At 42.3% G+C, this 57671-nt stretch carries 60 protein-coding genes and 1 other annotated feature (2 of these 61 running past the window's edge); of the genes, 8 read left to right on the top strand and 52 right to left on the bottom strand.

Going from position 1 to position 57671, the window contains the following annotated elements; translation table 11 throughout:
* The 13 genes from LPB220_RS03385 to LPB220_RS03330 form a co-directional block, all read right to left on the bottom strand.
* A protein-coding gene (locus tag LPB220_RS03385; RefSeq protein WP_003012031.1) for a phosphoglycerate mutase crosses the window boundary here: on the bottom strand, nucleotides 1-633 show its 5' portion. The gene continues 60 nt to the left of window position 1, outside the view; 633 of the gene's 693 nt are visible here — the first part of the coding sequence; the start codon lies at nucleotides 631-633; its stop codon lies beyond the left edge, outside the window.
* A 146-nt stretch (nucleotides 634-779) separates the two neighbouring features.
* The gene (locus tag LPB220_RS03380) at nucleotides 780-1226 is read right to left on the bottom strand and encodes a Fur family transcriptional regulator (protein ID WP_083312679.1); all 447 of its coding nucleotides are present in this window, start codon (nucleotides 1224-1226) and stop codon (nucleotides 780-782) included.
* A gap of 296 nt (nucleotides 1227-1522) precedes the next feature.
* Nucleotides 1523-1678, bottom strand: coding sequence for a hypothetical protein (locus tag LPB220_RS10750; protein WP_191904619.1), 156 nt, complete (start codon nucleotides 1676-1678; stop codon nucleotides 1523-1525).
* Nucleotides 1679-1779: 101 nt separating this feature from the next.
* Nucleotides 1780-2055, bottom strand: a complete 276-nt coding sequence (locus LPB220_RS03375; RefSeq protein ID WP_003006038.1) for an HU family DNA-binding protein — start codon at nucleotides 2053-2055, stop codon at nucleotides 1780-1782.
* A gap of 110 nt (nucleotides 2056-2165) precedes the next feature.
* Nucleotides 2166-2999, bottom strand: a complete 834-nt coding sequence (locus LPB220_RS03370) for a DegV family protein (RefSeq protein ID WP_150905520.1) — start codon at nucleotides 2997-2999, stop codon at nucleotides 2166-2168.
* Nucleotides 3000-3088: 89 nt separating this feature from the next.
* Nucleotides 3089-3817, bottom strand: a complete 729-nt coding sequence (locus LPB220_RS03365) for a metallophosphoesterase (protein ID WP_150905518.1) — start codon at nucleotides 3815-3817, stop codon at nucleotides 3089-3091.
* A gap of 20 nt (nucleotides 3818-3837) precedes the next feature.
* Nucleotides 3838-5496 carry a DNA repair protein RecN gene (gene recN / locus LPB220_RS03360; RefSeq protein ID WP_150905516.1) on the bottom strand — a complete coding sequence of 553 codons (1659 nt, stop codon included), beginning with the start codon at nucleotides 5494-5496 and terminating at the stop codon, nucleotides 3838-3840.
* 6 nt (nucleotides 5497-5502) lie between these two features.
* Nucleotides 5503-5937, bottom strand: coding sequence for an arginine repressor (locus LPB220_RS03355; protein WP_003006022.1), 435 nt, complete (start codon nucleotides 5935-5937; stop codon nucleotides 5503-5505).
* On the bottom strand, nucleotides 5927-6745 hold the full coding sequence (locus LPB220_RS03350) for a TlyA family RNA methyltransferase (protein ID WP_061455306.1): 819 nt from the start codon (nucleotides 6743-6745) through the stop codon (nucleotides 5927-5929). The genes LPB220_RS03355 and LPB220_RS03350 overlap by 11 nt, the downstream gene beginning before the upstream one ends.
* On the bottom strand, nucleotides 6738-7613 hold the full coding sequence (locus tag LPB220_RS03345; protein WP_150905514.1) for a polyprenyl synthetase family protein: 876 nt from the start codon (nucleotides 7611-7613) through the stop codon (nucleotides 6738-6740). The genes LPB220_RS03350 and LPB220_RS03345 overlap by 8 nt, the downstream gene beginning before the upstream one ends.
* Complete coding sequence (locus LPB220_RS03340; protein WP_003006013.1) at nucleotides 7610-7822, bottom strand: exodeoxyribonuclease VII small subunit; 213 nt, start codon at nucleotides 7820-7822, stop codon at nucleotides 7610-7612. The genes LPB220_RS03345 and LPB220_RS03340 overlap by 4 nt, the downstream gene beginning before the upstream one ends.
* Nucleotides 7800-9140, bottom strand: coding sequence for an exodeoxyribonuclease VII large subunit (gene xseA / locus LPB220_RS03335; RefSeq protein ID WP_150905512.1), 1341 nt, complete (start codon nucleotides 9138-9140; stop codon nucleotides 7800-7802). The genes LPB220_RS03340 and xseA overlap by 23 nt, the downstream gene beginning before the upstream one ends.
* Nucleotides 9141-9292: 152 nt before the next feature.
* Nucleotides 9293-10177 (bottom strand): LysR family transcriptional regulator, encoded by an 885-nt coding sequence (locus tag LPB220_RS03330; RefSeq protein WP_049522599.1) that lies wholly within the window; start codon nucleotides 10175-10177, stop codon nucleotides 9293-9295.
* Nucleotides 10178-10349: 172 nt separating this feature from the next.
* Between LPB220_RS03330 and LPB220_RS03325 the strand changes: the two genes are divergently transcribed.
* Both LPB220_RS03325 and LPB220_RS03320 read left to right on the top strand, forming a co-directional pair.
* The gene (locus tag LPB220_RS03325; protein ID WP_150905510.1) at nucleotides 10350-11972 is read left to right on the top strand and encodes a malolactic enzyme; all 1623 of its coding nucleotides are present in this window, start codon (nucleotides 10350-10352) and stop codon (nucleotides 11970-11972) included.
* Nucleotides 11973-11993: 21 nt separating this feature from the next.
* Nucleotides 11994-13268 (top strand): 2-hydroxycarboxylate transporter family protein, encoded by a 1275-nt coding sequence (locus tag LPB220_RS03320; protein ID WP_049474226.1) that lies wholly within the window; start codon nucleotides 11994-11996, stop codon nucleotides 13266-13268.
* A 50-nt stretch (nucleotides 13269-13318) separates the two neighbouring features.
* On the opposite strand, the gene LPB220_RS03315 is transcribed toward LPB220_RS03320, so the two are convergent.
* The 10 genes from LPB220_RS03315 to LPB220_RS03270 all read right to left on the bottom strand — a co-directional run bounded on the left by LPB220_RS03315 (nucleotide 13319) and on the right by LPB220_RS03270 (nucleotide 23498).
* A protein-coding gene (locus tag LPB220_RS03315; protein ID WP_118398572.1) for an IS3 family transposase occupies nucleotides 13319-14667 on the bottom strand; the annotation gives its coding sequence in 2 pieces (ribosomal slippage) (nucleotides 13319-14226 and nucleotides 14226-14667; 1350 coding nt in all).
* Between the two features lie 97 nt (nucleotides 14668-14764).
* Nucleotides 14765-16219, bottom strand: a complete 1455-nt coding sequence (locus LPB220_RS03310; protein WP_150905508.1) for a glycoside hydrolase family 32 protein — start codon at nucleotides 16217-16219, stop codon at nucleotides 14765-14767.
* A gap of 9 nt (nucleotides 16220-16228) precedes the next feature.
* Nucleotides 16229-17074, bottom strand: a complete 846-nt coding sequence (locus LPB220_RS03305; protein ID WP_161800641.1) for a carbohydrate ABC transporter permease — start codon at nucleotides 17072-17074, stop codon at nucleotides 16229-16231.
* A 1-nt stretch (nucleotide 17075) separates the two neighbouring features.
* Entirely contained in the window at nucleotides 17076-17978 is a 903-nt protein-coding gene (locus tag LPB220_RS03300; protein WP_014712989.1) for a carbohydrate ABC transporter permease, read from the bottom strand.
* A gap of 85 nt (nucleotides 17979-18063) precedes the next feature.
* Complete coding sequence (locus LPB220_RS03295; protein WP_041826251.1) at nucleotides 18064-19377, bottom strand: ABC transporter substrate-binding protein; 1314 nt, start codon at nucleotides 19375-19377, stop codon at nucleotides 18064-18066.
* Between the two features lie 130 nt (nucleotides 19378-19507).
* Entirely contained in the window at nucleotides 19508-20503 is a 996-nt protein-coding gene (locus LPB220_RS03290) for a LacI family DNA-binding transcriptional regulator (RefSeq protein WP_049474223.1), read from the bottom strand.
* A gap of 26 nt (nucleotides 20504-20529) precedes the next feature.
* Nucleotides 20530-21408, bottom strand: coding sequence for an NAD(P)H-hydrate dehydratase (locus LPB220_RS03285; RefSeq protein ID WP_049474222.1), 879 nt, complete (start codon nucleotides 21406-21408; stop codon nucleotides 20530-20532).
* A 52-nt stretch (nucleotides 21409-21460) separates the two neighbouring features.
* Nucleotides 21461-22234, bottom strand: coding sequence for an HAD-IIB family hydrolase (locus tag LPB220_RS03280; protein WP_049487481.1), 774 nt, complete (start codon nucleotides 22232-22234; stop codon nucleotides 21461-21463).
* A gap of 13 nt (nucleotides 22235-22247) precedes the next feature.
* A complete protein-coding gene (locus LPB220_RS03275; RefSeq protein ID WP_041826248.1) occupies nucleotides 22248-23102 on the bottom strand; it encodes a bifunctional methylenetetrahydrofolate dehydrogenase/methenyltetrahydrofolate cyclohydrolase in 855 nt (284 codons plus the stop codon).
* A 165-nt stretch (nucleotides 23103-23267) separates the two neighbouring features.
* The gene (locus LPB220_RS03270) at nucleotides 23268-23498 is read right to left on the bottom strand and encodes a DUF1797 family protein (RefSeq protein WP_003005989.1); all 231 of its coding nucleotides are present in this window, start codon (nucleotides 23496-23498) and stop codon (nucleotides 23268-23270) included.
* A 247-nt stretch (nucleotides 23499-23745) separates the two neighbouring features.
* Between LPB220_RS03270 and LPB220_RS03265 the strand changes: the two genes are divergently transcribed.
* The 3 genes from LPB220_RS03265 to LPB220_RS03250 all read left to right on the top strand — a co-directional run bounded on the left by LPB220_RS03265 (nucleotide 23746) and on the right by LPB220_RS03250 (nucleotide 27088).
* The gene (locus LPB220_RS03265) at nucleotides 23746-26004 is read left to right on the top strand and encodes an ATP-dependent Clp protease ATP-binding subunit (RefSeq protein ID WP_049498371.1); all 2259 of its coding nucleotides are present in this window, start codon (nucleotides 23746-23748) and stop codon (nucleotides 26002-26004) included.
* A 264-nt stretch (nucleotides 26005-26268) separates the two neighbouring features.
* A complete protein-coding gene (locus LPB220_RS03255; protein ID WP_049474218.1) occupies nucleotides 26269-26718 on the top strand; it encodes an NUDIX hydrolase in 450 nt (149 codons plus the stop codon).
* A gap of 67 nt (nucleotides 26719-26785) precedes the next feature.
* Nucleotides 26786-27088, top strand: coding sequence for a DUF1827 family protein (locus LPB220_RS03250; protein ID WP_003012157.1), 303 nt, complete (start codon nucleotides 26786-26788; stop codon nucleotides 27086-27088).
* Nucleotides 27089-27190: 102 nt separating this feature from the next.
* On the opposite strand, the gene ileS is transcribed toward LPB220_RS03250, so the two are convergent.
* From ileS to typA, 13 genes are all read right to left on the bottom strand, one after another.
* Complete coding sequence (gene ileS, locus LPB220_RS03245) at nucleotides 27191-29983, bottom strand: isoleucine--tRNA ligase (RefSeq protein WP_150905506.1); 2793 nt, start codon at nucleotides 29981-29983, stop codon at nucleotides 27191-27193.
* Between the two features lie 253 nt (nucleotides 29984-30236).
* Nucleotides 30237-31064, bottom strand: coding sequence for a DivIVA domain-containing protein (locus LPB220_RS03240; protein WP_021152770.1), 828 nt, complete (start codon nucleotides 31062-31064; stop codon nucleotides 30237-30239).
* Nucleotides 31065-31073: 9 nt separating this feature from the next.
* A complete protein-coding gene (locus LPB220_RS03235) occupies nucleotides 31074-31865 on the bottom strand; it encodes an RNA-binding protein (protein ID WP_150905504.1) in 792 nt (263 codons plus the stop codon).
* Nucleotides 31866-31871: 6 nt separating this feature from the next.
* Nucleotides 31872-32135, bottom strand: coding sequence for a YggT family protein (locus LPB220_RS03230; RefSeq protein ID WP_070505285.1), 264 nt, complete (start codon nucleotides 32133-32135; stop codon nucleotides 31872-31874).
* A gap of 1 nt (nucleotide 32136) precedes the next feature.
* Nucleotides 32137-32766, bottom strand: a complete 630-nt coding sequence (locus LPB220_RS03225; protein WP_003005962.1) for a cell division protein SepF — start codon at nucleotides 32764-32766, stop codon at nucleotides 32137-32139.
* 9 nt (nucleotides 32767-32775) lie between these two features.
* Nucleotides 32776-33444, bottom strand: coding sequence for a YggS family pyridoxal phosphate-dependent enzyme (locus LPB220_RS03220; protein ID WP_150905502.1), 669 nt, complete (start codon nucleotides 33442-33444; stop codon nucleotides 32776-32778).
* A 2-nt stretch (nucleotides 33445-33446) separates the two neighbouring features.
* Entirely contained in the window at nucleotides 33447-34712 is a 1266-nt protein-coding gene (gene ftsZ / locus LPB220_RS03215) for a cell division protein FtsZ (protein ID WP_003005955.1), read from the bottom strand.
* A gap of 15 nt (nucleotides 34713-34727) precedes the next feature.
* Nucleotides 34728-36116 (bottom strand): cell division protein FtsA, encoded by a 1389-nt coding sequence (gene ftsA / locus LPB220_RS03210; protein ID WP_150905500.1) that lies wholly within the window; start codon nucleotides 36114-36116, stop codon nucleotides 34728-34730.
* 142 nt (nucleotides 36117-36258) lie between these two features.
* On the bottom strand, nucleotides 36259-37482 hold the full coding sequence (locus tag LPB220_RS03205; protein WP_150905498.1) for a cell division protein FtsQ/DivIB: 1224 nt from the start codon (nucleotides 37480-37482) through the stop codon (nucleotides 36259-36261).
* The gene (locus LPB220_RS03200; RefSeq protein WP_150905496.1) at nucleotides 37466-38548 is read right to left on the bottom strand and encodes a UDP-N-acetylglucosamine--N-acetylmuramyl-(pentapeptide) pyrophosphoryl-undecaprenol N-acetylglucosamine transferase; all 1083 of its coding nucleotides are present in this window, start codon (nucleotides 38546-38548) and stop codon (nucleotides 37466-37468) included. The genes LPB220_RS03205 and LPB220_RS03200 overlap by 17 nt, the downstream gene beginning before the upstream one ends.
* 1 nt (nucleotide 38549) lies before the next feature.
* Nucleotides 38550-39899, bottom strand: coding sequence for a UDP-N-acetylmuramoyl-L-alanine--D-glutamate ligase (gene murD / locus LPB220_RS03195; protein WP_150905494.1), 1350 nt, complete (start codon nucleotides 39897-39899; stop codon nucleotides 38550-38552).
* Nucleotides 39900-39989: 90 nt separating this feature from the next.
* Complete coding sequence (locus LPB220_RS03190; protein ID WP_004219693.1) at nucleotides 39990-40238, bottom strand: DUF3165 family protein; 249 nt, start codon at nucleotides 40236-40238, stop codon at nucleotides 39990-39992.
* A gap of 23 nt (nucleotides 40239-40261) precedes the next feature.
* Nucleotides 40262-42109 (bottom strand): translational GTPase TypA, encoded by a 1848-nt coding sequence (gene typA / locus LPB220_RS03185; protein ID WP_003017941.1) that lies wholly within the window; start codon nucleotides 42107-42109, stop codon nucleotides 40262-40264.
* Between the two features lie 178 nt (nucleotides 42110-42287).
* On the opposite strand from typA, the gene LPB220_RS03180 reads away from it, so the two are divergent.
* Nucleotides 42288-43013: a 16S rRNA pseudouridine(516) synthase gene (locus LPB220_RS03180; RefSeq protein ID WP_150905492.1), complete on the top strand. Its 726-nt coding sequence runs from the start codon at nucleotides 42288-42290 to the stop codon at nucleotides 43011-43013.
* A gap of 43 nt (nucleotides 43014-43056) precedes the next feature.
* On the opposite strand, the gene LPB220_RS03175 is transcribed toward LPB220_RS03180, so the two are convergent.
* Nucleotides 43057-43440, bottom strand: a complete 384-nt coding sequence (locus tag LPB220_RS03175) for a rhodanese-like domain-containing protein (RefSeq protein WP_049491311.1) — start codon at nucleotides 43438-43440, stop codon at nucleotides 43057-43059.
* The gene (locus LPB220_RS03170) at nucleotides 43440-43658 is read right to left on the bottom strand and encodes a YqgQ family protein (RefSeq protein ID WP_003017930.1); all 219 of its coding nucleotides are present in this window, start codon (nucleotides 43656-43658) and stop codon (nucleotides 43440-43442) included. The genes LPB220_RS03175 and LPB220_RS03170 overlap by 1 nt, the downstream gene beginning before the upstream one ends.
* A gap of 87 nt (nucleotides 43659-43745) precedes the next feature.
* Here LPB220_RS03170 and LPB220_RS03165 point away from each other — a divergent pair, with 87 nt between their 5' ends.
* Nucleotides 43746-44405 carry a prepilin peptidase gene (locus LPB220_RS03165; protein WP_150905490.1) on the top strand — a complete coding sequence of 220 codons (660 nt, stop codon included), beginning with the start codon at nucleotides 43746-43748 and terminating at the stop codon, nucleotides 44403-44405.
* 7 nt (nucleotides 44406-44412) lie between these two features.
* Here the strand turns inward: LPB220_RS03165 and trpB are convergent, their stop codons facing one another.
* From trpB to asnA, 14 genes are all read right to left on the bottom strand, one after another.
* On the bottom strand, nucleotides 44413-45600 hold the full coding sequence (gene trpB / locus LPB220_RS03160; RefSeq protein ID WP_003017923.1) for a tryptophan synthase subunit beta: 1188 nt from the start codon (nucleotides 45598-45600) through the stop codon (nucleotides 44413-44415).
* 122 nt (nucleotides 45601-45722) lie between these two features.
* Nucleotides 45723-45966 (bottom strand) — a binding site (T-box leader).
* Between the two features lie 59 nt (nucleotides 45967-46025).
* Entirely contained in the window at nucleotides 46026-46553 is a 528-nt protein-coding gene (locus LPB220_RS03155; protein WP_150905488.1) for a VanZ family protein, read from the bottom strand.
* Nucleotides 46540-47628, bottom strand: a complete 1089-nt coding sequence (rlmN, locus tag LPB220_RS03150; RefSeq protein ID WP_150905486.1) for a 23S rRNA (adenine(2503)-C(2))-methyltransferase RlmN — start codon at nucleotides 47626-47628, stop codon at nucleotides 46540-46542. Before rlmN ends, LPB220_RS03155 begins: the two co-directional genes overlap by 14 nt.
* A 6-nt stretch (nucleotides 47629-47634) precedes the next feature.
* The gene (locus LPB220_RS03145; protein WP_045759156.1) at nucleotides 47635-48210 is read right to left on the bottom strand and encodes a YutD family protein; all 576 of its coding nucleotides are present in this window, start codon (nucleotides 48208-48210) and stop codon (nucleotides 47635-47637) included.
* Nucleotides 48211-48357: 147 nt separating this feature from the next.
* Nucleotides 48358-50070, bottom strand: a complete 1713-nt coding sequence (locus tag LPB220_RS03140; RefSeq protein WP_021152755.1) for a sensor histidine kinase — start codon at nucleotides 50068-50070, stop codon at nucleotides 48358-48360.
* On the bottom strand, nucleotides 50067-50801 hold the full coding sequence (locus LPB220_RS03135) for a response regulator transcription factor (RefSeq protein WP_024054871.1): 735 nt from the start codon (nucleotides 50799-50801) through the stop codon (nucleotides 50067-50069). The genes LPB220_RS03140 and LPB220_RS03135 overlap by 4 nt, the downstream gene beginning before the upstream one ends.
* Before the next feature lie 58 nt (nucleotides 50802-50859).
* Nucleotides 50860-51981, bottom strand: a complete 1122-nt coding sequence (msrB, locus tag LPB220_RS03130; RefSeq protein WP_150905484.1) for a peptide-methionine (R)-S-oxide reductase MsrB — start codon at nucleotides 51979-51981, stop codon at nucleotides 50860-50862.
* Between the two features lie 11 nt (nucleotides 51982-51992).
* Complete coding sequence (locus tag LPB220_RS03125) at nucleotides 51993-52553, bottom strand: TlpA disulfide reductase family protein (RefSeq protein WP_070594431.1); 561 nt, start codon at nucleotides 52551-52553, stop codon at nucleotides 51993-51995.
* 56 nt (nucleotides 52554-52609) lie between these two features.
* On the bottom strand, nucleotides 52610-52933 hold the full coding sequence (locus tag LPB220_RS03120; RefSeq protein ID WP_070594375.1) for a hypothetical protein: 324 nt from the start codon (nucleotides 52931-52933) through the stop codon (nucleotides 52610-52612).
* A 26-nt stretch (nucleotides 52934-52959) separates the two neighbouring features.
* Nucleotides 52960-53670 carry a thiol-disulfide oxidoreductase-associated membrane protein CcdA2 gene (ccdA2, locus tag LPB220_RS03115; protein WP_150905482.1) on the bottom strand — a complete coding sequence of 237 codons (711 nt, stop codon included), beginning with the start codon at nucleotides 53668-53670 and terminating at the stop codon, nucleotides 52960-52962.
* A gap of 158 nt (nucleotides 53671-53828) precedes the next feature.
* Nucleotides 53829-54911 carry a SepM family pheromone-processing serine protease gene (locus LPB220_RS03110; protein ID WP_049517992.1) on the bottom strand — a complete coding sequence of 361 codons (1083 nt, stop codon included), beginning with the start codon at nucleotides 54909-54911 and terminating at the stop codon, nucleotides 53829-53831.
* A complete protein-coding gene (coaD, locus tag LPB220_RS03105; RefSeq protein ID WP_003011880.1) occupies nucleotides 54895-55383 on the bottom strand; it encodes a pantetheine-phosphate adenylyltransferase in 489 nt (162 codons plus the stop codon). Before coaD ends, LPB220_RS03110 begins: the two co-directional genes overlap by 17 nt.
* Nucleotides 55373-55912, bottom strand: coding sequence for a 16S rRNA (guanine(966)-N(2))-methyltransferase RsmD (gene rsmD, locus LPB220_RS03100; protein WP_021152746.1), 540 nt, complete (start codon nucleotides 55910-55912; stop codon nucleotides 55373-55375). The genes coaD and rsmD overlap by 11 nt, the downstream gene beginning before the upstream one ends.
* 248 nt (nucleotides 55913-56160) lie before the next feature.
* Nucleotides 56161-57153 (bottom strand): aspartate--ammonia ligase, encoded by a 993-nt coding sequence (gene asnA, locus LPB220_RS03095; RefSeq protein ID WP_003005888.1) that lies wholly within the window; start codon nucleotides 57151-57153, stop codon nucleotides 56161-56163.
* A gap of 159 nt (nucleotides 57154-57312) precedes the next feature.
* Here asnA and LPB220_RS03090 point away from each other — a divergent pair, with 159 nt between their 5' ends.
* Nucleotides 57313-57671, top strand: the 5' portion of a protein-coding gene (locus LPB220_RS03090) for a helix-turn-helix domain-containing protein (protein ID WP_041826243.1). Its footprint extends 319 nt past the window's final position; only the first 359 of its 678 coding nucleotides appear in the window; its start codon is at nucleotides 57313-57315; the stop codon falls past the right edge of the window.

Raw genomic sequence — 57671 nt, 5'->3', positions numbered from 1 at the left:
TGGTGGGAAGTTAGGGATTTCCACATCCATGATTTCGTCGTCTGACAATTGTTTGATGTGTTTAACAAGAGCACGGATTGAGTTACCGTGTGCTCCTACGAATACGTTTTTACCATCTTTAAGAGCTGGAGCGATTTTATCTTCCCAGAATGGAAGGGCACGTTCCAAAGTAACTTTCAAGTTTTCAGCATCTGGAATTACTGAGTCATCAAGTGAAGCGTAACGACGGTCAGTGTGTGCTGAGTGTTCATCATCACGGTCCATTGCAGGAGGCAATACATCGTATGAACGACGCCAGATGTGAACTTGTTCATCACCAAATTGTTCAGCAGCTTCTGCTTTGTTTTTACCAGTCAAACCACCGTAGTGACGTTCGTTCAAGCGCCATGATTTTTCAACTGGAACCCACAATTGGTCAGAAGCTTCAAGCGCAAGGTTTGTTGTTTTGATCGCACGTTTCAATACTGAAGTGTATGCTTGGTCAAATTCGATACCAGCTTCTTTGATCAATTTACCAGCGTCGATCGCTTGTTGTGTACCTTTTTCAGACAAATCAACATCAGCCCAACCAGTGAAAAGGTTAGCTTTGTTCCATTCAGACTCACCGTGGCGAGCAAAAACCAATTTTACCATTAGATGGATCTCCTTTTTATTCTCCGAGGTTCCCCCCGTTTATCTATTCTATTCTACTAGATTTTCAGTGAAAAATCTAGTGGCGACCATAGAAAAGTGCAATTTCTCACAAAAAAGAGCCTAACGGCTCTCTTGGAATATCTTTATCATTGTTTTTGACAGTCTGGGCAAATTCCATAGACGGTCATTTGGGTCTTGGTGATCTGGTAGCCACTTTGACTCGCTGCTTCTTCGCGAAGATCTGGGACTTCAATGTCCACATCTGCGATACGGCCACATTTTTCACACACCACATTCAAATGGTCATGCCCCATGAAATCAAAATAGGTCGTGGTATCATTGCGAACCTTGATCTCAGAAACAACCCCCTCATCAATTAAAACCTTGATATTGTTGTAGACAGTTGCTAGACTCATGCTTGGAAACTGAGGCAATAAATCGCGATAGATCTTCTCAGCGCTTGGATGTTCATGACTCGCCACTAAATAGGAAAGAACTGCTCTGCGGGTATCGGTAATTCGAATGCCCTTAGCACGCAAACTTTGCAAAACTTCTTCCACGCGCTCTTCTTCATGACGATGCAATACGTTCACTATGATCCCCCCTTTCCAATATGATTTAATCGATTCGTTACCCTTATTATAGCATGTTTCAAAATAAATCACTATTTAGAATGCTTTTAATTAAAAAAAATGTCCAGTGGACATTTTTTTCACGAGCTTGAAAACGGAAAAGCGAGGTTATGTCCAGTGGACATTTTTTTCACGAGCCTGAAAACCGAAAAGCGAGGTTATGTCCAGGGGACATTGATTCACGAGCCTGAAAACCGAAAAGCGAGGTTATGTCCAATGGGTATTGATTCACGAGCCTGAAATAGATTCATCTACTCTCAACCGATCCAACTGGTCATCCAGCGCACGGTTCCTAAGAGCATTTTGACCACGAGGATCATAAAGCAAAATTCCAGTACGAACCACAACCCTTTCAGTAGATACAAAATAGGTCGGATAAACAACAAGGCAAAGAGGCCTAAAATGAATCGCATGGTCTTTTCTCTCTTTCTTTTTTCCTATTATACCCTTATCCTATAGAGCTGTCCAACAAAAAAACCATCCTAGAAATCTAGGATGGCTTTTCAAAATGCAATTATTTAACTGCTTCTTTAAGAGCTTTACCAGCTTTGAATGCTGGAACTTTAGAAGCTGCGATTTTGATTTCTTTACCAGTTTGTGGGTTGCGACCTTTACGAGCTGCACGTTCACGAACTTCGAAGTTACCGAAACCGATCAATTGAACTTTTTCACCTTTTGAAAGGTATTCTGAAACTGCTGCGAATACAGCGTCAACAGCTGCTGCTGAATCTTTTTTAGTCAATTCTGTAGCTTCTGCCACTTTTGCGATCAAATCTTGTTTGTTAGCCATTTAACAAATCCTCCAAATTTTTTTAGGCTTTACGCCTTAACAGTACTATAATATCTAAAAAAAGCCTTTAGGTCAAGTACTAAACCTGTTTTTTCAAACATTTATTCAGCTTATTCGTAGCGCACCAAAACTGCAAATGCATTCTCACCTGTATGAGTTTGAATAATCGATCCAGTTTCGAGAACAGGGATTGCTTTTTCAACGAGAGATTGCAACTGAGCCTTCATTTCATTGGCCCATTCTGGTGTCCCTGCGTAAGAAATCCCGATCTCAGCCACCTTACTATGGGAAAGTTTCTCTACCAATTCATCCAACCACTTCTTAAAGGTCTTGTTTCCACGGCCCTTGACAATTGGTTCCAACTGATGGTCCTTCATTTGCATCACGACACGGATGTTAAGAAGGGAGCTCAAAAGTCCGGTAACACGGCCAATGCGCCCACCTTTAACCAGATTTTCCAAGGTAGAAACACCGATATACAACTCTGTCTTTTCTTTGACTTCTTCGATGCGAGCCAAGACAGTGTCTAAATCAGCTCCGTCTTTGGCCAACTTGGCTGCCTCAACCACCTGGAACTTCATGGCTTGGTCTGTAAAGCCACTATCAATCACAGTAACATCTGCTCCTGACAAGGTTGCCCCTTGACGAGCCGCCTCTACGGTTCCTGACAAGGCATGAGACATATGAATTGAAACGATATGAGCTCCGTCTGCTGCTAACTTTTCATACACCTCCGCAAAGACTCCAACGGGTGGTTGGCTGGTCTTTGGAAGATTTTTGCTAGACTGCATTAAGCGCAAGAAGTCCCCTTCGCCCAACTCACTGTCGGAATAAAGGACTCCATCCACCATAACAGAAAGTGGCACAATGGTAATGCCATATTCTTCAACCACTTCAGGCTCAATTGTAATAGATGAGTCTGTAACTATTTTAATATTTGCCATATATTTCTATACTCTTCCTAAGAATGTTCTGCTTTCATTATATCAAAAAACACGGGGTTTTGCAGTGAAAGATATCCATTCCTGCTTCCTCAGTCGTCTGCGGCAGAAAAACCTGTATTATGAAGGACATGGTCATGGACAATGCCTTGATCATCCAAGAGCAATCCATGGAGGACTCCACCAAAGACAGCGCCCCCATCGACACCCATCTTCTGATCTGAAATCCAAAGATTTTCGGTGCCGACTGGCTCATGGAGCAGTCCATAGACTGGTGTATGGCCAAAGACGATCCATTTGCCTGTATGATTCTCCGCTTCATGGAATGGTTTTCGGATCCAGACCTTTTGGTAATCACTGGTTTCTCGCCAATTTTCAAGGGTTAGATCCACACCAGCGTGGACAAAATAATAGGTCTCTGTCTCGTAGTCAAAGGGCAGACTGCGGATAAAGGCTACCAAGTCAGGGACGGTACTCTCTACTGCTTGCGCATCCGCAATGCCATCTACAGGAGCATCGAGTGGCCGGCCTAACAGAGAGTTGATGGTCGTATCGCCACCATTTCTTCGGTAGTGGTCATAACGCTCTTCTGGATTGTCCAACCAGGCTAAAAACATGTACTCGTGATTCCCGGAAAGGCAAACAGCTCCGTGGTGGTCTACGTAGTCCTTTACGATTTCAATTGATCGTTTGCTGTTTTCGCCTCGATCTATCAAATCCCCTAAAAAGACCAATTGAGCTTTTCCATCCCACTCTGTCATGAGCTCTTCTAGCATTTGTGCTTTCCCGTGAATATCTCCGACTACAAAGTATGTTGACATTGTTTCAAACCTTCTTTCTCTTAACGCTTGAGAAGTTGCTCTGCTTGTTGACGGGCAGCTTCCGTTAGATCCTCTCCTGCCAGCATCTTGGCAATTTCTTCGATTCGTTCTTCTCTATTAAGCAAACGTACTGTAGATACGGTTGAGTGTTCATCACTGATTTTCTCAATATAGAATTGATAATCTGCTGCAGCGATGACTTGAGGCAGGTGAGAAATAGCAAGCACCTGGCCATTTTGACCAATCTTATGAATTTTCGCTGCGATGGCTTGGGCCACGCGCCCAGAGACTCCTGTATCCACCTCGTCAAAGACGATACTGGTTTTTCCTTCTTTTCGAGAAAAAGCCGACTTAATGGCCAACATCAAACGTGACAATTCTCCGCCAGATGCTACCTTGACAAGAGGTTTAAAGTCCTCACCTGGGTTGGTCGAAATGTAAAATTCGACAGCTTCATTTCCCTCCCGATTAAACTTAGCCTTGCTAAAACGCACTTGGAAACGCGCCTTGTCCATATAGAGATCTGCCAATTCTTGCTGGATTTCATTTTCCAAAGCTTGGGCCAGAGTATGCCGCTGATCACTCAAATCTTGAGCCAAGGTGACCAAGCTCTTTTCTAGACGTTTGAGTTCTTTTTCCATGTCCTCAGACGAGAGGTCGCTACCGGTGAGGAGGCTATATTCTTTGGTGATTTGCGCCAGGTATTCCAAGACGTCCTTGACTTGGCCACCATACTTGCGCGTGATGGAGTGGATCAAATCCAGGCGTGATTCCACCTGCATGAGGCGATTGCCATCAAACTCCAGACCATCGACCACATCTTCTAAGCGCTTGGTAATATCCTCAAGGGCATAGAAGGTTTCCGATAACTGGCTTGAGAGCTCTTTGTAGGTCGGATCATATTCTTCAATGCTTTCCAGATCATTCATGGCTGAGCGCACATTGGCTAGACTCGAAAACTCTTCTGCATCCAGCATGGTATAGGCATTGGTTAAGGTATCTGCAATCATCTTGTGATTGAGCAGGAGTTGGCGTTCTTGCTCCAGACGCAGGTCCTCATCCACTTCCAAGGCAGCTGCCTCAATCTCTGCAATTTGAAACTCCAACATCTCAATACGGGCCTTGTTTTCCTGCTGGTTGCGCTGAAGTTCCACTACTTGTTTGCGCAGGCGTTTGTAATCTTCAAATGTCTGACGATAAGCGTCTTTGGTTTGGAAAAAGGCTGCATCCCCAAATTCATCCAGCATAGCGATATGCAATTGGGGCCGCATGAGTTCTTCCTGATCATGCTGGCCATGGATATCCACCAAATGTTGACCGACTGCCTTTAAGACAGATAAATTCACCATTTGACCATTGATCCGGCTGACACTTCGTCCATTTTGCAAGATCTCTCGGCGAATGATCAATTCATCGGTCCACTCTAGTCCTTGCTCTTCAAAAAGAGCTGTCAGGTGTCGATTGCTCTCAACGGTAAAGAGACCTTCGATTTCCGCTTTTGGGGCTCCGTGTCGGATGACATCCGTCGTTGCGCGGCTTCCTAGCATCATGTTCATGGCATCGATAATGATGGATTTCCCTGCACCTGTTTCCCCTGTCAGTACCGTCATTCCCTTTTCAAAATTTAAGGAAATCTCTTCGATAATGGCAAAGTTCTTAATCGAAATTTCTAATAGCATAGGCTCTTACCACCCAAAGATTGATTTGAGGATATTCTCTGCTTCTGGTGCGGAATAGGCGATCAGTAAGATCGTATCATCATCTGCAACAATACTAAAGATATGCTCCTTATAAATCTCCCGTAAGCGACGTTTAACTAAAGGCGCTGTCCCCGGAACCATGGTGAAATTGACATATTCTCCCATGCGACGATGAGACAAGATATTGCTTTCAATCATCCCAATCCCTTGGTGATGCTTACGTGGCAATTCATAGACATAGGTCATGTCTTTCAGAGGGCGTTTTACGATGCCCAATTCTTTGATATCCCGTGATACTGTCGCTTGGGTTGCTGAGATGCCTTCTTCTTTCAAATGTTCGACGATCTCTTCTTGGGTCCCCACCTCATGATCACGTATAAAGCGACGAATTTTTTCTAATCTGATATTCTTACTCTTCATGTTTAAATTCCTTGTGTGCCAGCTCCACAACAGCCTCCAGCTGCTCTGTAGTCGGCTTTGTTTTCTCTTCTTTTTTTTCTAGATACATCAAAAATTCGATGTTGCCATGGCCTCCTTGGATAGGGGAATAATCCACTCCCATTACCGCAAAGCCATGTGTCCCTGCAAAAGCAGCGACCTTTTCAAGGACCGCTAAATGAATCTTAGGATCCTTAATGATCCCATTTTTCCCGATCTGTTCGCGTCCTGCCTCAAACTGAGGTTTGACCAAGGCCACGACTTGTCCATTATCTGCCAAAATCCGGTGAAGGGCTGGCAGAATCAAGTCCAAGGAAATAAAGCTGACATCGATACTCGCAAAGCTCGGTGTCGCTTCAAAATCATCTGGCTCGGCATAGCGGAAATTGAACTGCTCCATCGAGACCACCCGAGGATCATTGCGCAATTTCCAGGCCAACTGATTGGTCCCGACATCCACCGAAAAGACCTGGCTGGCTCCGTTTTGCAGCATGACATCTGTAAAGCCACCTGTAGAAGCTCCAATATCAATCGTAATTTTACCCTCTACAGACAAACCAAATTTGTTCAGTGCTTTTTCTAATTTAAGACCGCCCCGGCTGACATATTTGAGCTTTTCACCCTTTAATTTCAACTCGGTTGCTTCATCAATTTTTTCACCCGGTTTATCGAAGCGCTCACCATTGATGACGGCAACGACAAGACCTGCCATCACCCCTCTTTTGGCTTGTTCGCGGGTATCAAATAGGCCTTGTTTATAGGCTAATACATCCACTCTTTCCTTAGCCATCTATTCGTAATCCTTCTATTAATTTCTTGATCGCTCGCGGATCAAAGTCACAAGCACTTGTAATCTGATCCAACAAGTCCTCGCAAGCGTCTAATTCACTTGTCAGCAAAGCTTTTGATTCTTCCAATCCCAACAGGGCTGGATAGGTCGATTTTTCAGCTACTAAGTCCTTTTGAGGAGTCTTCCCCAAAGCTTCAAAATCAGCTACCAAATCCAAAATATCATCCCGCACTTGAAAAGCCAGGCCTAATTTTTTCCCGATTTTTTCTAAGAGCTGACCAATGTCTGCTTGCAACTCTAAAATCAAAGCTGCTGCAATGAAAGGATAGGCAAGGAGGCGCCCTGTCTTATTGGCATGGATAGTCTGCAATTCTGCTAGCGTGAGCTGTTTGTGCTCCCCTTCCATATCAAGGACTTGGCCAGCTACCATTCCACGACTACCGGAAGCATCTGACAATTCAAGAATCAAGGAGACCTTGACCGCATCAGGAAGGGCACTCGCAGCTATCATCCCAAAGGGATCGAGAAAAAGCGCATCCCCTGCTAAAATCGCCAGGTCTTCTCCGAATTTCTTATGATTGGTCAATTGTCCCCGACGGTAATCGTCATTGTCCATGGCTGGCAGATCATCGTGAATAAGGCTTCCTGTATGGATCATCTCTAAAGCTCCTGCCACTTGAAAGTGAGCCTCCGTCAATTCCTGTCCAAAGGCCTCTAATAATTCTAGAAGGAGCAATGGGCGCAGGCGTTTTCCACCTGCCTGGATCGAATACAGGACCGACTCCACTAAATGGGGGGCAACGGCTTTCTCCTCATAAAAAGAGCGAACCGCTTGCTCTACTCTATTTCGTTTTTCTTCTTGTCTCATGCTAGATCCGCTTCAGTACCATCTGCTTGCATGACCTTGACCAAGGTTTTCTCTGCTTGATCCAAGGTATCTTGCAATTCTTTTGACAACTTCATTCCTTTTTGGAATTCTGTAATAGCTTCTTCTAAAGCCACATCACCACTTTCCAATTTTTGGACAATGGCTTCCAAATCTGCTAAGTTTTCTTCAAATTTCTTTTCTTTCGACATGTTTTACCTCTACTTCTAACTGGCCATCTCTCATGATGAGTGACAGCGGGTCCCCTTCTTTTACTTTCGCAACCGAGTCTAGAACCTGATCGTCTTGCTTAACCATGGCATAGCCACGCGCAATAATCCTACTAGTATCGAGCATCAAGAGGGCTTCTGATAAGCCTTGTACCTTGTTCTTTTGCTCTTTTAGGACTTGTTCCATTCGGTTGGTTAAGATTCTCTTATCTTGGAGCAGGCGGTCTTGGTAGCGCTCGATGCGATGCAAAGGAGACATGGCTTCTAGGCGATGACGCAGACCTTGCAGTTGATTGGCCCCTTGTCCAAAAGCATCACGCATCCCTTGTTTCAAGCGCAATTGCAACTGGTCAATCTTTTGCAGATAGCCATCATAGAGTCTTTCAGGCTGTCTAAAAATAACCGATTGACTTAATTTGGCCAAGCGTTCACGATTATAGGCCAAGCGATTGGACATAGCTGTTGCCATGCGGTTCTCCTGCTTTTGTAAATGAGACAAGAGATCCAATTTGGTTACTGGAGTGGCCAATTCAGCAGCGGCTGTCGGAGTAGCAGCTCGTCGGTCTGCTACAAAATCGGCTAGAGTCGTATCTGTCTCATGTCCAACACTGGAGATAATCGGAATCCGCGATTCAAAAATGGCTCGCACCACTGCTTCTTCATTAAAGGCCCAGAGGTCTTCAATCGAACCACCCCCACGACCGATAATCAAGACATCCAAATCATCCCGTTGGTTGGCCCTTTGAATATTAGCAACCACCTCACTAGATGCGCCTTCACCCTGAACCTTGGTCGGGTAGAGCACAATCTCTACACCAGGGAAGCGTCGGCTCACCGTTGTGATAATATCGCGAATCACGGCCCCACTTTGACTGGTGATGACCCCGATCTTTCTTGAAAATTGTGGCAGAGCTTGCTTCCACCGATCCTGAAAGAGACCTTCTTCGGTCAACTTTTTCTTGAGTTGCTCAAATTGGATGGCCAAGGCCCCTACCCCATCTGGTTCAGCCTTTTCAATGACAATGGAATAACTCCCACTTGGCTCATAGAGCTGAATACGACCGATGACGTTGATCTTCATGCCTTCTTCTAGCTCAAAACCAAAGCTTCGATAAACCCCAGCCCAGACCGTCGCCTGAATAACCGCTTTTTCATCCTTTAATGAAAAATACTGGTGGTTGGGACGTTTTCGGAAATTGGAGACCTGCCCTGTCAGATAAACCCTTTCCAAATAGGGATCCTTATCAAATTTTAATTTCAAATATTTGGTCAAACTTGATACGGATAAATAGTTGGACATAGGAACTCCTTTCTGCAGAATATGATCAAGTTTAATTATACCAAAAAACACCAAAAAAGGCTGGCAGACAAAGCGAAATCATGAATTTCCTTTCTCTACAAGCCTCATTTTATTCAAGACACTTTCTATTTGTCTGTTTGACACCCGCTTCCTTATTTTTCACACTTCTCCAACCGTTCAATAAAGGAGCTAAGAAGCGCTTGGGGTTCCCCTTCATTTGGATAGGCATAACTAATATAGAAGACTGTTTTTTCCTCTTCAACCAGCGGAATTTTGACAAGATTTGGATATTCTGGAAAGAGAGTCAGATCGGTCATGAGGCCAATTCCCAAATTTTCTTCGATGAAACTCAAGACCAAGTTGGAATCGGTCAAGACAACAGTAGACTGGGCCAAATCATCAAAGCGAGCATTTAAGCGTTTAAAAGCCGTCATGTGGACATGATGCTCATCTAACAGAATGAAGGTCTCCTCTAACACCTCTTTAAAAGAAATTTCCTTGCGATTTGCTAGTGGATGATCCTTTGAAACAATCACAAAAAATTCTTTTTTATACAGAAGCTGACTGGTCAAATGCGCGTGCGAGATAGGCTCTAAGCTTCCCAATAGACTAAAATCTAAATCACCACGCACCAACAATCGCATCAAATCCCTGGAACCTAATTGCACCAATTGCGATTGACGAAAAATCTCAAGCTCTTCATCATGTGTCCCAAATTTTTTCATGATATCGCTAGTGATCAATGGCGGTAGTCCAATGCGCAACAGATTCTTTTTACTGCGTTCAACAGCTTTTTCTGTCTTTTCGATTTCGATTAAAACTTCTCGCGCGTGATTGGCTAAAACCTTCCCCGGCTGAGTTAGGTGCAAGACACGATTTGAAGACGATTTTTCTACCAACTGGCAAGCATAGTGATCCTCTAAACGCTTGATGGCATAAGTCACAGTCGGTTGACTCACTTGAAAATAATGCGCCACATCTGTATAAGACTTTAATTTCGACAGTTGATAAAAATATTCCAAGTCTCGGATATTCATCTCTATCCCTCTATTTCTACAATTTCCATTTCCTTCATTCTAACACAAAACTCTTACTTATAAAATTTTTTTATAAGGACAAGGGAAGTTGACTATAAGAATTACCGAAGACTATAATGGCTTGCGTGAGAAAAAATCTTACAGATAAATTATTTATGAGGAGTATTTCGCAATGAAATCACATGAAATTTTAAACAATCCTTTCTTAAATAAAGGAACTGCTTTCACAATGGAAGAACGTAAAGAACTTGGCCTGATCGGTCTTCTTCCTCCCTATGTTCAAAGCATCGAAGAACAAGCTGAACAAGCTTATCAACATTTCTTGCGCAAACCATCAGACCTTGAAAAACGTCTTTTCTTGATGGAAATTTTCAATACAAACCGTACTCTTTTCTACTACCTCTTTAACCATCACATCGTTGAGTTCAACCCAATCGTCTATGATCCAGTGATCGCAGACACCATTGAACAATATTCTGAACTATTTGTAGACCCACAATATGCCGCTTACCTTGATATTAACCACCCAGAAAATATCGAAGAAACGTTGAAAAATGCGGCTGGCGATCGCGATATCCGCTTGATCGTTGCAACTGACGCAGAAGGAATCCTCGGTATTGGTGACTGGGGTGTCCAAGGGGTTGACATCTCTGTCGGAAAACTCATGGTCTACACGGCTGCAGCCGGAATTGATCCAGCTTGCGTTATGCCTCTTGTCATCGATGCTGGTACCAACCGTGAAGAATTGTTAAACAATCCAATGTATCTGGGGAACCGTCATGAACGTGTTCGTGGTGAAAAATACGATGCCTTTATCGATCAATTCGTTCAAACAGCTGGAAAACTTTTCCCTAAATTGTACCTTCACTGGGAAGACTTTGGTCGTTCAAATGCGGCTGATATCTTGAACCGTTACAAGAAAGAAATTCCAACTTTCAACGATGATATTCAAGGAACTGGGATCGTTGTCTTGGGTGGTATCTTTGGAGCGATGGATATCACTGGTGAAAAATTGACAGACCAAGTTTACCTTTGCTATGGTGGTGGTTCTGCTGGTGCTGGTATCGCAGACCGTGTTCACGCTGAAATGGTTGCTGAAGGACTTTCTCCAGAAGAAGCTTACAAACGTTTCTTCATGATCGATAAACAAGGTCTTTTGTTTGACGATATGGAAGATTTGACGCCAGCTCAAAAACCATTTGCTAAAAAACGTGCTGACTTCGAAGGTAAAGGCGATATGACCAATCTTCTTGAAGTGATCAAAACAGTGAAACCAACAATCTTGGTCGGAACTGCTACAAACCCAGGTGCCTTCACTAAAGAAGTGGTTGAAGCCATGTGTGAAAACACTGAACGCCCAGTGATCTTCCCAATTTCTAACCCAACCAAGAAATTGGAAGCAACAGCCCAACAAGTCATTGAATGGTCAGACGGTAAAGCCTTTGTCGCTACCGGTGTCCCTTCAGGAACCATCAGCTACAAAGGTGTGGACTATGAAATCGGTCAAGCCAATAACGCTTTGATCTACCCAGGTCTTGGTCTTGGTATGTTGGCCTCTGAAGCCAAATTGTTGACAGATGAAATGATTGGGGCAGCTGCTCACTCATTGTCCGGTATTGTCAATTCAGGGCAACCAGGTGCGCCAGTCCTTCCACCATTCCAATATGTAGCTGACGTATCTATCAAGGTAGCTGAAGCTGTTGCCAAGAAAGCTCAAGAACAAGGGCTTGCACAAGCTAAAGAAACAGATATGGCCAAAGCTGTACGTGACCTTAAATGGTATCCTAAATACTAATAAGGAGCTGACTGAACATCCATGAAAAAATTGAATGAAATCAACATTTCCGGTGTCAGTCTTCCTCTATACGCATTCATCGTCATCGTTCTCGCGGTGACGATTGCTATGGGGAAACTCCCACTCAATATGCTTGGATTAACCCTCCTTTTGGTCGTCATGGGGCACTTTCTCTACTTTATCGGTGAAAAACTTCCAATCATGAATTCTTACCTAGGTGGGGGATCCGTCTTCACCCTACTTGGAGCTACTCTTCTAGCGACCTTCCATGTTATTCCAGCAAACATTATCACAGCCACCAAGGGCTTTTTGGGAGATTCCTTTGGCTTTCTTGATTTTTATATCGCAGCCTTGATTTGTGGGGCTATTCTAGGGATGAATCGAAATCTCTTGGTAAAAGCTTCCGCTCGCTTTATTCCTGTTTCCTTGGTCACCATGGTCATTGGGGCTCTCTCGGTTGGGATCGTTGGAAGCCTTTTGGGACAAGGATTTGGACATTCGATTCTCTATGTTTCCTTCCCACAAATGGTCGGAGGAATGGGAGCTGGAATCCTGCCTCTTTCAAAGATCTACGCTGCCAATCTCCACGGAAGCCAAGCAGCCATCTTCTCTCAATTGGCACCCGCTACTACACTTGGTAATATCCTTGCCATTATTGGTGCTGTTTTGATCGTCAAAGTATTTGCAGATAGTCCCTACAATGGTCACGGTGTCTTAATTCCCGTCAATAAAGATGAATTGAAAAAAGAAAAACTCACCCTTGATCCGACCCAAATCGGAGTTGGAATGATGTTTGCCTTTAGTATTTTTCTTCTCGGGGTCATCTGCAATGCCTTTGTTCCAAAAATCCACAGTTATGCCTTCATGATTATCATCGTCTTTATCCTGAAAGCTTTCAATGCTGTCCCAAAACCTTTGGAAAACTGTGTGGTCATGTTCAACCAAGTCATTATGACCAACCTTACCCATGCAGTCCTAGCTGGGATCGGTCTTTCCTTGATTGACCTTTCAACTCTCGCTAAGGCGATGACCTGGCAATTCATTCTCCTAAGCTTGACATCTGTTCTAGCTATGGGGCTTGCATCTGCTGTGATCGGAAAACTGGTTGGATTGTATCCAGTGGAGACTGCTATCGGATCTGGTATGATCAATAACTCGATGGGAGGAACCGGAAATATCGCTGTTCTCTCCGCATCTGATCGTATGGAAATGATCGCCTTCGCCCAAATGGCCAACCGACTGAGCGGGGCTATCATCCTCATTCTGGGAGGACTCCTCGCTTCTGTCCTCTCGTAAAGAAAAAAAGACAAGTCATTGTACTGACCCCAAAAAGTTAGACAAATAATTTAAGTTAAGGATTTAGTCCTGTATTGCACAGGACTAAGTCCTTTTAGTTTTACCTTAATTCGTTTGTTGTTGTAATAGTCAATATAGTTTACAATAGCTTGTTCCAATTGGTTAAGTGACTTAAATGTATTCTCGTAACCATAAAACATTTCCGATTTCAAAATGCCAAAGAAGGATTCCATCATGCCGTTGTCTGGGCTGTTTCCTTTACGTGACATGGACGGTTGAATTCCTTTATCCTCTAAAAAACGATGATAATACTGGTGTTGATACTGCCATCCTTGATCACTATGAAGAATTGTATTTGTGTAATGATTCTCAGTAAAGGCCTGGTCTAACATAGCTTTCACTTGTTCTAAATTCGGTGAAGTCGAAAGATTATAGGCGATAATTTCGCTATTAAAACCATCTAAAACTGGCGATAAATAAAGTTTTTGATTGCTTGCTGGAATGGCAAACTCGGTCACATCTGTGTAGCACTTTTCCATTGGCTTGGTTGCTTCAAATTGGCGTTGAATAAGATTATCTGCTTTCTTACCAATCTCTCCTTGGTATGAAGAATACTTCCGTTTACGACGAATACGAGCACTTAAACCAAGGACCTTCATCAGACGTTGGACCTTCTTATGATTCACTACAAAACCACGATTCCTCAATTCAAGAGTCATTCGACGATAGCCGTAATTCCCTTTATGCTCAGTAAAAATAGATTGAATTTCAACTTTAACATCATAATCCTTATCGCTTTGATCGAGCTGTTTTAAATGATAATAATAAGTTGAACGGGCAAGCTTAATAATCTTTAGAAGAATCTCTAAAGCAAACTCTGTTACCAATCCTCGGACAATTTCCGTTTTTCTTCTTGCTCTTTTTCGTCCCTCAATCGGAGTTCTCTCAACTTTTTTAGAACCGCATTCTCCGCTCTCAAGTACTCATTTTCTGCTTGAAGACGTTCTAGTTCTGTCATCTCTTCGGGTTTCTTCTTTGGCTTACGTCCCATTTTAGGTATCCTTCCTCTTGTTTTCTCAACAATAGTATACCCGTTTTTCTTATATTGTGCTATCCAATTATGCAACATTCCAACACTTGGAAGAGCATAATCTAGAGATACCTTTATTTGTGAACGACTTTCAAGCAGAACTTTATCAATGATTTCTTGTTTTAGTTCGGGAGAATAGTAACAATTCTTTCCTTTTTTGACGATTTCTATTCCATAACGATCAATCAATTTAATCATGTACTTAAGATTAGAAATGTTTATCCCAAATTGATTTGAAAGCTCTTTGAAGCTTCGCCCTTGTTTTTTATGTTCATAGATCTGAACTTTATCTTCATAAGTTAATTTCATAATAAAAACACCCCAAAAGTTAGATTTTTTTCTGTCTAACTTTTGGGGTGCAGTTCACATAGAACTTGTCTTTTTTTCTTTAGGAGGCTTTTGTATCCTATTTTTGATAGGTTTTCACGACCCAATCAACCCCTTCATCTGCCGTGAGGGTATAGACGGGATTTTGACTCGTTTCATAAAAAGTCATCGAGAGAGTTTTACCATCCACGAATACTTCGATGGAGTTGGTATCGCGAATGATTGAAAAATGATGATCCTTTTCAGCATCCAACTGAATCCATCTCGATTGAAATGCTGGATCTTCTTTTCCAGAAATGGGGTGCCCAAATTGGTCTCGACTCAAGCTAAAGCGTTTTTGAGAGGCGTCGTAAATCAATTGCAAGACACAATCAGGATCAGTTTCATCACCATATCCAAGGATAAAGGAGCGACCCGGTTTGGCATCTAGTTCAAACAAGGTTTGTTTCTCTCTAGCTGGGATCGTGATCTGATTTCCCTTAACAATGGTTTCTGGAAAATGCTTTACAAGAAAGTGTTCTTTCACTGACTCAGGTAACTCCTGAACCAATCGTCCGTCTTTCAAGGACAATTTTCTTGGAAGAGTCATACTACCTGCCCACCTATGAGCTAAATCATGACTAGGGATGGAACGGTGCCACATTTGCATCCAGGCAACCATGTATCGTTCGCCATTTGGTCCTTGACAAGTTTGAGGAGCATAGAAATCCAACCCACCATCTATTTCATCATAGGAATCGACATGAAAGCGCCCCGTTTCCCAATTCATGTCACCGATAAAGGCAACCGTCGAATTTAAATTCCAGTATTTTTCTTGTTGCCTTTCCATTTCAATGGGAGACAGGATCAAGACCCATTTGCCATCTAAAGGGAAGAAATCAGGACACTCCCACATAATCCCTTGCACTTTTTCACCTTCTAGAAGGACTGATGTAAAGGTCCAATCTACTAGATTACTTGAGGCAAATAGGAGAATTTGACCTCTGTCATCCGGTGTCTTAGAAGCAACGACAGCGTAATAGTTTCCTTGGTATTCAAATACTTTAGGATCACGAAAATCTGCAATATCTGCGATCCCCTCAATATGTTGAGCATGGATCACTGGATTAGTGGGGATTTTTTCAAAGGTAATGCCATCTGTCGACACCGCAAGACACTGCGTCTCTTCTCGCTTTTCCTCATCGTCTACATGACCCGTATACAGCAAATAGAGCTTGTCATCTTTCACAATAGCACTACCCGAGAAGCAGCCATCCTTATCATAGCTTTCACTTGGCGCTAAAGCTACTGGCAGTTCTTCCCAATGGAGAAGATCTTTTGATTTGGCATGCCCCCAATGCATGGGACCCCAAACACTATCATAGGGATAGAATTGGTAAAACAAATGGTATTCCCCAAGGAAATAAACAAAGCCATTTGGATCGTTCATCCAGCCGATTGGAGGTAGCAAATGAAATGCTCCTCTATATTGCTGGTTAACCTTTACCCTGTTTTCATCGATATACTGATTTGCTTTTCGAATGCTTTCCTTCATACTGATCACCTACTTAATACCTGTACCAGATCCACCTAGACCTTGAATAATATATTTTTGTGCTACGATATATACTAGAATAAGTGGAATCGTAGAAATTGTCAAAACAGCCATTACTTGATTGATATAAACTGGTTGAGTTGTATTAATGGTTGTAATCGCCACCTGCATTGAAAATTTTGACGAATCGGTTAAAACCATCAACGGCCAGATATAATCATTCCAACTAGAAATAAAGGAAAGAACACCAACTGTTGCAACCGCCGGTTTCGACATAGGCAACATAATCTTGAAAAAGATCCGTAAGATACTTGCACCATCTATTTTTGCAGATTCGATAATTTCTTCTGGAATGGCAATAAAGAAGTTTCGGAAAAGATAAATATTAAAGACACTAGCTAATCCAGGGATAATAACCGCTAAACGATTATTGACTAAGCCAAGTGAATTAATAATTGTAAATTGAGGAATCAACACTGTTTCCATCGGAATGATTAACAATGCCAATAAAAAGCCAAACAGAATTTTTTTACCTGTAAAATTAATTTTTGCAAATGCAAATCCCGCTAAGGCGTTTACTATAATAGACCCAAGTGCAAATGTTCCTGCATAAAAAATACTGTTCCCTAGATATGTTAGAATACTAAAACGGGCAAGAACTTCTTGGTAAGGTTTAAACCAATCAGCTGGATTAAAACTAGGTAAGAATGCTTTCCAACTTGTTAAATTCTTATACACATCTGCTTCTGGCTTCATTGCTGAAACCACCATCCAGATCATAGGAAATAGAAAGAGGCCTGCTAATAGAATTAATAAAACATATTCTAAAATAGTAGTCGGTTTTAAACGTTTCATCCTAATCATCCTCCTTCAAAACTCGCCGTTGTACAAGACTAATCATACCAATCAATGTTGTAAATACTAAGGCAATCGAACTTGAGTAACCAACAAGACGGTCAGTGAAACCTTGTTGATAAATGTAATATACCATAGTGATTGTTGAGTTCAATGGACCACCTTGAGTCATAACCATTGGTTGTACAATCAATTTAAATGCTGAAATCAATGTTGTCAAGAGTACAAACAAGGCAGTTGGTTTCAATAAAGGCATCGTGATATATCTAAATTGAGCCCATTTTGAAAATCCATCCAACTCTGCCGCCTCATAAATATCTTGTGGAATATTTTGCATTCCTCCAAGGAATAACAACATTTGATAACCTGCACCCTGCCATGCAGAAACAAATACAATAGCATACATGGCTTGTTTTGGACTTGTCAAGAATGGTTGTGAAGAAATACCAATTTTATTCAGTAGAGCATTGAGCAAACCATTATTTGGATTTAATAAGTATAACCAGAGGATAGAAATAACGACAAGAGACATCACAACAGGAGCAAAAAATGCTACCTTAAAGAACATATTTCCTTTACGTTTCTTATTAACAATTAAGGCCATCCCGAGAGCCGCACCAAGTTGCACTGGAATAATCCAAACTACAAATTTCAAGGTATTCAAGAAGCTTTTTATAAAGATTGGATCTTGTGCTAAGCGCATAAAATTTTGTAGTCCTACAAATTTTCTATCCTCAGGCGTTAATAGGTAATAATCTGTAAAGGCATAATAGATCACCATACCAACAGGTATCACTAAAAAGATGAAAAGTAATATTAAAGCTGGAGCTAAAAAGCTATAGCCCATAATATTTTCTTTAAGGCGTTCTTTCTTTTTTGTTTCGACTTTATTTTTTTCGCTCATTGTTCGTCTCCTAAGATGAAACTATTAAATAAAATAAGGTGGAAGGTACATTCCATAACTTACCTTCCACCTTTTTGAATGTCAACTATTTATTTAAAGATTGGTCGATTGCTGTTTGCATTTCTTTCGCACGAGCATCTAATACTTTTTGTACATCTGGATTATCTTTATAATAGCTGATATCTTGCATTGCTTGTTGGAAAGCGCGTGAAACTTGTGGATAAGCTACTACAACTGGACGAGCATGAGCCGTTTTAGCATTTTGTTCCATCAAGAAACGCATTGGCTCAGATACTTTGTCCTTAATATTTTTAATTGTTGATTTTCTGATTGGAAGAACACTGTTACCTAAGCTTAGAATTTCACTAGATTCAGTATTTGTAGCAAACTTAACAAATTCAGCGGCTGCTTCTTTTTTATCAGATTTTGTTGTAACGGCTAATTGCCAACTACCTGAAGGTGATACCAATTTCTTCGTTTTATCTGAAACTGGATAAGGAAGAATACCAAAATCAATATCTTTGTAATTTGTTTGTAGGTCTGCAATCGTCCAAGAACCGCTCAGAACCATAGGATATTCACCGGTTTCAAAACCTTTTTCAACAGGACTAACTGTCGTATATCCATCCTTCACAAGATCTTGAATAAATTGAACAGCTTCAACACTTTCCTTGCTATTGAAGTAGCCTTCCGCTTTTGTTCCTTTAGAATTCACAACAGATCCACCATTTGACCAAATAAGAGGCATGTAAGCATATGGCAACATCTCATCGTTTGAATTCAAACGGAAATCAATCGCTGGTTTGTTAAAATGATCTTTTAATTTCTTAGCAATGGCATTAAACTCAGACCATGTCCATGGTTTTTCTAGGGTTGGTAAACTAGCTTCGTCAATCCCTGCTTCTTTAAACATTTTCTTATTATAGTAAACACCTACATTGGATTCTGAATAACCAAATGCATAAAATTTACCATCATAAGTTCCCTGTTGTTTAATACTGTCCAGTACATCATCCATATTATCGTCTTTTAGATAATCATCCAAAGGAGCAATCACTTTTGATTTTGCATAGGCTGCAGTATTAGGACCATCTAGTGTAATGACATCTGGTAAACTATTTGTCGTAACAGCGGCATTAACCTTATCTTCATATCCACCACCACTACCGCTACGTGGAATAAATTCTGTCACAACCTTATATTTCGTTTTCTTTGATTTATTGAAATTATCAACAACTTGTTGCCAAGCTTTTCCCTCAGCTGTTTCATCTGAGAACTGAACCCAGACTTTAATCTCATTTGAAGAACTTGCAGTTTTGGATTTTGATCCCCCACCACATCCTGCAAGCAATCCTAATGATAGTGCTGCAACTACAGATAACTTAATACCTTTACGCATAGCGTCCTCCTTTTTGAAACGTTTCATTTTTGGTTATATTTTTAACTCAAGCTAAAATAGTTGAGTTTTTTGAAACGTTTCATTTTATAGCTAAATTATAACAGCGCTTTCATAATTTGTCAAGCACTTTTTATAATTTTTTTGTAGTGTCCCCTTCAAAGAAATGTACGGGTAAACTAATCACATTCTTTTCTATTTTTTCTTGTCGAATCAATTTGAGTAATAATTCTACTGCCGCTTGGGCCATCTGAGCTATTTCTTGAACAATGGTCGAAAGTAAGTACGGTTGATCAAAAGCCGGTCTTAATCCATCAAAACCAATAATTTGATAGTCTTCTAGGGGAGTTTTTCCCATCTCAGTCAAAACCTTTATAACACGTAGAGCCATAAAATCATTTACTGTAAAAATCCCATCAATCTGAGGATGAGCTTCGAAAAAGGACTTAATTTGTCTTTCTGCTTGATCTAATGGTTCTGGCATTTCAAGACTACAGAGTTTTGTATTTTGCTGTTTAGCTTCATCTTTAAACCCCCTTCCACGTTCCGTTGTTTCATTCAAATGTTTGTTCACACCACTAATGTATGCTAAATTTTGGCAACCTCGTTTGACTAACTCTCGGCAAGCCAGTTGACCACCATGATAATTTTCAGAGGTTACGTAATAGACATTTTCAGAAAAATGACGGTCAATACTAACAAAAGGTAAATTAGAGGAGATATACTTATCGATATCTGAATAGGTGATCCCAATGATCCCATCTACCTTATTTTTTTCAAGTAATTTTATGTACTCTATCTCGTTTTGAGCATCTTTATCGGCATTACAAATCAATAATTTACATTGATTTTTCAACAATTCCTTTTCTACATGATATGCAAACTCAGAAAAGAATGGATGCCAAATGGTTGGAATAAGTAAAGCGATAATATTACTACGATTCGTTTTTAATCCTCTCGCATATTCATCTGGCACATAAGAAAGTTTTTCAATCGCTTGTTGAACTTTTTTTAATGTCACCTCTTTAATGCCTTTTTCGTTATTGATGACACGAGAAACGGTCCCAACACTAACCCCAGCTTCTGCTGCAACATCTTTCATCGTAATCGATTTTTTTTGCTCATTCATTTTCTCACCTCCTTTCATCCATACTATCATGAAAACGTTTCATTTTCAACATTTTCGTTTGAATTGTCACTCCACTTCTTCATCCATTTGGGGATTTCTTGGCTGATGGTCGTCGGTAGAACCACATAGGCCTCCTTGCTCAAGTCTTCTGCAATGGCTGAATGTAGATAGGTCGCAACCACCACGCGCTCATAGAGACTGACCTGTGGAAATTGACCCGCAAACCCTGCGATCATCCCTGCCAAGGTATCCCCCATCCCCCCTGTTGCCTGATAGGGACCACCAACATCTAGCTGATAGCCCTCTTCTTGCCCACTTGTCCAAATGCGGGTGTGAGGCCCTTTTTCTACAATGACAGTCCCTTGAGGAAAGTTCTGTACTGCTCTTCGACTCTTGTCTTTAGTCTGGCTTGCAAGATCAATCCCTGACAGTTTTTCCCATTCTTTTTGATGAGGGGTAAAGACCAACTGAGCTTCTGGCAGGTCAAACTGAGAGGCTGTAAAAAGACTGATAGCTCCTCCATCTAATATCAAGACCTGCTGGCTAGAGACTTGTTCAAAAATCATGTGCAAGATTGCTTGGTTTTCTCTTGCTTCCTTTAAGCCCGGTCCTACGAGAATCACGCTAGCTTTTTGGAGCTGCTCACAAAGGAGTTCGTGATCTGCCAAATCAAAGCCCATAGCTTCAGGAAGATGGCTATGAAGGGCTGTCAGATTATCAGGATCTGTTGCTACAGTAACCAGCCCCGCACCACTATGAACCGCAGCAAGCGCCGCCATAATGATGGCTCCCCCATAGGGGTAAGTCCCCCCAATCAAGAGCAGGCGACCAAAATCTCCCTTATAAGAATTCACCTCTCGCTTTGCAATGACACGTTGGATCTCTTCTTTCTGAACTGTTTTCATACCTTCCTCATTTCTAGCGAAAAAGGAGAAGCCACGACTCCCCCTCCATCTTTTATTTTCCTCTGAATTCTGCGAAGACTTGCAAGATCTTAGCAGCCACAGCTTGTGGTTGATTTTGTTTGGCTACCAATTGATCATCCGCATAAGGCTGAAGGGCTGGAAAATCACCAATCTGAACTGCATAAAGAGCTTTTTCAAAGAGCTCGATATCATTTTGATCATTGCCAAAAGCCACGAAATTCTCTCCACAGAGTTCTTCTACGGTTGTCGCTTTATGCGTGTCTGCTGGATTGAGATAGATGCATTTTTCATGCGCATGATAGCGGATATGGGCCTTGTCTGTCTTTTCAATCCGCTCGATGATCTCATCCACGAGCTCCTCATGGCCACCCATATAGATCACGACCTTAATCGGATCTGTCAGCTCCTCTAAAGACCGATACTGGGCTTTCTTGAGGGGATCTACATTCGCAACAAAAGGAATCTTTTCCAAAATCTGTCCGCTATAATCAAAGGTATCATCCACAAAAAATGGTAGATTGTAATGGCGACAAAAGCCAAGGACTTCCCGATACACATCCTTGTCCAATTGTTCCTCATATACCAATTGCCCCTGGCGATAGGCCAATCCACCATTTAAGCCTATCACGAGTTGCTGACTCAATGGATCTCCTAAAAGGCCCAAGCAGTCCCGGTAAGAACGTGCAGAAGCAAAGGCAACTTCATGACCAAATTCTTCTGCTCTCAATAAGACCTGTTTGATTTCATCATCGATTGTGACACCATCGAATGACAGGGTTCCATCTAAATCAAATACAAACTTCATCTTGTTCACACTTTCATTTTTTTAAGGCACGAACAGCTGCTTCGTAGGTCTGCTCCATCAGCATTGTGACGGTCATAGGCCCAACCCCTCCTGGTACCGGAGTAATATGACTGGCCAAAGGGGCAACGGAGTCAAAATCGACATCCCCACACAATTTGCCATTCTCATCGCGATTCATTCCGACGTCAATAACGACGGCACCTTCTTTCACGAAGTCTGCTGTTACAAATTTCGCACGACCGATCGCAACAACCAAGATATCTGCTCTTCTAGCAATTTTAGGCAGATGATGGGTCCGGGAATGGGTCAAGGTTACCGTCGCATTTTTGGCGAGGAGCAACTGCGCCATTGGTTTTCCAACGATATTGGAACGACCAATCACGACTGCTCGCTTCCCTTCTAGATCAATCCCGTACTCTTTGAACATCTCCATGATGCCAGCGGGGGTCGATGGCACCATAATAGGATTTCCAGCCCACAAGCGCCCCATATTCAATGGATGAAAGCCATCCACATCTTTTGCCGGGTCAATCGCTAAAAGGACTGCATCCGCATCGATATGCTTAGGCAGTGGCAACTGCACCAAAATCCCATGCCAAAGGGGATCCTGATTGTAGTGTTCGATCACTTCTAATAATTCAGCTTGGCTGATGCTTTCAGGAAGTCGTCTCACTTCACTCCGAAAGCCTGCCGCAATAGCAGAACGCTCTTTATTTCTTACATAGATTTTGCTAGCTGGATTATCTCCTACCACGATGACAACGAGGCCAGGCACAACTCCTGTCTCTTCTTTTAATCGTGCTGTTTTCTCTGCAATCTCACCCTGTAATTTTGTAGCGAGCGCCTTCCCATCAATGAGTGTCGTCATATCAATTCTCTTTCTAGTCAAGTAATGAAAATAGTCCTCTCTATTATAGCAGATTTCAACTCTCAAACCTAACTGTTCCTAATTAGAATTTCTTATAGACGAAAACTATAGCCAGATGGACAAAAAATGAGCTTGAGACCACCCCAAACTCATCCACACAGCTGCTTAGTAAAGCAATTCATAAATTTCCATTGCAATTAAATCAATGCTATCAAATGTATAGGTTTCACGCGCTTCAACATCACGAAGTGTAAAGGTTGAACCTTCTTCTTCATTGTGGTTGTAGGCTACTTCAGCGACAACAACACCGTCACGTTCAAAATTACGTTTCAAGTTTCCACCGTCTTTTGTCATTGTCTCCAAACGGTTGATAATCCGTACTAAATGTGATTCCATTTTATTTCTCCTCTTTACTTTCTACTCTCCTATTTTATCATAAAAGAGAAAGCTCTTCCAATAAAAATTCACATTTTTCCATTGATTTGCTCTTTCTTCAATCCTTAGCGACATTCCGTAGCAAATTCTTGCAAACTTCTAGAATACTGATATAATGAAACTATAAATCTTTGACTATTTTTGACCTTTTGAAAATAGGCTCGTCTCTTGATGGAAAACCATCAAAAACCTACTGTGAGGTATGTATATGCTTTGTCAAAATTGTAAAATAAATGAATCAACCATCCATTTATATACAAATGTAAATGGACGTCAGCAGCAAGTAGACCTCTGTCAAAATTGCTATAAAATTATGAAAACAGACCCAAATAACAGCTTCTTGAAAGGCATGACCCAACGGAGCCAACTCACTGGAGATCCTTTTGAAGATTTCTTCAATAACCTTGGAAACTTCCAAAGTCCGCAAGAACCTCAAACCCCTCCAACTCAATCCGGAGGCAGTTATGGAGGTGGCGGCTACGGCCAAAACAATAACCGTGGTGGCGGTCAAGACCCTCGTCAAGCACGCCCTCAGAAGCCAAAAGGACTGTTAGAAGAGTTCGGTATCAATGTCACAGAAATTGCCCGCAAAGGGGATATTGACCCTGTCATTGGCCGTGACGAGGAGATTATCCGTGTCATCGAAATTCTCAACCGTCGAACCAAGAACAATCCGGTTCTGATTGGAGAGCCTGGGGTCGGAAAAACTGCTGTTGTGGAAGGCCTGGCTCAAAAAATCGTCGATGGCGACGTTCCTCATAAATTGCAAGGAAAAGAAGTCATCCGCCTAGATGTCGTGAGCCTCGTTCAGGGCACAGGCATTCGTGGTCAATTCGAAGAACGCATGCAAAAATTAATGGATGAAATTCGTCAACGCGAAGATGTTATTCTGTTCATCGACGAAATCCATGAAATTGTTGGCGCAGGATCAGCTGGTGAGGGCAATATGGATGCTGGAAATATCCTTAAACCAGCCTTAGCGCGCGGAGAACTCCAATTAGTTGGGGCTACTACCCTCAATGAATACCGTATCATTGAAAAAGATGCGGCCTTGGAACGTCGGATGCAGCCCGTTAAGGTCGATGAACCAACGGTTGAAGAAACCATCACCATCCTCAAGGGCATCCAGAAAAAATACGAAGACTACCACCACGTCCACTATACAGACGGGGCCATCGAAGCGGCAGCTATTCTTTCAAACCGCTACATCCAAGATCGCTTCCTGCCAGACAAGGCCATTGATTTGTTGGATGAAGCGGGGTCTAAGATGAACCTGACCCTAAACTTTGTGGATCCAAAAGTGATCGACCAGCGCTTGATTGAAGCAGAAAACCTCAAAGCCCAAGCGACGCGCGAAGAAGATTTTGAAAAAGCAGCCTACTTCCGCGACCAAATCGCGAAATACAAGGAAATGCAGGGTCAACATGTCACCGATCAGGAAACTCCTGTCATCAGTGAAAAAACGATTGAACACATCGTTGAACAAAAGACCAATATTCCTGTTGGTGATTTGAAAGAAAAAGAACAGTCTCAATTGATCAATCTGGCTTCTGATTTGAAAGCTCATGTGATCGGTCAAGATGATGCAGTAGATAAAATCGCGAAAGCCATTCGACGCAATCGTGTCGGCTTAGGATCGCCTAACCGTCCAATCGGAAGCTTCCTCTTTGTCGGACCAACTGGTGTCGGAAAGACCGAGTTGTCTAAACAATTAGCGATCGAGCTCTTTGGCTCTGCAGACAATATGATCCGCTTTGATATGAGCGAATACATGGAAAAACATAGCGTAGCGAAACTAGTCGGAGCTCCTCCGGGCTATGTTGGCTACGATGAAGCCGGACAACTAACTGAAAAGGTCCGTCGCAATCCATACTCCCTCGTGTTGTTGGATGAAGTGGAAAAGGCCCATCCAGATGTCATGCACATGTTCTTGCAAGTCTTGGATGATGGCCGTTTGACAGATGGTCAAGGTCGTACCGTCAGCTTTAAAGATACCATTATCATCATGACCTCTAATGCTGGAACCGGCAAAGCTGAGGCCAATGTTGGTTTTGGAGCTGCTCGCGAAGGTCGAACCAACTCTGTACTGGGAGAACTCGGTAACTTCTTTAGCCCTGAATTCATGAACCGCTTTGATGGCATCATTGAATTCCAACCTCTATCAAAAGAAAACCTTCTCCAAATCGTTACCCTCATGCTGGATGAAGTCAATCAACGTCTCGCACAAAATGAGATTCATCTGGATGTGACAGAGAAGGTCAAAGAAAAATTGGTCGATCTGGGATACGATCCAAAAATGGGGGCCCGCCCACTCCGTCGTACCATCCAAGACCATATCGAAGATGCCATTACCGATTATTACCTGGAACATCCAAGTGAGAAACAACTCAAAGCAGTCATGACCAGCAATGGGAATATTAGTATCAAAGCTGTTCACAAGACGGCTGAAAAGAAGTCAGAAGCATAATCAGTAAATGTACATTCAGAGAGTGGGACAGAAATCGGTAATTCGTTAGAATTCGATTTCGTCGTCCCACCTCCGCACAGTTGAGTAGGGCTGTAAAAGCTGATGAAATCAGCGTAGTAGAGCCCACTCAACCACTGCGTCTTGCTCGACAATCCAAAAATAATTGAGAGGCTAGGACTTTTGTCCCATCCTCTTTCTTTTTTCCCTCCAGATTTTTGCTAAAAAATATGATATAATGATGAAAAAATAAGAAAAGAGAAAACCATGACCATTCCAAGTTTTGGTGAAAAAAAACAAGATGTGACCTACGTCAATCGCTATGGTGTCTACGCCGTTATTCCCAATAAGGACAAGGATCAGATCATCCTCGTTCAAGCTCCTAATGGAGCCTGGTTCTTGCCCGGCGGAGAAATCGAGGCGGGTGAAGATCACTTGCAAGCTCTGAAACGGGAACTAATCGAAGAATTAGGCTTTACCGCTATTTTAGGGCAATACTATGGCCAAGCAGACGAGTATTTTTATTCTAGCCACCGGGATACCTACTACTACAATCCTGCCTATATTTATGAAGTGGTAGACTACACAGAAACTCAAAAACCACTGGAAGATTTTAACAATCTCTCTTGGTTCCCAGTAGAGGAAGCGATTGAAAAACTGAAACGAGGCAGCCATAAATGGGGCATTGAACAGTGGAAAATTGCCCATAAAAACTAAAGGACTTCTTTCACAAAATAAAAAAAAGTGCTATAATAAATGAAGATAGAGGTCAGGAGGAACTCATATGAAGCTCATTAATACCACCAATAGTCATGCTGCACTGGTCAAGAGCCAACTTGCCAGCACTGACGCCTTGCTTGTCGAGGTTTATTCCGCGGGCAATACTGATGTTGTTTTTACACAAGCCCCAACCCACTATGAATTATTGATCAGTAACAAACACCGTGCTATTCGTGAAACTGAAGTAGAAAAAATTCGTGAGTTCTTTTTAAAACGTAAGATTGATCTTCAAATCATTGACCAATCCGCTATTAAAACCCTCTACTCCGATAAACTAATTGAAATTTCCTTTCCAATTACAAAGTAAGGCCAATTTGCCTTGCTTTTTTTATTTCCTTAATGGATGAACCTCTATACCATTTTAGCCATTAAAAAAGAAGTTCCTTTATGGAACTTCTTTTAATGGCTTTTATTTAGCTTCAAATCCTTCTGCGACTGCGTCCGCAAAGTTCTCTTCGACGATGCTTGCACAGTGATCACAGATGGTTGCATGGTAGTGACGTTCAGCCGTTGTTGGATCGATGCGACGGCAACGGTCACAAACTTCACCAGCTGCACGTTCAACTGTGAAGGCTACATCTTCAAAGGTCACTGCACCTTCTGGAGCTGAGCCTTCTGCGATGGTCAATTCAGAAACAATCAAGAGTTGAGCAACATTGCTATCAACAGCTCCAAGAAGTGTTTTCACAACTTCATTTGGATAAACAGTCAAGTGAGCTTCAAGTGATTTACCAATCACTTTTTCATTCCGCGCTTCTTCCAAGGCTTTTTGCGCTTGACCACGGAAGTCCATGAAGGCTGACCAAGTATCCAAGATTTCTTCCTGGTTGGCAAACGTTTCTGCTTCTGGCAATTCTGACAATTGAACGAAGTCTTCTGCTTCAAACTCAAGATAGGACCAGATTTCTTCAGCAGTGTGAGGAAGAATTGGCGTCAAGAGTTTCGTGATTTTCACAAGGATATCATAGAAGACTGTTTGCATTTGACGGCGTTCGAGGGATTTAGCTCCTTCGATGTAAACAACATCCTTGGCAAAATCCAGGTAGAAGGCTGACAAGTCAACGTTGATAAAGTTAACAAGCGCCTTGTAGATCGTTAAGAACTCAAAGTTTTCATAAGCATCACGGATGGTCTTAACAAGCTGGTTAAAGCGAATCGTCATGTACTTGTCAACTGAACGAAGCTCGTCGTAAGCAACTGTATCCTCAGCAGGGTTAAAGTCAGAAGTGTTCGCGATCAAGAAACGAAGAGTATTCCGGATCTTACGGTAAGTCTCAGACACTTGGCTCAAGATATCCATAGAGATACGCACGTCGTTGCTTGAATCTACACTGGTTACCCAGAGACGCAAGATTTCAGCACCAAATTGCTTTTCAACATCACTTGGAGCAATGGTATTTCCAAGAGATTTAGACATTTTCTCACCTTTCCCATCCAAAGCGAAACCTTGAGACAAGATTTGTTTGTATGGTGCGACACCATGGTTCGCCACAGATGTGATGAGTGATGAGTTGAACCAACCACGGTATTGGTCTGAACCTTCAAGGTAAAGATCAGCTGGGTATTTGAGTTCTGGACGATTAACCACAACCCCATTCCATGATGAACCTGAGTCAAACCAGACGTCCATGATATCTGTTTCTTTTGTAAATTCGCCATTCGGTGAACCAGGATGCGTAAATCCTTCTGGCAAGAGGTCTTTCGCTTCACGTTGCCACCAGATGATGGAACCGTGCTCTTCAAAGAGTTGCGCTACATATTCGATGGTTTCAGCCGTCATGATTGGTGTTCCATCTTCTGCATAGAAGATTGGAAGAGGCACACCCCAGGCACGTTGACGAGAGATGACCCAGTCACCACGGTCACGAATCATGTTATAAAGACGCACTTTCCCCCATTCTGAGTGGAACTTCACTTTTTCAATTTCATCCAAGATATCTTGACGGAATTTTGATACAGAAGCGAACCACTGTGGCACGGCACGCCAGATGATTGGTTTTTTCGTCCGCCAGTCAAATGGGTAGGAGTGAGAGATTTCTTCTTGAGCAAGGAGCAAATCGCCAAGTTTTTCGATAACTGTTGGAACAACCTTGTCATAGAACTGACCAGCAAAGTCAGGGCCAGCATTTTCCATCATGATTCCGCGTTCGTTAACAGTAACAGCAACTTCGAGGCCATTGGCAATCCCTACATTGTAGTCATCCTCACCAAAACCAGGAGCGGTATGGACGATACCAGTACCTGAATCAAGGGTTACATGCTCACCAAGGATCACCAATTCATCCACTTCAGGATCCCATGGGTGTTCTGTAACGATATGGTTCAATTCTTTTCCTTGGTAAGTCGCAAGGACTTCAGCATTTTCCCAACCGAATTTTTCAGAAAGGCTTGGCAAAAGCTCAGATGCTACGACATACTTGCGGTCAGATCCAGTAGGTTTCACTACGACATAATCAAACTCTGCACCTACCGTCAATCCACGAGAAGCTGTAACCGTAAATGGAGTTGTTGTCCAGACAACGATGTAGGTATCTGTATCTAGGACACCCTTACCATCTTTAACTTTGTTCGCATAGTAAAGAGACGTTGAAACCAAATCATGGTATTCAATCTCTGCTTCAGCGAGGGCTGATTCAGAAGACCAAGACCAGTAAACTGGCTTAGCCCCACGGTAGATATAGCCTTTATTGGCTATTTCACCAAAGACACGGATTTGTGCTGCTTCATAGTCAGGCGTCAAGGTTACATAAGGGTGATCCCAATCACCTGAAACACCCAAACGTTTGAAGTCTTCGCGTTGTTTATCTACTTGAGAAAGAGCGTATTCACGGCAGAGTTTCAAGTACTCAACCAAGTCCATTTCTTTACGTTTGACACCTTGTTTAGCCAAGACTTGCTCAATTGGTAGACCATGGGTATCCCAACCTGGAATATAAGGGGCGTAAAAGCCTGACATAGACTTAGAACGAACAATGATATCTTTTGAGATCTTGTTCATGGCATGCCCTACGTGAATATTTCCGTTGGCATAGGGAGGGCCATCATGAAGGGTAAAATGCGGTTTTCCTTCATTCAACTCTTGACGGCGTTGATACAATTTTGCATCTTCCCATTCTTTTTGCCAAACTGGTTCCTTCGTTGGAAGCCCAGCCCGCATTGGAAAAGCTGTTTTCCCAAGATTCAATGTTTCTTTGAGTTTCATTATGTCTCCTTATTGATTTAAAAGCTATAAAAAAAACACGAGCATCCTAAAAAGGACGATTGCTCGTGGTACCACCTTTGTTCGAGAAGTCGCAAGCGACCTTCTCCTCTCATCCCGTAACGAGGGAAACGTCCGTTCTTACTCAAGGGTTCAGAACGAATACTGTAAAAGGATCATCCATTAAGAGGGAGTGCAGATCTTCCACCATCATCTGCTCGCTAGACCTATCATTAATGGACCTGTTTTTACAAAATTATAAAATATTGACAGATTCACGATTTGCATCATCTTCTGGTTGAACAGTTTCTTCAACCTCAACGACTTCCTCATTTTCATGACGAGCGTGCTCTGCTTCTTCTAAAGCGGATTGAACTTTTTCATTCAAACCTTCAAACGCTTGTGTTGCACCCAATTCTAAATTAGCAGCTTCGATGCGTTTTTGCAATTCTTCGATTTCAGCTGGAGAGAATTGACGAGTCAAATCAATGTTATCATCTTCTGCATGATGATGGTGAACTGATTCACCCAAAGCTTTCTCCACAATTTCACGGAAAGCTTCATCACTTGTTTGAATGTACATAGCTGTTGGACGAAGAATTTCATCCCATTCAGGTGTATCGATAATGCTCAATTGGCTTTCGATGGTTGATTTCAAACGTTGATGGAAGACGCGTGTCTTGTTCTTCAATTCCTCTGTTTCAACGGCAACCTTCTTGGCATTATCCGTTGCATGACGAAGGATTTCATTTGCTTTTTGTTTTGCTTCATCTACTAAGTGCTGTGCATCTTGTTCAGCTTGACGAACAATATTTTCAGAACGTTCGTTAGCGGCTTGTTTGACACGTTCCGCAGTATCTTGTGCAATCAAAACAGATTGACTCAATGAATCTTTCATTTCATCAAAATAGTTTAAGCGTTCTTCAAGAGCTTGAATTTTTGCTTCTTGATCATGATTTAAACGAACAAGATCTTCATAATCGCGAACAACGATATCTAGAAATTCTTCTACTTCGTTCGCATCATACCCTCTAAATTTAACGCCAAAAGTTTTATCTTTAATTTCTAAAGCAGTAAGAGCCATAACTCCTCCTCATTTTTTACTTAAGAGTACTTCAACAGTTATTTTATATTTTCCACTCTTTGAAATACCATTTTCAGAAACAATTTTAAGACGCCCAAAGCGTCGGACACTGACTAAATCATTCAGACCTACAGCATAGCTAACATTGGAAGTAGTCGCATAGTTAACTTTCACTAAACCAGAACTAATCAACTGACTAGCTTGTGAGCGTGAAAGCTTGAAGGTCCCAGCAATCACCTTATCTAACCGATAACTCGACACGAGAATATCTCGCTGCTGGCTTTCTTCCTCTACGATCATTTGTTCAGAGAGAGGAACTTCCCTCAGCTTAACAGGTACCCGAGAAATTTTCTGGATGTGATCCATAAAATAGTGAACAAAACGCCGTTCAACAAATACTTGGATCTTTCCATCACTCGTCAGAATATCTCCAAAGGACTTGCGCTCCACACCTAATTGGTGAACAATGGTCCCCAGTACCTGGGAATGGGTCAAGTGATGAAATTTTGAAGCATAGACCATTTCCAATAAGGCCAGATCAAAGTCACTTGGATCTAATTGGTAATAATCCGGAGCAACAATAACCTTGGCATACTCCATTTTCTGCTCATCACTGGAAGCAAAGACCTGTAATTGGTAGCTTGCCGCGACATTTCGTAAAATAGTGACCTGATGAGGGTTTAAAAAACCCGTCACCTCAACAGAATAGCGTTCCACCACTCTTTCAGACAATTCAATACAGCGATCAATGAATTCGTGATCTTCGCGATTGAAATGTTGGTAAATCTCTGTCTGTCCCATCGTATTCTATCCAATCAAAAATAGGAACAAGCGGGCTAATAACTGATTCATCAAGTTCAAGACCAAAAGTGCTACTAGAACTGTAAAATCCAAGCCCCCAAACTGTAATGGTAACTTTCTAAAAAGGCTCAAAAATGGTTCAACTAGGCGGTGAACCATTTGTCCAAGAGTACTTTGAGGTGCCCCAGGGAACCAAGATAGTAAGGCATAGATGACAAGAATGATGGAATAGATTTGAATGATATTTGATAAGTATTGAAAGATAATCATCTTAACGATTACGTTTCATATCATAGTCAAATTCTGTCACTTCCACATCATTTGGAAGGCGGATATCTTCAATGTTAACGACTACATTAATTGGAGTCAACAAGTACATGGTACTTGCAACACGACGAAGATTTCCTGCTAAAACATAACGAGCCCCATCCAAATAATCTAAACAACGACGTGCTTGTACTTCAGTCATATATTGGAAGTCAATCAAAATACTCTCATTAGATAGTAATAGATCAACAATTTCAGTCGCTTCCTCGTATTTGCGGGGATAGCGTACATCAATGGTAATCTTTTCATCTGTATTCGCACGATTAGCAGCCAATTCACGTTGACGTTCATGCAAGCGAGTAATATTTTCAGATGTATTTTTCGTTGTTGAAACAGGTTCCTTCACTGCCGCTGTAGACACTGGAGTCGTAACAGGTGCGACAGGAGTCGGTTTTGGTTTTACTGGTTCTCTTTGACTAATCTGTGGACGTGGAGAAGTCACTTGAGGAGTCGGCTGTGGCTGTGGAACTGGTTGTGTTTCCGCCCCAGCTGCTTTTGCCTCGCGAACTTCTACTTCTTCACCGTCTTCTGTGAAGTAGTCAATAAAGTTGTTAAATTTATCTTTTAATGACATAGTTCTTTCCTATTTAAAAAATGATGTCCCAATTCTAACATAAGTCGCTCCGTTCGCAATGGCTACTTCAAAGTCACGACTCATACCCATACTTAGTTCTGAAAAAGGCATATTTTTTAATTGTTTCTTTTCTAGTTGTTTCTGAAGTTGGTGAGTTTTTGAAAAAATATCCTGCAACTCTTCTTGACTAGCCTCAAAAGGAGCCATCGTCATTAAACCAACAATTTCAATTTTGTCCAGCTGTGCGATTTCCGCTAAAACATCATCCAGTTCATCGGGTGCAAATCCATGCTTACTTTCTTCACCAGAAATGTTCACTTGGAGGAAACACTTGATCGAGCGTTCTGCTCGCTTTTGAATTTCTTGAGCCAGCTTCACCGAATCCAAGGCATGAAAGTAATCGACGAGATTAATCACGTCTTTTACTTTCCGCCGTTGGAGGCTCCCAATCAAGTGCCAAGTGAGGTCATACTCTTTTAGAGCTTGATACTTTTCTAGGAATTTATCGACACGATTTTCACCGATATGTTGGATACCTGTTTTCACCAGTGCTTCTGTTGTGGCAACATCCACATACTTGGTGACAGCTATCACATTAACTTGATCTCGACGGTTAGCTTTGTTTCTTGCTGTTTCTACTTGTTGCCGAACAAGATCAGCATTCTCTACCAGATTCATGATTAACGATTCCGGAAGAATGGTGGTGTTTCCAATTCATCATCATCTGAAGATGAATCTACGTAACGATCAACTTGATGTGTTGATGTTGGTTCAGTTTGGCGAACGATATTCTCACGACGAATATCCCAATCACCAAAGGCTGAGCCACGGTTTGGTTCTACCGCTGGACGACTTGGAGTTGTTGGCAATTCAACATCTTGTTTCAAATCAAATTCACGGTCAAATGGTGCAGCTTGTGGGCGTTGTTCACGTGGTCCTGTTTTATAAGGACGTTGTGAGGAAGCAATTCCGCTAACGCGTTCTACCTTGTCTTGACGGACACCAGTTGCAACAACCGTCACGCGGATTTCATCTTTAAGAGATTCATCAATAGATGTACCCAACCAGATGTTCACTCCGTGACCTGCAGCTTGGTTTACAATTTCTGAAGCTTCTTCAGCTTCGATCAATGTCATATCCAAACCACCTGTTACGTTGACGATCACGTCTTCTGCACCATCAATTGTAGTTTCAAGAAGTGGAGAGTAAATGGCTTTACGAGCCGCTTCGATAACACGTTCTTCACCGCTACCAACACCAATACCCATGAGGGCATTCCCTTTGTTTTCCATAACAGTCTTCACGTCTGCAAAGTCAAGGTTGATCAATCCAGGACTTGTGATCAAGTCAGTGATCCCTTGAACACCTTGACGAAGAACGTTATCTGCTTCACTCAAAGCTTCAAGAAGCGGTGTCTTCTTGTCTACAATTTCAAGCAAGTTGTTATTAGAAATAATCAACAATGTATCTACATGTTCGCGAAGTTCGTTGATCCCTTCAATAGCGAAGTTGCCACGTTTTGAACCTTCAAACCCGAATGGACGAGTGACAACTGCTACTGTCAAAGCACCTACAGCTTTAGCAATACGAGCGATGACTGGTGCAGCACCTGTACCAGATCCTCCACCCATCCCTGCAGTGATGAAGACCATGTCTGCACCTTGCAAAGCTTCTGTTAACACTTCTTCGCTTTCTTCAGCTGCCTTACGACCAACTTCAGGTTGACCTCCAGCACCCAATCCACGAGTCAATTTTGGACCCAATTGGATAACTGTTTCAGCCTTAGCACTTGAAAGTGCTTGAACATCTGTATTAGCTGCGATGAATTCTACTCCGGCAACGCCTTCGTCAATCATACGATTGATGGCGTTACCGCCACCGCCACCGACACCGATTACTTTAATTACTGCACCTTGTGCCGCTGCTGTGTCAAATGAAAATGTCATAAATACTTACACTCCTTAATCAAACATATTACCGATCAAATTTTTCATTCGGTCTGTGAATGTAGTTTTTGGTTCTTGTTTGCTATCATTGCTTGCTGCTGGAATTTCTTGAGCATCCACTGGAGATTCAATCTTCTCAGCATTGTATGCAGGTACTACCGGTTGTGCTGGAGTAGCAGGTTGTGGTTGTACTTGTGGTTGCACTGGACGATCAAATTGAATCGGTTGTTGACGCAAGACTTCGTCTCCATGAACTGCAGCTTGAGCAATAATATCCACATCTGTCAAATTGCCTGCATATTCAGACAAGCTAATTACATGGGCAAAAGCTGGATTGCGAATTCCAATTTGATTTGGAACAAACAATTTCACATTTACACCAAAGACTTCTTGAGCCAATTCTTCAACACCAGGAAGGATCGCACCTCCACCGATAATCACAATACCACCAGGAAGATCCAACAAATGTCTTCTCTCAAGGTCTTGTTTGATTTGCTCAAAGATGTGTTTGATACGTGCTGAAATGATTTCAGCTAAATACTTCTCAGTCACTTCAACTGGCTCTACTTCACCGATGACTTCTACATGGAAGACTTCGTTTCCAGCAGATGGCACATAGGCTTCACCATAATTGAACTTCAAGCCTTCTGCCAATTTTTGAGAAGTTTTCAATACTTTAGAAATATCTTTGGTAACATAATCGCCACCTTCTTGATAGATATTTGTAAATTGAAGTTCTTGGCTACGAACAGATGCCACCGTTGTTTGGCCACCACCCATATCGATCACCGTTGCTCCGAATTCACGTTCGCCTTCATTCAAGACTGTTTTGATCATCGCAAGCGGTGAAATGATGATGTTTTCAACTTGTAAGCCTGCACGTTCAACGGTTTTACGCAAATTGTGCAAGATTGTACGAGGTCCTGTATAAAGAAGGCCACGCATTTCAAGTCGGATCCCCATCATTCCGCGTGGATCGCGAATTCCTTGGAAACCATCAACTGTGAATTCCTCAGGAATGAAGGTGATTACTTCACGATCCGGTGTCATACTTTTTGTGAGTGCAGATTTGACAACATTTTCAACATCTGCATCTGTGATTTCTTTCGAATCACTTGTGACTGGAATCATTCCTTGAGTTGCTTCGATTTGTAGTAAGTTTGCAGGCAACCCAACATTGACTAGATTGATTGAAATCCCTGCTTTTTCTTCAGCTTGGCTGATTGCATTTTTAATTGCATTTGAAGCAGCTTCGATATCTACTATAATTCCATCTTTGACGCCAGCACTTTTTGCATTGCTGACTCCAATTACATTCATTTCTCCATTGACATGTTCTGCCACCAATACTTTTATTGAACTAGTACCGATATCTAAACCTGTAAAAAAGCCGTCTCTAGCCATTACACCAGTCCTCTCTCTTTATTTGTTTTCACTTTACATCTATTTATAGCCCTTTTAGTTGGAACTATCCAAACTTCATTATATCACAAAGAAGCCTAAAATGGACATTTTTTCTTCAATTATTTGAGATAATTTATGGGCTTTACTCATTTCCAGAAGAATTCTCTCCTTCTGGATTCTGTTCTTGATTCTGTTCGTGGCTTGCTTCCTCAGAATGTTCTTCTTGCTTTTCTGTACTTTCAGCCTTTTCTTTTTCAGCTTGCTCTTTGGCATCTGCGATGGATTGTTCACTATAGCTGAATACTCCAGCCTCCATATCAATGGTGGAATCATCGTCTAATTGCTTACTAATGGCCTTATAATAAGGAAGCTTGCGGGTAATTTGGGAAACAGGCACCAAGATTTTATTATCGTTTTTCATGGTGATGGTCACCAGATCCTTGGTGACCTTGCTCGGTGTCAGATCAACCGAAACAATTTTATCCGTAATGGAAGAAGAAATAGACTTCATTTCTTGGACAAATTGTCTAACCAATTCTCGATCTGAGAATTTTAAGCTAATATAGGAGGACGGCAATTCCGAAGCTGGAGTTACTGTCTCCACTACTTCTCCATTTTCCAATACTGGATAGTGGTCTTCTCCCGTCACATAATAGGCAACCACTTTGTGTTCCACGACATTGACTTTAAAGGTCACCGGGAATTGATAATGCATGTGAACCTCTTTGATCCATGGACTAGCCGTTTTCATGTTTTGTTCATAGACCGATTTATGAAGGAAGGTCGTCAGAGTATAATCTTCTTCTTTGATGCGACTTTTTTCATACAAGAGTTGCTGATCAACCGCTTTGTTCCCTGAAAATTCAATCACTTTCTGTGTGGACAAGGGACTTAAAAAATAGATTGAGAGAAGGGCGACAATCGAGCTGATTCCGATAACCGGAAGGGCACGATAGATATGGCGTTTTGCCACTGTCGGTTCCTTCTTTGGCTTTTTCGTCTTTAAGCCTTTAAAGAATGAAGGCTTTTTCTCTTGCTTCTCTGAAGGATCTAGCTCCTCTACAGCCGGATCATCCTCTTCTCCTTCTGAACTTTCTCCATCCGCATCTGGATCCTCTTCGGCCTCAAATTCATCTTCTTCTTCGGACTCTTTTCGTTCGTCAGATTCTTCCTCTGAGACGGAAGCTGTTTCTTTTTCTGAAAGGTCTTCGTCTTCTTGTGCTTCTTCTCTTTCAGTTTCCTCTTTTTCAGCTTCTTCCGCTTTTTCAAGCGCTTTTTTTTCTAAATATTCTTTGTTTCTTTTTTGCCAGGCTGACAATTCTGTAATTTTGTCATCCGTTGGCGTTTTTTTATTGTCGTCCGTCATCTTTTCCCTTACTGATATCTTTTTGAAGCAGGCCATAAAAATCGTCTAGTGAAAGGAGTTCTGTCGATTTTTCCATTGCTTGGTGGTAGACTTGGCTTTGCTTCAACATTTCTTGAATGGTTTCATTGAAGGTTTCGAGCGTCAATTGATCTTCCTGCAATTGCTCTGCATAACCTTTATCCACAAAATATTGGGCATTTTCAATCTGATCGCCACGGCTGGCTTCTTTTCCTAGCGGTACAATCAAATGGAGTTTGTTCATAGCTAAGAGCTCAAATAAGGTATTGGCTCCACCCCTAGTCACCACTAAATCAGCCTTTTGGAGCATTGGTAAATACTGATCGGTTACATAATCCACTCGATACAAGCCACCCTCAGCCTGATTCAATGTTGAATCACCCGTCAAATTGATGATATTGTAGTGCTGCAAGAGCTCTGCTTTGTGCTCTGTCACAAATTCATTAAAGACACGCGCACCGGCTGATCCTCCGACAAAGAGAAGGGTCGGCAAGTCTTTTCGGAAACCTTTTGTTTTTTCTTCTAAAACTTCTGAAGTTGGCGGAATATGATCTGTGACCTTGGTTACCGCACCGATATGCTCACTCTTTGTCAAACCATGTGCTTGCTCAAAAGTCGTGTACATCTTGGTAGCAAATTTATAAGCAATTTTATTGGCCAATCCCATAGAAAGATCGGACTCATGGATATAGACAGGAACACGCGTGAGTCGGGCTGCGATCACTGGTGGCACAGAAACAAATCCTCCTTTTGAGAAGAGAACTTGTGGGCGCACACGAAGCAGGATTGCAATGGACTGGAGCGTCCCCCAAGCCACCTTGAACACATCCATCATATTTTGGAAAGAGAAATAGCGGCGCAATTTCCCCGTTGCAATTGAATGGAAGCGCACGTCTAAGCCAGACTTTTTGATCTCTTGGTATTCGATTCCTTTTTTGTCTCCAATATAATGGACTTCCCATCCATCTTCGATAAATTTTGGAATCAAGAGGAGATTAAGGGTCACATGTCCCACGGTTCCCCCACCAGTAAACATTATTTTTTTCATCTTATTTCAACCCTTTTACTGTAGCAAGGAATTCATCCCCACGCACTTCAAAATTCGGATACATATCCCAGCTGGCATTGGCAGGACTTAGTAGGACAACATCTCCGGGGCTAGCCAAGTCGAAGGCTTTCTTTGTAGCATCCGCTACATCTGCAGCATCAACATAAGAGACGCCAGCTTTATCTGCTGCGCGTTTCACTCGAGGAGCTGATTCCCCTAGAATCACCATTTCCTTTAGACCAGCAATGTGAGGTACCAATTCATCAAATTCATTGCCACGATCGAGCCCTCCTGCAATCAAGATCACCTTGTTGTTATCAAAACCAGAAAGGGCTTTTTGTGTTGCTAAAATATTGGTCGATTTACTATCATTATAGAATTTGACACCTTGAATCTCATCCACATATTGAAGGCGGTGTTTCACTCCTCCAAAGGCCGATAAGGTTTCTTTAATGACCTCATTCTCGACTCCTCGGACTTTTGCAACCGCAATCGTTGCCAAGGCATTTTCTACATTGTGGCTACCTGGAACACCCAGTTCATCTGCACGCATAACAACTTCTCCCTTAAACTTGAGAAGTCCATCTTCCAAATAAGCCCCATCCACTTTTTCGACCGTTGAAAATGGAAGGACCCTTGCCTTGGTTTTTGTAGCGAGTTCCTTGGCCAAGTCTTGGTTGAAGTTCAAGACAATGACATCTTTTTCTGTCATATTCTTTTGAAGATTCCATTTAGCAGCTACATAATTTTCAAAAGAACCATGATAGTCGATATGGGTCGGCATGAGGTTGGTAATCACTGCAATCTCTGGATGGAAGGCTTCAATTCCCATCAATTGGAAAGAAGACAATTCCATGACCAGAACATCCTTTGCTGTTGCTGTTTGTGCAACTTGGCTAGCTGGAAAACCGATATTTCCAGACAATAGACCACCTTGACCAGCAGCAGTTAAGACTTCCCCGATCATGGTTGTTGTCGTCGTTTTTCCGTTTGATCCTGTAATCCCAATAATTGGCGCATCCGAAATCAGATAGGCCAATTCTACTTCAGTGAGGACTGGAATACCCTTTTCAAGCGCTTTTTCGACCATTGGGTTAGAATAAGGGATTCCTGGATTTTTGACCATGACTGCAAAGTCTTCATCCAACAATTCCAAAGGGTGACCTCCTGTCACAACTTTAATCCCTTCTTCCAGTAAACTTTGTGCTGCTGGATTTTCTTCAAAAGGTTTGCCATCATTGACGGTCACAATCGCTCCTAAGCGATCCAACAAACGAGCAGCTGACTCGCCTGACTTTGCCAAACCTAATACAAGAACCTTTTTATTTTCAAATTGTTTCACAAATTTCATGATTTCTTCGCTCCATTTTTATCACTCTCTATTTTACCTTTTTTTAACAAAATTAAAAAGCCCAAAGGGCTTTAAAAATCACGTCAGCATTTATTTTTTCTGTTTGGTCGTCATTTTGGAAATATCCACCAAAGCCAGGTAGCCAACAAAGGCGAGAAAGGCACCGACAAAAAACTCAGACGGTAGTTGGAATATCTGAAAAATGGCGAGACAAGTCAGTACGATAATGGAGACGATCAAGACCACCATTGTGACACTGTTCAAGGTACCACGAATACTTTTTGGGGTCATAAAAAGGTAAAAAAGGAGAATCAAAATCCCTAAGATAAAATAGACCATTTTGTTTCTCCTTTCTTTCCGTATTATTCAGCAGCTGCTGATTTTTTCTTTTTATTTGCTTTTTCGCGTTCTGCTTTGTTCAAGATTTGTTTCCGCAAGCGGATAGATTCCGGTGTTACTTCCATGTACTCATCGTCGTTCAAGAACTCAAGAGATTCTTCCAAGGTCAAGATACGAGGAGTCTTGATAACCGCTGTTTGGTCCTTAGTAGCTGAACGAACGTTGGTCATTTGTTTTGCTTTCGTAATGTTTACGGTCAAGTCGTTCTCACGAGAGTTTTCCCCGATGATCATTCCTTCGTAAACTTCTGTACCTGGATTGACAAAGATCGTACCACGTTCTTCGATAGACATGATAGAGTAAGTGGTTGCTTTTCCGTTATCGATTGAAACAAGCGCACCACGGTGACGTCCACCGATTTCTCCTGGAATCACTGGCAAGTATTGATCAAAGGTGTGGTTCATGATTCCGTAACCACGTGTCATTGACAAGAACTCTGTTGAGTATCCAATCAAACCACGCGCTGGAACAAGGAAGACCAAACGAGTTTGACCGTTACCAGTTGAGATCATATCCAACATTTCACCTTTACGTTCAGAAAGGCTTTGGATAACAGATCCTTGGTATTCTTCTGGTGTGTCGATTTGTACGCGCTCAAATGGTTCACATTTGACACCATCAATTTCCTTGATGATAACTTCTGGACGAGATACTTGCAATTCGTATCCTTCACGACGCATGGTTTCGATCAAGATAGACAAGTGCAATTCCCCACGTCCTGAAACGGTCCATTTATCAGGTGAATCAGTTGGGTCAACACGAAGAGAGACGTCTGTTTGCAATTCCGCTTGCAAGCGTTCTTCAACTTTACGAGAGGTCACCCATTTCCCTTCACGACCAGCAAATGGTGAGTTGTTGACCAAGAAGGTCATTTGAAGGGTTGGTTCATCGATGTGAAGGATTGGAAGAGCTTCAACTGCGTCTGTCGGTGTGATCGTTTCTCCAACGAAGATATCTTCCATACCAGAGATAGCAATCAAGTCACCCGCTTTAGCTTCTTGAATTTCACGACGTTCCAAACCAAAGAAACCAAAGAGTTTGGTAACACGGAAGTTTTTAGTTGTTCCATCCAATTTAGAAAGGGTTACTTGGTCCCCAACTTTTACAGTACCACGGAAGACACGTCCGATACCGATCCGTCCAACGAAGTCGTTGTAATCAAGCAGGGATACTTGGAATTGAAGGGGCTCATCTGAGTTATCAACTGGAGCTGGGATGTGATCAATGATGGTATCAAAGATTGGCGCCATTGTGTGCTCTTGATCAGCTGGATCATCTGAAAGTGATGATGTTCCGTTGATCGCTGATGCATAAACAACTGGGAATTCCAATTGGTCATCATCCGCACCTAATTCGATGAACAATTCAAGAACTTCATCTACAACTTCTTCTGGACGAGCAGATGGTTTATCGATTTTGTTGACTACAACGATTGGAACAAGGTCTTGTTCCAAGGCTTTTTTCAATACGAAACGCGTCTGAGGCATGGTTCCTTCGTAGGCATCGACGACCAATACAACCCCATCAACCATTTTCATGATCCGTTCCACTTCTCCACCGAAGTCCGCGTGTCCTGGTGTGTCCATGATATTGATTCGAGTTCCGTTATAAGCAACGGCTGTATTTTTAGCAAGGATCGTGATCCCACGTTCTTTTTCAAGATCGTTTGAGTCCATTGCACGTTCTTGCAATTCTTTACGTTCATCCAAGGTGTGCGATTGTTTCAACAATTCGTCTACCAAGGTTGTTTTACCATGGTCAACGTGGGCAATGATCGCAACGTTACGAATATCTTCTCTTAATTTTGTCATGATTTCCTCTATAAAATTTTAAATAATATTTCTAACTGAACAATTATACCACAGTCCTATCTAAAAAACACAGTTCAGCTAGTTGTAAATGTTTTCATCTTCATTTCTTTTCTCGGACTCGATTTCCTTTTCTTTTCATGATACACTGATGATAAGAATTTCAGAAAAAGAGGCTCTCATGAGATTAGATCAATTGATGGCAGACCATCAGTACGCTCGCAAAGACATCAAACAACTTCTGGCCCGAAGGCAAATCTTGGTCGATCACCTACCAGCTCAAAAGCTATCCCAAAACATCGACCCTGGACTCCAACAGATTCAAATCGGGGAACGAATCATTCAAGAACTGCGTCACCACTACTACATGCTCCATAAACCAATTGGGGCCGTGACTGCCAAAAGAGACGCCCACCATCCAACGGTGATCGAGTTAGTGGACCCCCAGCAAGAGTACCCAGACCTCTATCCTCTTGGTCGCCTCGATCGCGACACCAGTGGTTTGCTCCTCCTCACAGATAATGGCCCCTTAGGCTTTCAACTGCTCCATCCCCAATACCATGTGGAGAAGGTCTATGAGGTAGAAGTCAATGGCCCGCTTTATGCAGCCCACATCGAGCAATTTCAGAATGGGATTTCATTCACAGACGGTCCTATCTGCAAGCCGGCTTCCTTGACCATTCTAGAAAGTACCCCCAGCTACAGCAAGGCCCAGGTCCGAATCTCAGAAGGAAAATACCACCAAGTGAAAAAGATGTTTTTAGCCATTGGGGTCAAAGTAATGACCTTAAAACGCTTGTCTTTTGGCCCCTTCACCTTGGATCCTCAGTTAGCCCCTGGCGAAAGCCGACCTTTGAATGAGGTAGAGCTCACATGGGTCAAAGATTTCCTTGAAAAAACAAGATAAAAAAGCTCTAACCACACATTTGCTGCAGTTAGAGCTCTTTTTATTAAGCGTCTTTTTTCACTTTCCCATTCCAAGAATCAAGACCATAAGACAAGACATAAATGTCTGTATAACCTTTTTTCTTGAGAAAGAGAGCCGCATTGGTTACTCGAGAACTACGGCTATTCTCATAGAGCAAAATTGGTTTGTCTTTGCGCAAGGCTGCAAGACTCAATTTCAACTGAGTAGAAGGAATGTTGCGTGCTCCTAAAATATGCTTGGCATGAAACTCAGCTGGCTCTCGCAAGTCAATCAACTGCCCTTGACGAATCAGCTCTTCAAAGGTTGCATTGTCCACAAATTTAGCAGCTTTACGGATGCGGAAATAATTAAACGCCATCCATCCAAACGCTCCTAAAATAACCAACCAAACAATGATATTTCCCATCACTCTACCTCACTCTTTTTCAAAAATTCTAATTCTTGCTTGTGTTCTCTTCTTAAAACGGTATCGGCTTCTAAATAATCGAGCCGTTCCATCAGGCCTGCATCATAAAGACGTTGAAGCTCAATTTTCATCAATTCGATGTCATAGAGGCGCTTCCCTACGTAAATGATGATTCCAAAACGTTTTAAAAATTGTTGAACATCATACAGGTTTTTCATGTTCATTATTGTATCAAATTTAGAAAGGCTTTACAAGATTTTCAAGTAAATGATGACATTTTTCAATTGCTTTACGAATAAATAAGTATGATCAACTTTTATTTTTTTACCATCGGTACTTGTATCGCCTCTTTTTTGGGGCTCGTTGTCGATCGTTTTCCAAACCAATCCATTCTTGCTCCTCGCAGTCATTGTAATCACTGTCAGCACGTCCTTGGAGTTTGGGATCTCATCCCCATTATCTCGCAACTACTCCATCGTTTTCGCTGCCGCTATTGTCATCAGACCTATCCATTTTGGTACTGCCTTTTTGAGGTCTGGAGTGGCCTACTCTTTTTAGCCTGCGCCAATGGTTTCCTTTCTCTGCCTCAGCTTCTAACACTACTAGGAGTAGCTGTTTTAGCCATTTATGACCTTCGCTTTATGGAATACCCCTTGGTCATCTGGTGCTGTCTCCATGCCTTGGTCCTCTTTTTATCCGGTAGTAATCTCCTCATGCTGGTCTTTTTACTCCTTGCGATAGGAGCTCACTTTTTCTTTATCGGAATGGGAGCAGGAGATTTCCTCTTACTAGCTACCTTCTCGCTAAGCTTTTCTTCTACTAAGATCCTCATTCTCATTCAGATCGCATCCATCTTAGGCATTCTCGTCTTTGCTCTCAAAAAAGAAAGAGACCGGATTCCCTTTGTACCCTGTCTCTTTCTCAGTTATCACGCTTTACTGCTTTATACGATGTTTTGCAGATAAATTCTTTTTATTTTGCAGCCTTCGCTTCTAGATAATCGGCGATGGCAGCCACATCCTTATCCCCACGTCCGGAAACATTGATGATGATGATCTTGTCTTTATCTAATTGTGGAGCACGTTTGACCGCTTCTGCAATCGCGTGTGAGCTTTCAATGGCTGGGAGGATCCCTTCTGTCTTACTGAGAAGAAGAAGAGCTTCTACTGCTTCATCATCTGTCGCTGCTACATATTCGACACGACCAGAATCTTTAAAGAAAGCATGCTCCGGACCAACCCCTGGGTAGTCCAAACCAGCAGAGATCGAGTAAACTGGCGCTACTTTTCCATCTTCGCCAAAGACTGCATAGGTCTTCATACCATCAACCACACCGATAGTCCCTTTGGTCATGGTCGCTGCGTGTTGATCGGTGTCCAAGCCATGACCAGCTGCTTCTACCCCAATCAAGCCGACTTCCTCTTCTGCGACATATTCAGAAAAGGCACCGATGGCATTGGAGCCACCACCGACACAGGCAATCACATAGTCTGGCAAACGGCCTTCTTTTTCCAAGATTTGACGTTTAGATTCTTCACTGATCACCTTTTGGAATTCATGCACAATGGTTGGGTAAGGGTGAGGGCCAACAGCAGAACCCAAAACGTAAAAGGCGTCCAGATCTGCCATCCATGCTCCAAACGCAGCATCAACGGCGTCTTTCAAGGTCTTAGTCCCGGTTTCAACCGCATGAACGGTTGCCCCCATCATTTCCATGCGGAAGACATTGAGACGTTGGCGTTCCACATCTTCTGCCCCCATGTAGACATCACAGGCCATGCCAAACTTAGCTGCCGCAGCTGCTGTAGCTACACCGTGTTGACCAGCTCCTGTTTCAGCAATCACGCGCGTTTTGCCCATGCGTTTAGCCAAGAGGATTTGCCCCAAAACGTTATTCAATTTATGCGAACCTAGGTGATTCAAGTCTTCGCGCTTCAAATAAATTTTTGCCCCACCTAAATGTTCTGTCAAACTTTCCGCAAAGTAGAGCGGTGTTTCCCGGCCAGAGTAATCTTTCAAATAATGTTTGTATTCTGCGATAAATTCTGGATCATTTTTATATTGTTCAAAGGTTTCCTCTAATTGATTGAGCAAGTTTTGAATGGGTTCTGGTACGAAAGATCCACCAAATTGTCCGAAATAGCCTTTTGTTTCTGTCATGATTGTGTCCTCTTTTCTATATCTTTAATCCTGTTTATGATCTTTTTCTCTCGCGGACCCTTTGAGCTGCAGTCTCACTGGGGTTCCTTTGAGATACAAAAAACCTCACACAGAAAAATCTGTGTGAGGACGATTCGATACCGCGGTGCCACCTCAATTGTAGGAGGCTATTTTTTCTCCTACATCTCTGACCTGTCTAACAACAGGGTGCACGATAAGGTGTGCTCACCGAATTTTTATTGTTTCAAATTCATCATCATAAACGCATCAGCCCATTTCAAGATTCACCACTGCTTGTTCGCAATCACCACAAGCTCCCTGGAAGTGAGAAAAATCTCTACTTTTCTGATGTCTTAAAGTTATTATAGCTCCCGCTTCTGACTTTGTCAACAAAAATTTCAAAAAGACACTAAAATGTTCGGGTTTTACATTTCCCCATTTTTTGCTAGCAATCGTGCTCTGCAATACTGAAAGCCTAAATAAGCCAGATAAGCGCCTAAGGTATTGGTCCACAAATCATCTAGCTCAAAGACACGATTGGCATTGAATAAGAGATCTAACAGAACTTGGCTACATTCAATCCACAAGCTCATCGCAAAGCCGAAGCACAAGACCCGTTTTCGACTCCTCAACCAGGGCCATAGCCAGAGGAGTTGAAAGACCAGCGGGCTTAACAAAAAGATATTGGCTATGTTTTGGAGAATGACCTTAATGAGTTGGAGGGCACTGGTGATCTGACCAAGATTCATCACCGAATTAAGAGGAACCAGCAGGACGACGATGCGACCGAAATGTTGAATACCCGGTGTTTCCATACCTGGCTCTGGCTGTTGGGGCAAAAAACACATCAGACACAAGAGGATAAAATAGAAGAAGCTGCCACTCCGTAACAGCCTTCTTCCTCTTTTTGTTAGTTCTGTATGATCGATCAGCCCTTGTTTAAGGTTGCGCATGTTCAACAATCGCTTTCTCCCGATCCCGTTTCATGGTATTTGAACGCAATTGGCCACAGGCGGCGTCAATATCTGTACCGTGCTCTTGACGCACCACACAGTTAACACCATGTTTTTTCAAGGTATCATAGAAGGCCATGACCCGTTCTTTTGGACTCCGGCTATATTGGTCATGCTCACTGACAGGGTTGTAAGGAATCAAGTTAACATAAGACAATTTCTTGATATTCTTAAGCAATTCTGCCAACTCTAAGGCTTGCTCGACCCCGTCATTGACTTCATTGAGCATGATGTACTCAAAGGTCACCCGACGGTTCGTAGTCTCAATATAGTATTCAATCGCCGCAAACAATTTTTCAATTGGAAAGGCCCGGTTGATCTTCATGATGCTAGAGCGCAAGTCATTGTTTGGTGCATGAAGAGACACTGCCAAATTGACCTGCACACCTTCATTTGCAAAGTCACGAATTTTATGAGCCAAACCAGAAGTTGACACGGTAATATGACGAGCACCAATCGCTAATCCCTTGTCATCGTTGACCGTCCGGATAAATTTTAAGACATTGTTATAGTTGTCAAATGGTTCTCCGATCCCCATGACAACGATATGGCTGACCCGTTCATCTTGGCCACGTTCGTCAAAGTATTTTTGGACCAACATGATTTGAGACACGATTTCACCATTGTTCAAATCGCGTTGTTTTTTGATCAAACCAGAAGCACAGAAGGTACAACCGATATTGCATCCTACTTGAGTCGTTACACAGACAGATAATCCATAGTGCTGACGCATCAAGACGGTTTCAATCAACATGCCGTCTGGCAATTCAAAGAGGTACTTGACCGTCCCGTCTGCTGACTCTTGCACGATCCGTTGCTTGAGTGGGTTGACGACAAACTGATCATTCAACTTCGCAATCAAGTCCTTAGAAAGGTTGGTCATTTCTTCGAAAGACTGGACGCGTTTGCGATAGAGCCATTCCCAGATTTGTGCTGCACGGAATTTCTTTTCGCCGTTTTCTTCCGCCCAATCAATCATATCTTGGCGTGTTAAACTATAAATGGATGGTTTCATTCTTTCTTACTCCTCTTTTTGTCGAATCACAAAATGACGTTTGTTGTCTGTCTTCGTTGTCTTTTTAGTCTCAGCAGACGGTCTTGTTTTTTTCGAGTTTTTGGCTGGTTGTCCCTTGTCGCGTTCCCGTTTTTGGAAACGATCTTTTTGTTTGCGATTGCGCGAACGTTTTTTGGGCTCTCTTTCTTCTGATTGAGCTTTTTTGACCGGTGATTTCTTATCAAAAGAAGCACGATGAGGCTCCTTATTTTCAAGGACAAAATAAGCACAACCATAGCTACAATATTCTAACAAATAATCGTCTAAGCGACTTAATTTATCCATCGTTGCAACATCGCGCTCTTCCTTATAAAAGCCACGCAAGCGCAACTGCTCATTGCTCCAATCACCAACAATGTAATCAAACTTGGTTAAAATCTCAGAAAATCGCTGACCAAAAACAGTCGCATCAAAAGCTTCCTTCTCATTTTTCAACAGCTCAAAGGAGAGGTTTTCTGAACGGATTTGGTCTCCTACCTGATGAAAGACAGGTCCAGGAAATTTATTGTAATTATATAATTCAGGGTCAATCTCTTTTCGCATAGTGTTCCTTCATCAAAATCTATTTACTGTAACACTTTATTTTATCATAAATTTGATGACTTGCGTCAGATTTGACTAGAAAAGAGTTGAAATTCAACATTGAGAGCTTCCAAAAGGAAAAAGAGACAAAGAAGGCAATCTTTGTCTCTATACATGTTCATCAGATGATGAAAGGGGCAAAAAAAGAGTAATTTTCGTATAGCTATTGGCCTTAGAATCAATCTCCATATGATAGGCTTCGCCAAATTGAAGATGCAATCGTTGGTCCACATTTTTCAAGCCAACACCTCCTAAACGAAGAAGGGTTTGGTCTGTTGATTCTGATCGGTCAAACCCTCGTCCATTGTCAAAAATCGATACGCAGGCGTAGTCTCCACTGACTTCAGTTGTCACTCGAATGAGACCTGGCCGATCGATCTCTTTAATGCCGTGGTAAATCGCATTTTCCACTAAGGGTTGAAGCACTAATTTAGGAATCTGATAGTCGCCCAACCGTTCATCTTCTAGAATTTCATAGTTGAGCTTTTCTCCATAACGTTGCTTCTGAATGAAAAGATACTGGCGGACATGGTCGATTTCATCTCTCAGTAGGATTTGCTCCTGGCCTTGGTTAAGAGCCAGTCGAAAATATTGAGCCAGAGACTTAGTGATGTCGACCACGCGCCGACTATCATTAAACTCCGCCATCCAGACAATCGTATCCAAGGTATTGTAGAGGAAATGCGGATTAATCTGAGCTGAAAGTGCCCGCAACTCGTACCGCCGTGCGTTCTGCTCCTCTTCCTTAACCTGTTGCATGAGATTATCGATTTGGTCCAACATGGCATTAAACGCTTGAGCGAGGGCCACCAATTCTGGAGATCCTTTGGCTACAGCTCTTACGTGAGCATCTCCTGCTCCAATCCTCAAAATGATGGTCTGAAGGTCTCGTAAAGGTTTGATCCACAAACGCAGAACAAAGCCGATCCCTATTAAACACATGATCAAAGCTAGTAATCCTAGACCAATGAAAGAGTACAGGAGCTGCGACTGCAGCATCTGAAGTCCTTCAAGTGAAGCCACTCCAATCAAGGTCCAATCGCTATCTGGAATCGGAACCTGATAGATAAAATTCTGTCCTCCTTTAGCATAGCCATCTTTCACAGCAATATAGGGCTGCATAGCCTGCATTTCTTGACTGGAAGAATAGACCGCTTTTTTGGGATGGTAGACAAACTCATGCTTTTGATTAATGATAAAACTAAAGCCTTGTTTCCCTAGTTGAAGGTGATCCAAGTAAGCCTGAAGGCTATCGTAGCCAATATCCAAGCGTACTACTCCGAGATTTTGACCAGTCTGATCGACCACTTCTTGGGTAATAGAAACCACCCATTTTTCTTTTTCCGAGGTTAAGGATTCCTTTCGAGCTGGCGTCAAAACTGGCATGGCTCTTTCCTTAATCGCCTCTTGATACCAGCTTTCATTCATCATATCTGAGGAGGTCTGCATGCTGATTTTTGTATCTGTCGCTACCAGACGTCCATCCTTGGTCACCAAGACCGCTGAGACCAAGTCCGGATCTGTTTCAATCATCGTTCGCATCAGGTGTTGAACCGTTTCTTGATCCGCACTCCTATCTTGGGCAAATTGGCGAACAGCCTGTTCTTTGCTAAGCACCGTCGTCGTCTGCTTTAATTTTTTTAGATAGGAGGTAATAAACTGACTGCTTTGATCGATACTATTTCTTGTCGTCCGCTCCGTTAGCTGGCGGATCGTCCCTGAACTCGTTTGATAATAGAGGCCACCAATAAGACCAAAAAGTAGGAGAATGAAGAGAAAAAAGTAGAGGACCAGCTGAATCAGCAAGGGATATCGTTTCATTCATGCTCTCCTTTTTTGTACTGCCTTGGTGTCACCCCAACAACCTGCTTAAAGCGTTGAGAAAAATAGTTCATATCTTCAAAACCAACCTGATCGGCGATCTCATAAATTTTTAAATCTGTCGTGAGAAGCAAGAGTTGAGCCTTCTTCATTCGCTCTTGAATGAGGTAGTCTTGGAAGGGGAGTCCCAATTTTTTCTTGATCAATACACTTAGATACGAGGCACTGAAACCAAGTTGATAGGCCAGATCCTTTAGAGTTAACTGAGAGTCTGCTAAACGAGCATGAATGGCTTCTTCCAAGTCTGTCGAATAACCCTGACTGACCAAATCTTCGACTTGCGCTTTCTTACGCTCTTGATCAAGTTTTCCTTTCACCTTTGCTAACATCTCTTCAATATCATCTTTTGAAAAAGGCTTCAGCAAATAATCATCTGCACCTAACTTGATGGCTTTCCTTGCAAACTCAAAGTCATCATAACCTGTCAAAAAAATGATATGGCAAGACGGAGATTGTTCTTTGACGAGATGAGCCAGATCCAAGCCATTCATTTGTGGCATATTGATATCGGTTAGAAGGATATCGGCTGGTTGCTCTTGAAACTTCTCCCAAGCCTCACGCCCATTTTTAGCCTGGTTGATGACGGTCATTCCAAACTGTTCATAATCCACTAAGGAAGTCAGACCCTGCCGGATAAGCTCTTCATCTTCCACAATCATGATCGCATACATGTCTTTCACCTACTTGTCTTTGCTATACTTATTATAGCAAATTATGGTTCCAAATGTCTCAGACGTAGTCCAATAAATAACCGTAGCCCTTTTCTTTCATTTCTGCTTTGGGAATGAAGGTAATAGACAAACTATTGATGCAATAGCGAAGGCCGCCTTTTTCCTTGGGACCATCGGTAAAAACATGGCCCAGATGAGAATTTCCTACACGGCTCCGAACTTCTGTCCGAGTCATATTGAAACTCTTATCCTCCTTATAGATGGCCACATCAGGACTAATAGGTCGACTGAAACTTGGCCAACCACAACCAGAATCAAATTTATCCTTAGAGGAAAAGAGTGGCTCACCGGTCACGACATCTACATAAATACCGGCATCAAACTGATCCCAGTAACGATTGGAGAAGGCCCGTTCGGTATCATTTTTTTGTGTCACCGCATACTCTTCAGGAGATAACTTCTTTTTGATCTCCTCATCGCTTGGCTTAGAGTAGCGACTGGCATCAATAACAGGATAAGAAGCCTGATTGACATCGATATGGCAGTATCCATTCGGATGTTTCTTTAGATAATCCTGGTGGTAGTCCTCAGCCTTGATGAAATTGGTCAGTGGCTCTTTTTCCACTGCTAACGGTTTGTCGTATTTTTTTGCCACCTCTTCAAAGACTTGGTTAATGGTTGGAAGGTCCTCTTGAGAGACATAATAGACACCTGTTCGGTATTGTGTTCCTTGATCATTTCCTTGTCGATTCTTCGACGTTGGGTCGATAATCCGGAAATAATGCAGGAGCAATTCTTTCAGAGATACCTTCTTGACATTGTAGGTGATGTGAACTGTTTCGGCATGCCCTGTTTGAGGGACTAATTCATACTTGGTCGTTTCTCCCTTTCCATTGGCATATCCTGATACGGCATCAATCACACCTGGAACACGGGAGAAATATTCTTCTACGCCCCAGAAGCAACCACCAGCCAAATAAATTTCACGCTGATCCTTTGGATCAACCGTTTCCTTTGTTTCCTTTTTGGCTACTGGAGTCTGACTCATCGATGCTTTTTTAATCATCTCAGTGCTTGTTTCTGATTGATCCATTCCGTTTGCTCCCTTACTAAAGAAAAAGAAACCAATAGATAATAAGCCAATGAGAAGGATAGCAAACACTTTCCACTTTGTTTCCATTGTCTATCTCCTTACTGCATGTTCTCTAGGGTCTTGAGGATATCCTCTTTATTCATATAGCCAATATGACTCTTTGCTAAAGTCCCATCACTATTGATAAAGAGTGCCGATGGATAAGAACGAATCCCATACTCTTTTAGTAGTTCCCCTTTACTATCCAGTAAGACTGGGAAATCCTTGTAGTCCAAAGACTGGTACCAATTTTTGAAATCTGCTGCTGATTTTTCGCCATTAAAGGTTGGAGCTACAACGGATAAAACCACATAATCCTTACCTGCCTCTTCTTTTGCCAACTCATTGGTATCCTCTAATGTTGACAGGCAAATAGAGCACCAGGAAGCCCAAAATTTGAGGTAAACTTTCTTCCCTTTGTAATCAGATAAGCGGTAGGTCTTGCCATCCACTCCTTGCAAGCTAAAATCCTTCACTTTCTTGCCAGATGGTTGCCTAGCCCCAGCTTTGGCTGTTTGTTGGCTCATGTCCTTATTGGAAGTAGCCATTCCTTGACTCGAACAAGCCCCCAAAAGTCCAGTACACAAAAATCCTGCAGCTACTAAAGCTAATTTCTTCATCATTATTACCTCTTTAAACAAGGAGAAAGTCATCCTCAGATGACCTCTCCCTTCTTTCATTCCTTGTCTGATTTCATATCAGATGATTCACTCTTTTCATTTTTCATTTCTGAATCGCTAGATTTCATCTCATCTTTTTTCATATCGTCCTTCATTTCAGAACTGCTGTCAGACTTCATAGATGAATCTTTCATGTCTTCTTTTTTCATTTTATCATCGGACATGGATGAATCCTTCATGTCATCCTTCTTCATATCGTCCTTCTTCATCATACTACTATCGTCCGTTTTTTTCATGTCTGAATCTGATTTCTGTCCAGAACAAGCTGCTAAAGTGACGATGCTAAGTGTAGCAATAGAAAGTGCAAGAATTTTTTTCATGATTTTTCTCCTTTAATCATTCAAGATTAGTGAAACAGGGATGCGAGGCTATTAAGATTTCCTAGCATCAGCAAGATGCCCATCAAGATGATGAGGGCACCACCAATTTTTTTCAAGGTTCCCATATGGGGCTTGAGCTTAGCAAAATGTTGTAGAACCCAGCTAGAAGCCAAGGCCAAAAGCAAGAAAGGCAGAGCCAAACCTAATGTATAGACTAGCATCAGGAGAGCACCTTGTAAAGCACCATCTCCTCCAGAAGCGGCAATGGCTAGAACCGAACTCAAAACTGGTCCGACACAAGGGGTCCAACCAAAACTGAAGGTGACCCCTATCAGAAAAGCATTGAAGAATTCATTGCGCTCCCGATTCTTTTTGAGTTGGATGGTCTTTTGTTTTTGGAGTTGTCTCAGATTGATGAGGCCCATCTGATGGATTCCCAATAAGATCACAATCCCTCCTAGTAGGTAACGGAACCAGGGAGCATAAAGCACCTGGCCAAGGGCCCCTGCACCGTATCCTAGAATCAGGAAAACAGTTGATAGACCTGCGATAAAACAAAGAGTCTTCACCAGGCCATACCAAGAAATGTCTCTTCCAAAAATACGCACCGTTTTTTCATGCTCAGAATCCAATAGAATCCCTACATAGACTGGCATCAGTGGCAAAATACATGGGGAGAAAAAGGATAGAACTCCCGCTAAGAATACTGAAATGGAAAACAAATTTGTTTGAATCATTTCACTACCTCCCTTTCTTTCTGATACCAGTATAAAGAAAAAATCCCTCTAAAAATAGAGAGATTGATAAGCAAAAACTTGAATTTGATTAGAAGACGAATCTTCTATCTGTCAACTCCTCGTACTTTCAAGTACGAGACTGATCTAGCAAGATACTTCTACTTCTTTTTCAAATAATCAATGGCGTCTTGAAGGGTTTTGACGGGGACAATTTTCATCTTCGAATGAATTTGTTTCGCTGCTTCTTTCGCTGTTTCATAGTTTGATTTGGCCTTGGGATTGGCTTTCTTTTCTTCTTTGGAAACAGGATTATTAGGGGCAAAGAAAATTTCTGCTCCTTCTTTATCGGCTGCGACGACTTTCTTGTCAATCCCACCGATGTCGCCAACCGTTCCATCTTGGTTAATGGTTCCTGTCCCTGCAATATGGCGTCCCTGACGAAGATCTGGATCAGCCACTTGGGTGTAGATAGCTAGGCTAAACATCATGCCGGCACTTGGTCCACCAATCCCTTGAGTCGCAAACTGGACAGGAACATCTCCTTTGGCTTCAGTCCGGTCGATCAGGCTAATCCCGATTCCGTTTTTCCCGTTAGACAATTTGATGATCTTTCCGTCTGCGGTCTTGGTTTGTCCATCCTCAATATAGGTCACTGAAACAGGGTCGCCAATTTTTTGAGAACCGACATAGTCAATCAATTCTTTGGAACTCTTAAAGGTCTTGCCATTCACACCGGTGACGGTATCCGCAATGTTCAAGATTCCCTTAAAAGTCGAGTCATCTGCTACCTGCATAACATAAACACCAAGAAAGTCCATCTGGGTTTCTTTTCCAGCTGTCTTTAACCCTTGGTAGATGGCCATATTTTGCGAGGTTTCCATATAGAATTGGTTAATCCGTGTAAATTCTTGGCTCGAACTACCACCTGTCATATCCTTGGCAGAGTAGATATCTGTAAAAGGTGTCGCCCAAGCATAGATCAAATCAGCCGGGGTCGCTTCTTTCACTGCCACGGTTACAAAGTCATAAGACCCTGACTTGGTATCCATTTTTCCATCCACTGTCATGACCGATCGAATATCTTCTGCCGTACCCGGCATCTCAATATAATAGGGAAGGCGAATCACAAAAGCAGCTAGCAAGAGGAGCAAGAAAAGAACGCCTGCAATCGGCCATCGGTATTCTTTCAACCGTCCTTTTTTCTTTTTAGTGGTCAAGCTTGGTTTATTCGCTTGTGTCATCTTTGATTTCCTCCATTACACTCTTTGGGACATAAGGTGAGATATCCTGCTGAAAAGCCAGCAACTCTCGAATACGCGTTGAACTAATGGCCTGGTAAGGAGGCTGGGCATAGAGATAAACCGTCTCCAATTCAGGCGCCAACTGGTGATTAAAATAATCCATATTGGCTTCGTATACCAGATCCTGTGCATTGCGCAAGCCCCGGATCAAGGTGATGACCCCAAGATTGCGCGCCACTGTCACAGCCAACTCTTGAGTTGACGTCACAATTTCAACATTTTCCAAATGAGCCAAGGCCCCTTTCACCATGCGCACGCGCTGCTCAATAGAAAAGAGTCCGACTTTTTCCGGATTATAAAAAATTCCGACATAGACACGGTCAAACAAGCGACTAGCTCGCTCGATCAATTGCACATGCCCAATGGTAATCGGATCAAACGATCCTGTAAACAATCCACTTCTATCTGACATATACTGTTACCTTACTAATTCCATAGATTTTTTCTTTCCAGATTCCCACTTGTCCGATTTCCTCAGGAAGTTCTACGTGTTTATCGGTTTCGCACACAATCATGATGTCCTCTGACAAGAGATGGCGCTCGCACAAGGTTTCGATATCGCGGACAATCTCTTCCTTGGCATAAGGAGGATCCAAGAAAACTAAGTCAAAGGTGCCCGTTAGGAGACCCAAGGCCTGCTTGGCCTCCATTTTTAGCAGTTGAAACCGTTCCTTTTCCTTGGTCATGGCAATATTGGCTGCTACAATCTCCTGCGCTCTACGATCTCTTTCTACTAGAACGGCCTCTGACATGCCTCGAGAAACGGCTTCGATAGAGAGCCCACCGCTTCCTGCATAGAGATCCAGCACTCTTCCACCATCAAAGTAAGGACCAATCATATTGAACATGGCCCCTCTGACCTTATCAGAAGTCGGCCTGGTTGTTTTTCCTTCAAGTGTTTTGAGGGGACGTCCCCCATAGGTTCCAGATACTATTTTCATAGGGACCATTATACCAAAAAAAATCAGAAAATTGCGATTTGATATGGTCAAGCGACAATTAAAAGAGGCTGGGACAAAAGTCCTAGCCTCTCAATTATTTTTGGATTGTCGAGCAAGACGCAGTGGTTGAGTGGGCTCTACTACGCTGATTTCATCAGCTTTTACAGCCCTACTCAACTGTGCGGAGGTGGGACGACGAAATCGAATTCTAACGAATTACCGATTTCTGTCCCACTCTCTTTCTTTCCTTATAGGATATTTTCATATTCATCGCGGACAGATTGAGGCCAGACACTGGTTTGGACTTCACCGATATGTTTCTTACGAAGCAAGAACATAGCCAAACGAGATTGTCCGATCCCTCCACCAATTGTAAGTGGGAAAAGACCATTTAACAAAGCTTTGTGCCACTCTAATTGGAGACGATCCTCGTCCCCTGTGATCGCAACTTGACGGCGAAGCGTATCTTCATCGACACGGATCCCCATTGAAGACAACTCAAAGGCGGAACCTAGAACGTCATTCCAGACGAGGATATCGCCATTCAAGCCCTTGTAGCCATTTTCAGACTCTGTTGTCCAGTCATCGTAGTCAGGTGCACGTCCATCGTGTGGTTTGCCATCTGCAAGCTCTCCACCAATCCCGATCAAGAAAACGGCTCCGAATTCTTTGGCAATAGCATTTTCACGCTCTTTTGGAGTTAAATCTGGATAGCGTTCCACCAATTCTTCTGTGTGAACGAAGGTAATTTGTTTTGGAAGAACTGACTCAATATCATAGCGCGCTTCTACTGCTAGTTCTGTTAAACGAATCGCCTTGTAGATCTTTTCAACCGTTTCTTTGAGGTAGGCGATGTTGCGTTGACCATTTGGGATGACCTTTTCCCAGTCCCATTGGTCTACATAAACAGAGTGGATAGCGTCTAGCGAATCTTCATCTGGACGAAGGGCCTTCATATGGACAAAGAGACCTTCTCCTTCGCCAAAACCAAAACGTGCCAAGGTATGGCGTTTCCATTTTGCAAGTGAATGCACGACTTCATAAGTCTCATCAGGAATTTGAAGGACCTTTACAGATACCGGGTGTTCAATCCCAGAAAGGTTATCCTGCATCCCGTCTCCGACCTTGCTCAAAATTGGCCCTTGGACTTCAATGATGTCCAATTTATCTTTTAAATATTGTGTGAACGTCGTTTTAACAAACGAAATTTCTTTTTGTTGGTGGATAAAACTTTTTTTCATATAGTTCCTCATTTATAGACATTTTAGAAATGATTATACTCTTTTTTCAATCAAAATCAAGTCTTTTCATTCGTTTTCAACTGAATTTTTCTCTTGCAAAAAGGATTCATTTTTGATAAACTGTATGTAACCTTTAAAACGTTACATAGGAGGAGCGACATGTTTGATGCAAAAAAACTAAAAGAAAGACGCCTGGAAAAAGGCTTGACCCAAGCTGATGTCTACGAGGATCTCAAGATTTCTCGCAAGACTTACTCCAGTTGGGAGAATGGCTTAGCGGAGCCGCACGAAAAAAATCTCAGGAGGTTGGCCAAGCGCCTCTCCGTTAAAGAGGACTACTTTATTAACAAAGACTCCGCACTCTACACCTACCCTTTATTAACCCCACCTCATCAAAAGAAAGTCGACCAGTTGGCCAGCCAGTTATTGGAACAGCAGCAAAAAGTTGTTTCCTTGACTGCTTATAAGGTTCTTTCGATTGAGCTAGCAGCCGGTTTAGGACACACCTTTTATGACAA

The sequence above is a fragment of the Streptococcus sp. LPB0220 genome, assembly GCF_008727815.1.
Lineage (GTDB): Bacteria > Bacillota > Bacilli > Lactobacillales > Streptococcaceae > Streptococcus.
This window is presented reverse-complemented; position numbering and strand designations above follow the sequence as displayed.

Coding starts and splice junctions, on each gene's coding strand:
- recN (WP_150905516.1), bottom strand. CDS start 5,496: ATGCTATTAGAAATTTCGATTAAGAACTTTGCCATTATCGAAGAGATT.
- LPB220_RS03140 (WP_021152755.1), bottom strand. CDS start 50,070: ATGAAACGATATCCCTTGCTGATTCAGCTGGTCCTCTACTTTTTTCTC.
- LPB220_RS03325 (WP_150905510.1), top strand. CDS start 10,350: ATGAAATCACATGAAATTTTAAACAATCCTTTCTTAAATAAAGGAACT.
- LPB220_RS10750 (WP_191904619.1), bottom strand. CDS start 1,678: ATGCGATTCATTTTAGGCCTCTTTGCCTTGTTGTTTATCCGACCTATT.
- LPB220_RS03255 (WP_049474218.1), top strand. CDS start 26,269: ATGACCATTCCAAGTTTTGGTGAAAAAAAACAAGATGTGACCTACGTC.
- LPB220_RS03125 (WP_070594431.1), bottom strand. CDS start 52,553: ATGAAGAAATTAGCTTTAGTAGCTGCAGGATTTTTGTGTACTGGACTT.
- LPB220_RS03155 (WP_150905488.1), bottom strand. CDS start 46,553: ATGCGCAACCTTAAACAAGGGCTGATCGATCATACAGAACTAACAAAA.
- LPB220_RS03225 (WP_003005962.1), bottom strand. CDS start 32,766: ATGTCATTAAAAGATAAATTTAACAACTTTATTGACTACTTCACAGAA.
- LPB220_RS03230 (WP_070505285.1), bottom strand. CDS start 32,135: ATGATTATCTTTCAATACTTATCAAATATCATTCAAATCTATTCCATC.
- LPB220_RS03350 (WP_061455306.1), bottom strand. CDS start 6,745: ATGGCTAAGGAAAGAGTGGATGTATTAGCCTATAAACAAGGCCTATTT.
- LPB220_RS03270 (WP_003005989.1), bottom strand. CDS start 23,498: ATGGAATCACATTTAGTACGGATTATCAACCGTTTGGAGACAATGACA.
- asnA (WP_003005888.1), bottom strand. CDS start 57,153: ATGAAAAAAAGTTTTATCCACCAACAAAAAGAAATTTCGTTTGTTAAA.
- trpB (WP_003017923.1), bottom strand. CDS start 45,600: ATGACAGAAACAAAAGGCTATTTCGGACAATTTGGTGGATCTTTCGTA.
- LPB220_RS03295 (WP_041826251.1), bottom strand. CDS start 19,377: ATGCGTAAAGGTATTAAGTTATCTGTAGTTGCAGCACTATCATTAGGA.
- rsmD (WP_021152746.1), bottom strand. CDS start 55,912: ATGAAAATAGTATCTGGAACCTATGGGGGACGTCCCCTCAAAACACTT.
- LPB220_RS03170 (WP_003017930.1), bottom strand. CDS start 43,658: ATGAAAAACCTGTATGATGTTCAACAATTTTTAAAACGTTTTGGAATC.
- LPB220_RS03200 (WP_150905496.1), bottom strand. CDS start 38,548: ATGAAAAAAATAATGTTTACTGGTGGGGGAACCGTGGGACATGTGACC.
- LPB220_RS03220 (WP_150905502.1), bottom strand. CDS start 33,444: ATGAATCTGGTAGAGAATGCTGATCTTGTTCGGCAACAAGTAGAAACA.
- LPB220_RS03285 (WP_049474222.1), bottom strand. CDS start 21,408: ATGAAAACAGTTCAGAAAGAAGAGATCCAACGTGTCATTGCAAAGCGA.
- ccdA2 (WP_150905482.1), bottom strand. CDS start 53,670: ATGATTCAAACAAATTTGTTTTCCATTTCAGTATTCTTAGCGGGAGTT.
- LPB220_RS03190 (WP_004219693.1), bottom strand. CDS start 40,238: ATGGTCTATTTTATCTTAGGGATTTTGATTCTCCTTTTTTACCTTTTT.
- ileS (WP_150905506.1), bottom strand. CDS start 29,983: ATGAAACTCAAAGAAACATTGAATCTTGGGAAAACAGCTTTTCCAATG.
- LPB220_RS03365 (WP_150905518.1), bottom strand. CDS start 3,817: ATGTCAACATACTTTGTAGTCGGAGATATTCACGGGAAAGCACAAATG.
- LPB220_RS03145 (WP_045759156.1), bottom strand. CDS start 48,210: ATGCGAAAAGAGATTGACCCTGAATTATATAATTACAATAAATTTCCT.
- LPB220_RS03370 (WP_150905520.1), bottom strand. CDS start 2,999: ATGGCAAATATTAAAATAGTTACAGACTCATCTATTACAATTGAGCCT.
- LPB220_RS03345 (WP_150905514.1), bottom strand. CDS start 7,613: ATGAGACAAGAAGAAAAACGAAATAGAGTAGAGCAAGCGGTTCGCTCT.
- LPB220_RS03180 (WP_150905492.1), top strand. CDS start 42,288: ATGAGATTAGATCAATTGATGGCAGACCATCAGTACGCTCGCAAAGAC.
- LPB220_RS03135 (WP_024054871.1), bottom strand. CDS start 50,801: ATGTATGCGATCATGATTGTGGAAGATGAAGAGCTTATCCGGCAGGGT.
- LPB220_RS03290 (WP_049474223.1), bottom strand. CDS start 20,503: ATGAATGAGCAAAAAAAATCGATTACGATGAAAGATGTTGCAGCAGAA.
- LPB220_RS03355 (WP_003006022.1), bottom strand. CDS start 5,937: ATGAAGAGTAAGAATATCAGATTAGAAAAAATTCGTCGCTTTATACGT.
- rlmN (WP_150905486.1), bottom strand. CDS start 47,628: ATGAAACCATCCATTTATAGTTTAACACGCCAAGATATGATTGATTGG.
- LPB220_RS03250 (WP_003012157.1), top strand. CDS start 26,786: ATGAAGCTCATTAATACCACCAATAGTCATGCTGCACTGGTCAAGAGC.
- LPB220_RS03280 (WP_049487481.1), bottom strand. CDS start 22,234: ATGAAGTTTGTATTTGATTTAGATGGAACCCTGTCATTCGATGGTGTC.
- LPB220_RS03165 (WP_150905490.1), top strand. CDS start 43,746: ATGATCAACTTTTATTTTTTTACCATCGGTACTTGTATCGCCTCTTTT.
- typA (WP_003017941.1), bottom strand. CDS start 42,109: ATGACAAAATTAAGAGAAGATATTCGTAACGTTGCGATCATTGCCCAC.
- ftsA (WP_150905500.1), bottom strand. CDS start 36,116: ATGGCTAGAGACGGCTTTTTTACAGGTTTAGATATCGGTACTAGTTCA.
- LPB220_RS03320 (WP_049474226.1), top strand. CDS start 11,994: ATGAAAAAATTGAATGAAATCAACATTTCCGGTGTCAGTCTTCCTCTA.
- LPB220_RS03310 (WP_150905508.1), bottom strand. CDS start 16,219: ATGAAGGAAAGCATTCGAAAAGCAAATCAGTATATCGATGAAAACAGG.
- LPB220_RS03330 (WP_049522599.1), bottom strand. CDS start 10,177: ATGAATATCCGAGACTTGGAATATTTTTATCAACTGTCGAAATTAAAG.
- murD (WP_150905494.1), bottom strand. CDS start 39,899: ATGAAATTTGTGAAACAATTTGAAAATAAAAAGGTTCTTGTATTAGGT.
- LPB220_RS03375 (WP_003006038.1), bottom strand. CDS start 2,055: ATGGCTAACAAACAAGATTTGATCGCAAAAGTGGCAGAAGCTACAGAA.
- LPB220_RS03265 (WP_049498371.1), top strand. CDS start 23,746: ATGCTTTGTCAAAATTGTAAAATAAATGAATCAACCATCCATTTATAT.
- LPB220_RS03235 (WP_150905504.1), bottom strand. CDS start 31,865: ATGGGACAGACAGAGATTTACCAACATTTCAATCGCGAAGATCACGAA.
- LPB220_RS03340 (WP_003006013.1), bottom strand. CDS start 7,822: ATGTCGAAAGAAAAGAAATTTGAAGAAAACTTAGCAGATTTGGAAGCC.
- LPB220_RS03205 (WP_150905498.1), bottom strand. CDS start 37,482: ATGACGGACGACAATAAAAAAACGCCAACGGATGACAAAATTACAGAA.
- msrB (WP_150905484.1), bottom strand. CDS start 51,981: ATGGAAACAAAGTGGAAAGTGTTTGCTATCCTTCTCATTGGCTTATTA.
- LPB220_RS03300 (WP_014712989.1), bottom strand. CDS start 17,978: ATGAGCGAAAAAAATAAAGTCGAAACAAAAAAGAAAGAACGCCTTAAA.
- LPB220_RS03305 (WP_161800641.1), bottom strand. CDS start 17,074: ATGAAACGTTTAAAACCGACTACTATTTTAGAATATGTTTTATTAATT.
- LPB220_RS03275 (WP_041826248.1), bottom strand. CDS start 23,102: ATGACGACACTCATTGATGGGAAGGCGCTCGCTACAAAATTACAGGGT.
- LPB220_RS03120 (WP_070594375.1), bottom strand. CDS start 52,933: ATGAAAAAAATTCTTGCACTTTCTATTGCTACACTTAGCATCGTCACT.
- xseA (WP_150905512.1), bottom strand. CDS start 9,140: ATGTCCAACTATTTATCCGTATCAAGTTTGACCAAATATTTGAAATTA.
- ftsZ (WP_003005955.1), bottom strand. CDS start 34,712: ATGACATTTTCATTTGACACAGCAGCGGCACAAGGTGCAGTAATTAAA.
- LPB220_RS03240 (WP_021152770.1), bottom strand. CDS start 31,064: ATGGCTCTTACTGCTTTAGAAATTAAAGATAAAACTTTTGGCGTTAAA.
- coaD (WP_003011880.1), bottom strand. CDS start 55,383: ATGTCAGATAGAAGTGGATTGTTTACAGGATCGTTTGATCCGATTACC.
- LPB220_RS03110 (WP_049517992.1), bottom strand. CDS start 54,911: ATGACACAAGCGAATAAACCAAGCTTGACCACTAAAAAGAAAAAAGGA.
- LPB220_RS03175 (WP_049491311.1), bottom strand. CDS start 43,440: ATGGGAAATATCATTGTTTGGTTGGTTATTTTAGGAGCGTTTGGATGG.